The organism is Paenibacillus sp. FSL F4-0243, from assembly GCF_037963295.1.
Lineage (GTDB): Bacteria > Bacillota > Bacilli > Paenibacillales > Paenibacillaceae > Paenibacillus_AQ.
This window is the reverse complement of the sequence record NZ_CP150151.1, coordinates 1,153,431-1,207,850: the sequence shown is the minus strand read 5'-3', so window position 1 is coordinate 1,207,850 and position 54,420 is coordinate 1,153,431. Positions and strand designations below refer to the sequence as shown.

Annotated in this window: 74 protein-coding genes, 1 pseudogene and 1 other annotated feature (2 of these 76 running past the window's edge); of the genes and pseudogenes, 8 read left to right on the top strand and 67 right to left on the bottom strand. The window is 43.3% G+C overall.

Features of this window, described 5'->3' with window-relative positions; translation table 11 throughout:
- Positions 1 to 132 carry the start of a hypothetical protein gene (locus NSS87_RS05365; protein ID WP_339245344.1) on the bottom strand. 720 nt of this gene lie to the left of the window's left edge, so 132 of the gene's 852 nt are visible here — the first part of the coding sequence; its start codon is at positions 130 to 132; the stop codon falls past the left edge of the window.
- A gap of 351 nt (positions 133 to 483) precedes the next feature.
- Between NSS87_RS05365 and NSS87_RS05360 the strand changes: the two genes are divergently transcribed.
- Positions 484 to 1,101, top strand: coding sequence for a hypothetical protein (locus tag NSS87_RS05360; RefSeq protein ID WP_339245342.1), 618 nt, complete (start codon positions 484 to 486; stop codon positions 1,099 to 1,101).
- Entirely contained in the window at positions 1,085 to 2,167 is a 1,083-nt protein-coding gene (locus NSS87_RS05355; RefSeq protein ID WP_339245339.1) for an XRE family transcriptional regulator, read from the top strand. The genes NSS87_RS05360 and NSS87_RS05355 overlap by 17 nt, the downstream gene beginning before the upstream one ends.
- Before the next feature lie 292 nt (positions 2,168 to 2,459).
- Here NSS87_RS05355 and NSS87_RS05350 read toward each other — a convergent pair whose 3' ends face one another.
- The 32 genes from NSS87_RS05350 to NSS87_RS05195 all read right to left on the bottom strand — a co-directional run bounded on the left by NSS87_RS05350 (position 2,460) and on the right by NSS87_RS05195 (position 28,007).
- Positions 2,460 to 2,738, bottom strand: a complete 279-nt coding sequence (locus NSS87_RS05350; protein ID WP_339245337.1) for a holin — start codon at positions 2,736 to 2,738, stop codon at positions 2,460 to 2,462.
- A 14-nt stretch (positions 2,739 to 2,752) separates the two neighbouring features.
- Entirely contained in the window at positions 2,753 to 3,670 is a 918-nt protein-coding gene (locus tag NSS87_RS05345; RefSeq protein ID WP_339245335.1) for an N-acetylmuramoyl-L-alanine amidase, read from the bottom strand.
- Positions 3,671 to 3,955, bottom strand: coding sequence for a hemolysin XhlA family protein (locus NSS87_RS05340; protein ID WP_149647245.1), 285 nt, complete (start codon positions 3,953 to 3,955; stop codon positions 3,671 to 3,673). It abuts the gene before it with no gap.
- A 98-nt stretch (positions 3,956 to 4,053) separates the two neighbouring features.
- Positions 4,054 to 4,188, bottom strand: coding sequence for a hypothetical protein (locus tag NSS87_RS05335; protein WP_339245332.1), 135 nt, complete (start codon positions 4,186 to 4,188; stop codon positions 4,054 to 4,056).
- Positions 4,189 to 4,235: 47 nt separating this feature from the next.
- Positions 4,236 to 4,709 carry an XkdW family protein gene (locus NSS87_RS05330; protein ID WP_339245327.1) on the bottom strand — a complete coding sequence of 158 codons (474 nt, stop codon included), beginning with the start codon at positions 4,707 to 4,709 and terminating at the stop codon, positions 4,236 to 4,238.
- Between the two features lie 12 nt (positions 4,710 to 4,721).
- A complete protein-coding gene (locus tag NSS87_RS05325; RefSeq protein ID WP_339245324.1) occupies positions 4,722 to 6,950 on the bottom strand; it encodes a hypothetical protein in 2,229 nt (742 codons plus the stop codon).
- Between the two features lie 11 nt (positions 6,951 to 6,961).
- Entirely contained in the window at positions 6,962 to 7,570 is a 609-nt protein-coding gene (locus tag NSS87_RS05320; protein WP_339245322.1) for a putative phage tail protein, read from the bottom strand.
- A 3-nt stretch (positions 7,571 to 7,573) separates the two neighbouring features.
- Positions 7,574 to 8,173, bottom strand: a complete 600-nt coding sequence (locus tag NSS87_RS05315) for a hypothetical protein (RefSeq protein WP_339245319.1) — start codon at positions 8,171 to 8,173, stop codon at positions 7,574 to 7,576.
- A gap of 11 nt (positions 8,174 to 8,184) precedes the next feature.
- Positions 8,185 to 9,207: a DUF2793 domain-containing protein gene (locus tag NSS87_RS05310; protein ID WP_339245318.1), complete on the bottom strand. Its 1,023-nt coding sequence runs from the start codon at positions 9,205 to 9,207 to the stop codon at positions 8,185 to 8,187.
- 1 nt (position 9,208) lies between these two features.
- Positions 9,209 to 9,622: a phosphoglucomutase gene (locus tag NSS87_RS05305; RefSeq protein WP_339245316.1), complete on the bottom strand. Its 414-nt coding sequence runs from the start codon at positions 9,620 to 9,622 to the stop codon at positions 9,209 to 9,211.
- Position 9,623: 1 nt separating this feature from the next.
- The gene (locus tag NSS87_RS05300; RefSeq protein WP_339245313.1) at positions 9,624 to 10,682 is read right to left on the bottom strand and encodes a baseplate J/gp47 family protein; all 1,059 of its coding nucleotides are present in this window, start codon (positions 10,680 to 10,682) and stop codon (positions 9,624 to 9,626) included.
- The gene (locus NSS87_RS05295; RefSeq protein ID WP_339245312.1) at positions 10,675 to 11,088 is read right to left on the bottom strand and encodes a DUF2634 domain-containing protein; all 414 of its coding nucleotides are present in this window, start codon (positions 11,086 to 11,088) and stop codon (positions 10,675 to 10,677) included. The genes NSS87_RS05300 and NSS87_RS05295 overlap by 8 nt, the downstream gene beginning before the upstream one ends.
- Entirely contained in the window at positions 11,085 to 11,378 is a 294-nt protein-coding gene (locus NSS87_RS05290; RefSeq protein WP_339245310.1) for a DUF2577 domain-containing protein, read from the bottom strand. Before NSS87_RS05290 ends, NSS87_RS05295 begins: the two co-directional genes overlap by 4 nt.
- Positions 11,379 to 11,380: 2 nt before the next feature.
- The gene (locus NSS87_RS05285; protein ID WP_339245308.1) at positions 11,381 to 12,346 is read right to left on the bottom strand and encodes a hypothetical protein; all 966 of its coding nucleotides are present in this window, start codon (positions 12,344 to 12,346) and stop codon (positions 11,381 to 11,383) included.
- Between the two features lie 4 nt (positions 12,347 to 12,350).
- Entirely contained in the window at positions 12,351 to 13,046 is a 696-nt protein-coding gene (locus NSS87_RS05280) for a LysM peptidoglycan-binding domain-containing protein (protein WP_339245305.1), read from the bottom strand.
- A 13-nt stretch (positions 13,047 to 13,059) separates the two neighbouring features.
- Positions 13,060 to 15,486 (bottom strand): tape measure protein, encoded by a 2,427-nt coding sequence (locus tag NSS87_RS05275; RefSeq protein WP_339245303.1) that lies wholly within the window; start codon positions 15,484 to 15,486, stop codon positions 13,060 to 13,062.
- A 58-nt stretch (positions 15,487 to 15,544) separates the two neighbouring features.
- Entirely contained in the window at positions 15,545 to 16,009 is a 465-nt protein-coding gene (locus NSS87_RS05270; RefSeq protein ID WP_149647232.1) for a hypothetical protein, read from the bottom strand.
- 243 nt (positions 16,010 to 16,252) lie between these two features.
- A complete protein-coding gene (locus NSS87_RS05265) occupies positions 16,253 to 16,660 on the bottom strand; it encodes an XkdN-like protein (RefSeq protein WP_149647231.1) in 408 nt (135 codons plus the stop codon).
- 35 nt (positions 16,661 to 16,695) lie between these two features.
- Positions 16,696 to 17,157 carry a phage tail tube protein gene (locus NSS87_RS05260; RefSeq protein ID WP_149647230.1) on the bottom strand — a complete coding sequence of 154 codons (462 nt, stop codon included), beginning with the start codon at positions 17,155 to 17,157 and terminating at the stop codon, positions 16,696 to 16,698.
- Positions 17,158 to 18,474 carry a phage tail sheath family protein gene (locus NSS87_RS05255; RefSeq protein WP_339245300.1) on the bottom strand — a complete coding sequence of 439 codons (1,317 nt, stop codon included), beginning with the start codon at positions 18,472 to 18,474 and terminating at the stop codon, positions 17,158 to 17,160.
- A 3-nt stretch (positions 18,475 to 18,477) separates the two neighbouring features.
- On the bottom strand, positions 18,478 to 18,672 hold the full coding sequence (locus tag NSS87_RS05250) for a hypothetical protein (RefSeq protein WP_339245298.1): 195 nt from the start codon (positions 18,670 to 18,672) through the stop codon (positions 18,478 to 18,480).
- Entirely contained in the window at positions 18,669 to 19,091 is a 423-nt protein-coding gene (locus NSS87_RS05245; protein ID WP_339245296.1) for a DUF6838 family protein, read from the bottom strand. Before NSS87_RS05245 ends, NSS87_RS05250 begins: the two co-directional genes overlap by 4 nt.
- Before the next feature lie 2 nt (positions 19,092 to 19,093).
- The gene (locus NSS87_RS05240; protein WP_339245295.1) at positions 19,094 to 19,498 is read right to left on the bottom strand and encodes an HK97 gp10 family phage protein; all 405 of its coding nucleotides are present in this window, start codon (positions 19,496 to 19,498) and stop codon (positions 19,094 to 19,096) included.
- Positions 19,495 to 19,866 (bottom strand): ABC transporter ATP-binding protein, encoded by a 372-nt coding sequence (locus NSS87_RS05235; RefSeq protein WP_339245294.1) that lies wholly within the window; start codon positions 19,864 to 19,866, stop codon positions 19,495 to 19,497. The genes NSS87_RS05240 and NSS87_RS05235 overlap by 4 nt, the downstream gene beginning before the upstream one ends.
- A gap of 2 nt (positions 19,867 to 19,868) precedes the next feature.
- Positions 19,869 to 20,240: a hypothetical protein gene (locus NSS87_RS05230; protein WP_339245292.1), complete on the bottom strand. Its 372-nt coding sequence runs from the start codon at positions 20,238 to 20,240 to the stop codon at positions 19,869 to 19,871.
- Entirely contained in the window at positions 20,179 to 20,472 is a 294-nt protein-coding gene (locus NSS87_RS05225; protein WP_339245290.1) for a hypothetical protein, read from the bottom strand. The genes NSS87_RS05230 and NSS87_RS05225 overlap by 62 nt, the downstream gene beginning before the upstream one ends.
- 43 nt (positions 20,473 to 20,515) lie before the next feature.
- Complete coding sequence (locus NSS87_RS05220) at positions 20,516 to 21,637, bottom strand: P22 phage major capsid protein family protein (RefSeq protein ID WP_339245288.1); 1,122 nt, start codon at positions 21,635 to 21,637, stop codon at positions 20,516 to 20,518.
- 32 nt (positions 21,638 to 21,669) lie between these two features.
- Positions 21,670 to 22,278, bottom strand: a complete 609-nt coding sequence (locus NSS87_RS05215; protein ID WP_339245285.1) for a phage scaffolding protein — start codon at positions 22,276 to 22,278, stop codon at positions 21,670 to 21,672.
- Positions 22,279 to 22,542: 264 nt separating this feature from the next.
- Positions 22,543 to 24,351: a minor capsid protein gene (locus NSS87_RS05210; RefSeq protein ID WP_339245283.1), complete on the bottom strand. Its 1,809-nt coding sequence runs from the start codon at positions 24,349 to 24,351 to the stop codon at positions 22,543 to 22,545.
- Complete coding sequence (locus NSS87_RS05205) at positions 24,348 to 25,823, bottom strand: phage portal protein (RefSeq protein WP_339245280.1); 1,476 nt, start codon at positions 25,821 to 25,823, stop codon at positions 24,348 to 24,350. Before NSS87_RS05205 ends, NSS87_RS05210 begins: the two co-directional genes overlap by 4 nt.
- Before the next feature lie 20 nt (positions 25,824 to 25,843).
- Positions 25,844 to 27,118: a PBSX family phage terminase large subunit gene (locus tag NSS87_RS05200; protein WP_339245277.1), complete on the bottom strand. Its 1,275-nt coding sequence runs from the start codon at positions 27,116 to 27,118 to the stop codon at positions 25,844 to 25,846.
- Positions 27,102 to 28,007 (bottom strand): terminase small subunit, encoded by a 906-nt coding sequence (locus NSS87_RS05195; protein ID WP_339245274.1) that lies wholly within the window; start codon positions 28,005 to 28,007, stop codon positions 27,102 to 27,104. The genes NSS87_RS05200 and NSS87_RS05195 overlap by 17 nt, the downstream gene beginning before the upstream one ends.
- A 542-nt stretch (positions 28,008 to 28,549) precedes the next feature.
- On the opposite strand from NSS87_RS05195, the gene NSS87_RS05190 reads away from it, so the two are divergent.
- Positions 28,550 to 28,792 (top strand): DNA-binding protein, encoded by a 243-nt coding sequence (locus NSS87_RS05190; protein WP_339245271.1) that lies wholly within the window; start codon positions 28,550 to 28,552, stop codon positions 28,790 to 28,792.
- Between the two features lie 113 nt (positions 28,793 to 28,905).
- Here NSS87_RS05190 and NSS87_RS05185 read toward each other — a convergent pair whose 3' ends face one another.
- The 12 genes from NSS87_RS05185 to NSS87_RS05130 form a co-directional block, all read right to left on the bottom strand.
- Positions 28,906 to 29,310, bottom strand: coding sequence for a hypothetical protein (locus tag NSS87_RS05185; protein WP_339245268.1), 405 nt, complete (start codon positions 29,308 to 29,310; stop codon positions 28,906 to 28,908).
- Between the two features lie 183 nt (positions 29,311 to 29,493).
- Positions 29,494 to 29,988 (bottom strand): hypothetical protein, encoded by a 495-nt coding sequence (locus tag NSS87_RS05180; RefSeq protein ID WP_339245265.1) that lies wholly within the window; start codon positions 29,986 to 29,988, stop codon positions 29,494 to 29,496.
- Positions 29,989 to 30,003: 15 nt separating this feature from the next.
- On the bottom strand, positions 30,004 to 30,486 hold the full coding sequence (locus tag NSS87_RS05175) for a hypothetical protein (RefSeq protein WP_339245262.1): 483 nt from the start codon (positions 30,484 to 30,486) through the stop codon (positions 30,004 to 30,006).
- Positions 30,487 to 31,025: 539 nt separating this feature from the next.
- On the bottom strand, positions 31,026 to 32,225 hold the full coding sequence (locus NSS87_RS05170) for a PIN-like domain-containing protein (protein ID WP_339245260.1): 1,200 nt from the start codon (positions 32,223 to 32,225) through the stop codon (positions 31,026 to 31,028).
- A 143-nt stretch (positions 32,226 to 32,368) separates the two neighbouring features.
- A complete protein-coding gene (locus NSS87_RS05165; RefSeq protein ID WP_339245257.1) occupies positions 32,369 to 32,890 on the bottom strand; it encodes a sigma factor-like helix-turn-helix DNA-binding protein in 522 nt (173 codons plus the stop codon).
- 44 nt (positions 32,891 to 32,934) lie between these two features.
- On the bottom strand, positions 32,935 to 33,156 hold the full coding sequence (locus tag NSS87_RS05160) for a hypothetical protein (RefSeq protein ID WP_339245254.1): 222 nt from the start codon (positions 33,154 to 33,156) through the stop codon (positions 32,935 to 32,937).
- A complete protein-coding gene (locus NSS87_RS05155; protein WP_339245252.1) occupies positions 33,153 to 33,332 on the bottom strand; it encodes a hypothetical protein in 180 nt (59 codons plus the stop codon). The genes NSS87_RS05160 and NSS87_RS05155 overlap by 4 nt, the downstream gene beginning before the upstream one ends.
- Before the next feature lie 126 nt (positions 33,333 to 33,458).
- Positions 33,459 to 33,635 carry a hypothetical protein gene (locus NSS87_RS05150; RefSeq protein WP_339245249.1) on the bottom strand — a complete coding sequence of 59 codons (177 nt, stop codon included), beginning with the start codon at positions 33,633 to 33,635 and terminating at the stop codon, positions 33,459 to 33,461.
- A 117-nt stretch (positions 33,636 to 33,752) separates the two neighbouring features.
- Positions 33,753 to 34,124 carry a hypothetical protein gene (locus NSS87_RS05145; protein WP_339245247.1) on the bottom strand — a complete coding sequence of 124 codons (372 nt, stop codon included), beginning with the start codon at positions 34,122 to 34,124 and terminating at the stop codon, positions 33,753 to 33,755.
- On the bottom strand, positions 34,121 to 34,408 hold the full coding sequence (locus NSS87_RS05140) for a hypothetical protein (RefSeq protein WP_339245244.1): 288 nt from the start codon (positions 34,406 to 34,408) through the stop codon (positions 34,121 to 34,123). Before NSS87_RS05140 ends, NSS87_RS05145 begins: the two co-directional genes overlap by 4 nt.
- A gap of 566 nt (positions 34,409 to 34,974) precedes the next feature.
- Complete coding sequence (locus tag NSS87_RS05135) at positions 34,975 to 35,790, bottom strand: DNA adenine methylase (RefSeq protein ID WP_339245241.1); 816 nt, start codon at positions 35,788 to 35,790, stop codon at positions 34,975 to 34,977.
- Positions 35,791 to 35,930: 140 nt separating this feature from the next.
- Positions 35,931 to 36,110 carry a hypothetical protein gene (locus NSS87_RS05130; RefSeq protein WP_339245240.1) on the bottom strand — a complete coding sequence of 60 codons (180 nt, stop codon included), beginning with the start codon at positions 36,108 to 36,110 and terminating at the stop codon, positions 35,931 to 35,933.
- 118 nt (positions 36,111 to 36,228) lie between these two features.
- On the opposite strand from NSS87_RS05130, the gene NSS87_RS05125 reads away from it, so the two are divergent.
- Entirely contained in the window at positions 36,229 to 36,408 is a 180-nt protein-coding gene (locus NSS87_RS05125) for a hypothetical protein (protein ID WP_339245238.1), read from the top strand.
- Between the two features lie 112 nt (positions 36,409 to 36,520).
- Here the strand turns inward: NSS87_RS05125 and NSS87_RS05120 are convergent, their stop codons facing one another.
- From NSS87_RS05120 to NSS87_RS05040, 17 genes are all read right to left on the bottom strand, one after another.
- Complete coding sequence (locus NSS87_RS05120; RefSeq protein ID WP_339245236.1) at positions 36,521 to 36,700, bottom strand: hypothetical protein; 180 nt, start codon at positions 36,698 to 36,700, stop codon at positions 36,521 to 36,523.
- Entirely contained in the window at positions 36,697 to 37,158 is a 462-nt protein-coding gene (locus NSS87_RS05115) for a hypothetical protein (RefSeq protein ID WP_339245233.1), read from the bottom strand. Before NSS87_RS05115 ends, NSS87_RS05120 begins: the two co-directional genes overlap by 4 nt.
- Positions 37,159 to 37,199: 41 nt before the next feature.
- Complete coding sequence (locus NSS87_RS05110; RefSeq protein WP_339245232.1) at positions 37,200 to 37,565, bottom strand: hypothetical protein; 366 nt, start codon at positions 37,563 to 37,565, stop codon at positions 37,200 to 37,202.
- Positions 37,566 to 37,603: 38 nt separating this feature from the next.
- Positions 37,604 to 37,870 carry a hypothetical protein gene (locus NSS87_RS05105; RefSeq protein ID WP_280788455.1) on the bottom strand — a complete coding sequence of 89 codons (267 nt, stop codon included), beginning with the start codon at positions 37,868 to 37,870 and terminating at the stop codon, positions 37,604 to 37,606.
- A gap of 34 nt (positions 37,871 to 37,904) precedes the next feature.
- Positions 37,905 to 38,582, bottom strand: a complete 678-nt coding sequence (locus tag NSS87_RS05100) for an HNH endonuclease (protein WP_339245229.1) — start codon at positions 38,580 to 38,582, stop codon at positions 37,905 to 37,907.
- Positions 38,583 to 38,722: 140 nt separating this feature from the next.
- A complete protein-coding gene (locus tag NSS87_RS05095) occupies positions 38,723 to 39,025 on the bottom strand; it encodes a hypothetical protein (RefSeq protein WP_339245227.1) in 303 nt (100 codons plus the stop codon).
- A complete protein-coding gene (locus NSS87_RS05090) occupies positions 39,018 to 39,548 on the bottom strand; it encodes a Holliday junction resolvase RecU (protein WP_339245225.1) in 531 nt (176 codons plus the stop codon). The genes NSS87_RS05095 and NSS87_RS05090 overlap by 8 nt, the downstream gene beginning before the upstream one ends.
- Before the next feature lie 138 nt (positions 39,549 to 39,686).
- Complete coding sequence (locus tag NSS87_RS05085; RefSeq protein ID WP_339245223.1) at positions 39,687 to 39,947, bottom strand: hypothetical protein; 261 nt, start codon at positions 39,945 to 39,947, stop codon at positions 39,687 to 39,689.
- 2 nt (positions 39,948 to 39,949) lie between these two features.
- A complete protein-coding gene (locus tag NSS87_RS05080; RefSeq protein WP_339245221.1) occupies positions 39,950 to 40,117 on the bottom strand; it encodes a hypothetical protein in 168 nt (55 codons plus the stop codon).
- A complete protein-coding gene (locus NSS87_RS05075; protein ID WP_339245218.1) occupies positions 40,114 to 41,088 on the bottom strand; it encodes a hypothetical protein in 975 nt (324 codons plus the stop codon). Before NSS87_RS05075 ends, NSS87_RS05080 begins: the two co-directional genes overlap by 4 nt.
- Positions 41,089 to 41,108: 20 nt before the next feature.
- Positions 41,109 to 41,504: a hypothetical protein gene (locus tag NSS87_RS05070; protein WP_339245217.1), complete on the bottom strand. Its 396-nt coding sequence runs from the start codon at positions 41,502 to 41,504 to the stop codon at positions 41,109 to 41,111.
- Positions 41,504 to 41,896 carry a hypothetical protein gene (locus tag NSS87_RS05065; RefSeq protein WP_339245215.1) on the bottom strand — a complete coding sequence of 131 codons (393 nt, stop codon included), beginning with the start codon at positions 41,894 to 41,896 and terminating at the stop codon, positions 41,504 to 41,506. The genes NSS87_RS05070 and NSS87_RS05065 overlap by 1 nt, the downstream gene beginning before the upstream one ends.
- Positions 41,886 to 42,386 (bottom strand): hypothetical protein, encoded by a 501-nt coding sequence (locus NSS87_RS05060; protein ID WP_339245214.1) that lies wholly within the window; start codon positions 42,384 to 42,386, stop codon positions 41,886 to 41,888. Before NSS87_RS05060 ends, NSS87_RS05065 begins: the two co-directional genes overlap by 11 nt.
- Positions 42,364 to 42,684: a hypothetical protein gene (locus tag NSS87_RS05055; RefSeq protein WP_339245213.1), complete on the bottom strand. Its 321-nt coding sequence runs from the start codon at positions 42,682 to 42,684 to the stop codon at positions 42,364 to 42,366. The genes NSS87_RS05060 and NSS87_RS05055 overlap by 23 nt, the downstream gene beginning before the upstream one ends.
- Before the next feature lie 10 nt (positions 42,685 to 42,694).
- Complete coding sequence (locus NSS87_RS05050; protein ID WP_339245212.1) at positions 42,695 to 43,390, bottom strand: ORF6N domain-containing protein; 696 nt, start codon at positions 43,388 to 43,390, stop codon at positions 42,695 to 42,697.
- A 212-nt stretch (positions 43,391 to 43,602) separates the two neighbouring features.
- Positions 43,603 to 43,881 (bottom strand): helix-turn-helix domain-containing protein, encoded by a 279-nt coding sequence (locus tag NSS87_RS05045; protein ID WP_339189733.1) that lies wholly within the window; start codon positions 43,879 to 43,881, stop codon positions 43,603 to 43,605.
- The gene (locus NSS87_RS05040; RefSeq protein WP_339189731.1) at positions 43,878 to 44,117 is read right to left on the bottom strand and encodes an XRE family transcriptional regulator; all 240 of its coding nucleotides are present in this window, start codon (positions 44,115 to 44,117) and stop codon (positions 43,878 to 43,880) included. Before NSS87_RS05040 ends, NSS87_RS05045 begins: the two co-directional genes overlap by 4 nt.
- A gap of 196 nt (positions 44,118 to 44,313) precedes the next feature.
- On the opposite strand from NSS87_RS05040, the pseudogene NSS87_RS05035 reads away from it, so the two are divergent.
- The 4 genes and pseudogenes from NSS87_RS05035 to NSS87_RS05020 form a co-directional block, all read left to right on the top strand.
- Positions 44,314 to 44,502: pseudogene (locus tag NSS87_RS05035) on the top strand (helix-turn-helix transcriptional regulator); the annotation flags it as partial.
- A gap of 297 nt (positions 44,503 to 44,799) precedes the next feature.
- On the top strand, positions 44,800 to 45,681 hold the full coding sequence (locus tag NSS87_RS05030; RefSeq protein ID WP_339245210.1) for an ImmA/IrrE family metallo-endopeptidase: 882 nt from the start codon (positions 44,800 to 44,802) through the stop codon (positions 45,679 to 45,681).
- A gap of 12 nt (positions 45,682 to 45,693) precedes the next feature.
- The gene (locus NSS87_RS05025) at positions 45,694 to 46,884 is read left to right on the top strand and encodes a site-specific integrase (protein ID WP_339189727.1); all 1,191 of its coding nucleotides are present in this window, start codon (positions 45,694 to 45,696) and stop codon (positions 46,882 to 46,884) included.
- 153 nt (positions 46,885 to 47,037) lie between these two features.
- The gene (locus NSS87_RS05020; RefSeq protein WP_339245208.1) at positions 47,038 to 48,978 is read left to right on the top strand and encodes an ABC-F family ATP-binding cassette domain-containing protein; all 1,941 of its coding nucleotides are present in this window, start codon (positions 47,038 to 47,040) and stop codon (positions 48,976 to 48,978) included.
- A gap of 406 nt (positions 48,979 to 49,384) precedes the next feature.
- Here the strand turns inward: NSS87_RS05020 and NSS87_RS05015 are convergent, their stop codons facing one another.
- The 5 genes from NSS87_RS05015 to tsaE all read right to left on the bottom strand — a co-directional run.
- Entirely contained in the window at positions 49,385 to 50,920 is a 1,536-nt protein-coding gene (locus NSS87_RS05015; protein ID WP_042185267.1) for a 2-isopropylmalate synthase, read from the bottom strand.
- 239 nt (positions 50,921 to 51,159) lie between these two features.
- Positions 51,160 to 51,441: a binding site (T-box leader), on the bottom strand.
- A 388-nt stretch (positions 51,442 to 51,829) separates the two neighbouring features.
- Positions 51,830 to 52,879, bottom strand: a complete 1,050-nt coding sequence (tsaD, locus tag NSS87_RS05010) for a tRNA (adenosine(37)-N6)-threonylcarbamoyltransferase complex transferase subunit TsaD (protein ID WP_339245206.1) — start codon at positions 52,877 to 52,879, stop codon at positions 51,830 to 51,832.
- Positions 52,876 to 53,400: a ribosomal protein S18-alanine N-acetyltransferase gene (gene rimI, locus NSS87_RS05005; protein ID WP_042185263.1), complete on the bottom strand. Its 525-nt coding sequence runs from the start codon at positions 53,398 to 53,400 to the stop codon at positions 52,876 to 52,878. The genes tsaD and rimI overlap by 4 nt, the downstream gene beginning before the upstream one ends.
- On the bottom strand, positions 53,397 to 54,233 hold the full coding sequence (tsaB, locus tag NSS87_RS05000; RefSeq protein ID WP_339245204.1) for a tRNA (adenosine(37)-N6)-threonylcarbamoyltransferase complex dimerization subunit type 1 TsaB: 837 nt from the start codon (positions 54,231 to 54,233) through the stop codon (positions 53,397 to 53,399). Before tsaB ends, rimI begins: the two co-directional genes overlap by 4 nt.
- 5 nt (positions 54,234 to 54,238) lie before the next feature.
- Positions 54,239 to 54,420 carry the 3' portion of a tRNA (adenosine(37)-N6)-threonylcarbamoyltransferase complex ATPase subunit type 1 TsaE gene (gene tsaE / locus NSS87_RS04995; protein ID WP_231573469.1) on the bottom strand. 241 nt of this gene lie beyond the right edge of the window, so the window shows 182 of its 423 coding nt (coding positions 242-423); its start codon lies off the right edge, out of view; its stop codon occupies positions 54,239 to 54,241.

Sequence of the window (54,420 nt, the reverse complement as noted above, 5' to 3'; positions counted from 1 at the left end):
AAATTTCGTTGAAGTTAAAGTAGTTACAGGTTGAAATTTCCAAATAAAGGGAACAGAACTCAATAATATTGGTAATAACCATCCCCACCCTAATGCTTTTACAAAAGGCAACTCAAGGATCTCACTGATCACTTTCTTATCACTCCATTTAAAATATAGGTCCTTGCAACAAGATACTCTCTCGATACTTACAAATCGCAACTGTCGCACAGCTATTTCTAAATGTAACCTATTTGGAACATTATGTATATGTACTCTATATCAGTGGTAAGGAAAGAACACAAAGAAATACCCCACCGAAAAAGGCCAGAGTACGACGCTTCCGTAAGTGATCATTATAAATCATCTGTGATATAAATTAAAATTACATCTATAGCACACCCAAATTTTTATTAGGAATATTTTTCGGAATAATTCCTGTTGATTTTCCTGTATTAAATGATATTATGGTATTAATAAGTCGTATGATGGGGAGGTTATCTTATGGAGCCAATCGCTAAAGAAAAGGCCCAAGACATTTTAAATCCATACCTCGAAAGACTGAACAAAGTAATTGCTGAAAAGCTAAACTATTATTACAGTGGACCTCAGTATGCTGCAGTTCGACATGAACACACTGCTAGATCTGATGCTTCTATATGTCATGACTTAGTATGGCGTGGATTAATCGCTGAATTTGAAGGCGATTCCTCCGTCCATTTATTTAAGAAAAAAGGTCTTATGCTGATGAGCATCAAAGACACTGTAGTTCTTAGATTTAATAAGTTTGACCATAATCTCCTATCAGCTAACTCTCACACTCACCAAAGTGCTCTCTTTAACTTACAAGATATCACTGAATTAGAATTTGAGGGTATGCCTCCTGATGGATTATTGTACGTTGGCTACATTCCAAATGATTTAGAAACAGGCGTTGGAGAAATTCATGTTACATATCGTTATGCAGATACTAACGTGTGGACTTGGGAGATTACGACTGAATCGGTTGCCGATACTATTCCCTTCCCAGCTGCGGCGTCATCACAAGCGAAAACAACAAGAAAACCCAAAGTCAAGGGGAAAGAAAAGAATGTTGGTGATTTAGATGCAGGTAATTTATGATGATGTACCATTTAACAAGCAATTAGTGACTCTTGCCAGAGAATCACGAGGGATCAGCCAGATAGAGCTTGCTAAAGCTCTTGGACTTTCACAGGGTAAAATGTCTAAGATCGAAAATGGTTTACTAGGACTCTCTAGAGATGAGCTCAATAATATTGCTCAATTCCTTGAGTATCCTGTTAGCTTTTTTCAGCGTGATGAAAAGGTTCATGGTGTAGGGCTTAGCGAGTTTTATCATAGGAAACGCCAATCAGTTCCACAGAAGAGTTTGAACAAAATCTATGCAAACCTCGAAGCACGACGCATGGAAATAGCTCAATTATTAAAGTCTATTGATCTTGGAGAACCCGACTTTCATTACATGGACCCTGATCGCTTTAATGATGATGTGCCTCGTATCGCAGCAACAATTCGAGCTGCATGGCACATTCCAAAAGGTCCTATTCAAAATGTTGTTGAAGTTATTGAAAATGCCGGTGGAATTATCGTTCCATTTGATTATGAAGGAGTAAACATTGATGCTATTACAATGTTTCACCCCAACACACCGCCACTGATATTCACGAATTTTGAAAGACCAATGGACAGAATACGATTCACGCTGTGTCATGAATTAGGCCATATTATAATGCATAGAAAGCCTCCAGGTGAAGACACGGATATCGAGCAACAAGCAGATACTTTTGCTGCTGAATTTTTGATGCCGGGAGATGAAATCTCATCCTCATTGGGGGAGTTGTCCTTAAAAAAGCTTGCCTCCCTTAAGCTTTATTGGAGGGTTTCGATGAGTGCTTTACTGGTCAGAGCAACTACTTTAGGGAAAGTGAATGCCGGGCAAAGCAGGTATTTGTGGGAGGAATTAAGCAAACGTGGGTACAAAAAAAGGGAACCTGAGGAATTAACTCCTCCTAAAGAAACTCCGAATATGTTGGACGAAATTTTGAAACTTCATCATGAAGATCTCGGATATTCTATTTCCGATTTGAGTCAAACTCTTCATTTGAACGAATTAGAATATAAAAAGATGTATTCAAGCCAACCTTCACATCTACGGCTGGTAAAATAACATTATGGTTGGATACTCGAGTATCCAACCATTTTTATATTTAATATTTCTACTCTTTATCCGTATATCATTTGCCAGCTTCCAGATTGCTTACGACCCCTTGCACAACAAGTATGGTCAGGACAGCATTCACAGCGAACGTTATCTCATCACACTTCTCTTGAGCCAGCTAAAATCCGAAGGTTGCTCCAATAGCCTCTAACCCTTGTCATCAAATCTAGTAGGAATTTTTTACTTCTTTTTGTTTTGATAACACAACTTACCCACTAGCCTAAGCCAGCGGGCACATTGGTTACTCTTTTGTAGTCCCATCCCTCTTACTAAAAGCTAATTCAAATAGTCCAGTTGCTGATAGCCCAGCCAACCCTCCAGCCCACAATCGAAGCACAAGTTCTAGCTCCGTAAATGGATAAGTAGCAGCGCCAACCAGTAAGCCGATAACCAAACCAATCAGCGGCAAAATATTTTTAGGAACGTTAAATGTAGTCTTCACGAACTGTACGCCTGCCAACACAAAAACGGCGATCACCGAGGCGAACGCTAGAACATCTGTTAAGTTTTGATTTCCCATATATAAATCCCCCCTCATTCTACTGGCATGCCAGCTGCTCTACGCAAGTGATTTGCAAAATTATTAAAGAGAGCCATCCCCGATTTATCCCCATTAGACTTGGCAGTATACCATTCAGGCGAGAGCCAACGGAAAATAATTTCTTGGGCATTACTTTTATGCAATTGCTTAAATGGCGCTGTTGAACCTGGCTGTAAGGGGATACCCGAAGCCATTCTAAGATTATCAGCAAGGTTGTGAAAGTGCGTTAAACCCACCTGATCCTTTTTCTTATGAGCCACAAACCATGCTGGGGATACATAATCATCGATTAGCCTTTGAGCTACACTGGCAGGCATTTGCACAGCAACAGGCGGTATAACGGACACTGGCTGTTCTTTAATTTCTGCTACCACATCATAAAGCAAGTCTTTAAGTGTTTTACCTACAGACGCTAATGCTTGATCAATGTCGCGTTTACGCGCAGGATCTAGCTGCTTATGACTTGGGATATGTGTCAGTGGATTTAGACCCCACTTGTCACAACAATAAGCCATATACCACACAAAGCGCTTGTACGCCTCAAGTGTTTTTATCTTACCGCCGTAGCATAGCTCCACACCTAATGCGATATCATTAGCATCATCTCCATAAAGCTTATTGTCAGTAGTAACGTTGTAAAGGACATGCCAAGCCTTTTCGGCTGGATCCAATCCCGTACCTGTTGGGATGATCTCTAGTATTTTTGTATCGTCAATAAACGTCTGAGCCGAAGCTGAGCGGTCTTTAAGATTTTGAAAATAAGTAAAATGGTTATCCGCAGTTGCCCCTGGATTGCCAGTATCATGAGCAACTAAAAAACCCGGCGTTCCCGATGTTAAACGGGTGCCGGGCCGAACATTTTGACGCTTGTTTATATAACGCCGTTCAATCGGGTATTTGTCCTTAATCACTTAGTTTCCTCCCATTCTGATAGCCACCACAATAGCCCCTATAATCACTGTAATGATTGCCCCGCCAACAGTCCTCCAAAGCCAGCGTTGTGCATCCTCAATCCTGTCTAACCTATGATGCGCTGATTTAGTAGATTGCATAGCTTCACGCGCTAAATCTCGCGTGGCTTCAATAGTCGTTGTTAGGGCAGGTACTGCTTCAAGTGTCTTTTCGATTCTGGCCAACTGTATCTGGATTTCCACAAGTTTATCCTCTGTTCCCAAGACTCCGCCTCCTCCTGACATCCCTACTCCCCCTCTCTAATCCTCCCAATATAAATAGCCCCCGTAATAGCTACGAGGGCAAAATAAAAACGCCTACTATATGGCGCTATCTGTAATCCTTATTTATCTTCAGCCAGAAACTCCAGACCGCTGTCCGTCAGAACCTCCAGCACTCCAGCTTTGAGTGTAGACGGCACCTCTGCATACTTGGTTTTACCCAAGATTACGCGTTGTGCAAAAAACATAACTACCATGATATCACCTCCCTTACAAGCCAGCAGCCAATAGAGCAACCGCAGGATCATTTATACAACTGAGTAGCCAGCTCGGATATGACATCCTCAATAAAATCAGAGCGCTCAGACTGAGCATTAAGTTGTGCCTTCAGCAGAGTGTTTTCTCGTTGCAATATTTCCATTTCGCTCAACTTCGGGGGTTTATTAGCTTCGGCTTCCTGGTAGGCTTCCCAAGCTGCCTGAAGTTCAGTTTCTGTCGGTTGGGGGTTGTCCAGCCCCCAATAGGCGATATACGGCCCACGCTCTACAAGGTCGTAGTCTTCGCCCTCGATCAGCAGATTGTAATCAATGCCGTAACGGTAATGTACACCCTCTAGAGTCTGCTCGTCCTCTTCGGGCAGCTTGATCTCATACCTGAACTTACCCTTCTCTTCCGCCCCTTCCCGCAGGACAGGTTCCGGGCCGTTGTCCTGGACGGTAAAATCCCTCATTGGATTAGCGTTTGGGTATAGATACATAATTGCTAGTGCTTTATTCATTCCCTTTCCTCCTTAGGCAATTTGCACAACGTCAAGATATTGATATGCGCCTCCGCCGTTTCCTGTCATATTCAGATTTGTATACGCATAAATTTCAACGTAATCTCCGGCAGCTAACCTCACCGCCACAGTACCCTGATAAGATGTGCTTGATGTGCCAGCAGTTTGTGAATACCCGAAATCTTTGACTCTTGTACCACTTACCCAAACAGACAATGTACAAGTTGCGTTTGCGCCCGGGCTGTTTGGGTTTAATGAGGCTGACACCAAATACGCACCTGGTTTTGCGGCGGTAAATCTGTGCAAAGTTGGGTTATACTCCCCCAGATTGTCGAAAACCTCTTGGTTAAACATCACCTTTGTCCATGTATTAGCTACAAAAGATTGAGGCAGTGTATACCACGCCGAAATCATGCTCCGCGAAGTTAATGTATTATCTCCCCATGGGTTAACAATACCAGCTCCGTTATCTAGGACTATTCCACCCGCATAAGCAGAATACTTATTGGTACTTGTTATAGTACAGGAGTCCATAACGATTTTACCGCCATAAGCCGCTGTAACAGCGTAACCGTTACCCGATCCTGAACATTGTTGAAGCAGGACTTCACTGTTAGTATGCGCTTGAAAGGCTGGGTTTCTATTACTGACGGAACATCCGGTAAAGTACGCCTTAGAACTATCCACGAAAAAACCGCCATCACTTACGGCAGATGTGACCGTACAACTTTGAAAAACCGCTTCGAAGCAACTGAATATTGAGTTAGGTGTCGGTCTGCTGAAAACTAGTCCCGTCACACCAATCCTACACGTATTCCTCACGAGAGATATGCCATAAACAACATGAGTATTGGTCAGAGTAAGAGCGCCGATTAACTTGATTTCTCCTCCACCACTGCGCCCAGCTATTTTGATTTCTTCATTGCTGTAAGTTCCAGCGGCGATGTTAATTGACACTACATGGTTGACAATCTGAGGGATCATACTAATAGCCTTGTTAATCGTTTTAAATGACCCACCTGCCGTATTAGCCAACCCCGTATTACTATCACTACCATCTGTACGGACATAGTAAGTGATATCTGCCGTGGTTTGTAGTGGAATAGATGATTCTCTCGGATCTCCTAAAATTAACCCACCCTGTTTCGCATCTGATAACAAAACGGCTGTTAGTGTATTGGCACTTAAACCAATTTTAGAGCCTTCTGTAGCTAAATAACCAATGCTGTTATTAGCGCCTTGTATGTTAGTTGCGAAAACATTAGAAGAGTTACGTGACCATATGGCCCCGCCTTTATTCGAATATATTCCGTTACTCACTATAACGTTGGACCCATAAGCACAAACGCCGTAAGTAGTTCCCCCACCACCGCTCAACGCGTAGCAATTACTTAACCATACCCAAGTACAAGCGATCACATCAAAAGCGTTATCTGTTGTCGCTGTTGACGTTATTCCAATCAAGGTTATCTGAGAAGAACAACCGACAACATTTACTCTTTGTACATTGGTAACTCCGCTCGCTAGTGTGCCCAAACTTGCTATTTCAATCGGGCCACTTCCACCAAAACCTTTTAGATCAATTGCTTCTGCATAGGTTCCAGCTGCAATTTTTATAGACCGTGAATGTTCACCAATCTTAGGCAACATTGATACAGCCTTGGCAATTGTTTTAAAAGCAGCCCCCGCCGTATTTGATAATCCGGTGTTATTATCATTTCCATCAGATCTAACGTAATAGGTAATACTAGCCGTTGTCTGCTTGACTCTTTCGTTTAATTGGCCTTGGATTGGTGCAGTTACACCATAGAGTTGATCTAGTGTAGCGTTATTTATCTTACCAGTACCGATCTTGAGCATGTTAATATATGCTTCATCATTGATGTCACTATCCATGATGGAACCAGCCGCATTTATCTTACTGAACTTAATTCCGGCATTAGCATTAACATCAGAATCTACAATTACTCCTGCTGCAATAGCTGTAACTCCATCACCAGTACTGGTAACGTCTCCGGTATGGTTTGGATGTGTGTAGTTATTCGCGCCTGTTGCAATGCCTGCCAGCTTTGTTTTCTCAGCTGCGGTGTAATCGTTCGTAGACAGCTGTTTGCCAGTAACTTTATCGACCTTACCAGTAACGGCATTGTCCAATATGTCCATATTTCCGTTCAGATCGGTAATATCAACGAGATCCGTTCCCTCTGGCTTCTTTAAGCCCAAATTCCCAGTAGTTTTCATTTGTCACTCTCCTACCCAAAAGTTCTTAAGTCGTTCCATGTACCAGTGCCAGCAGTATTCCATGATATTGCTTTAAGCGAATCCCAGAAGGTATACGTATAAGCAAACTCATACGCCAAATGCGCTGGTGTAATCTCTTCGATTATCTGAATTAGCCCAGCCATATTCGGTGGAATGCCTAGAATGCCGATGAATCGGATGATAAATCGATATTCCCCTGAAACTTCTTCTACGGATACATCCCCACCAGCAAAAGCCGATGCTGTTCGTTGTATCATTTCGGGTGTTGTTGTGCCGGTGCCTCGTCTTTTAGCTTTGATTATTTCACGTCTACTGACATAAGACTTTGATGGATCCGAGCTTAATCCAAGCTCAGCCTCCCAACGCGCAAGGCTCCATGTAGCAGTTTCAACATATGCCTGATCTAGCACGTCCTGTACACCTGTAGTTAAGCCATGTATCTCAATACCTAATGATTCCTGCAGTTCTTCTATTTCTTGTACACCCCTGTAATAGGGTGGTAAGTATTTCATAAGATCAACTTTATTTATCTCATCGCTGTCTTCTATTCCATCAACCGAAAAAAGAAGAGTGCTGTATAAAGAATCTCCATAGCCCAACCATCACACCCCCTTTAGTTGGTTCCATGTCATTGCGCTTTGCTTTGCAAGGCCAGTCCAGTCACTCCACGTATCTGCGGTGAGTCCCTGCCTGTAGGCTAACCCATTTCCGCCAATTGCAATTTGTACGGGCCAGCCCCCTGATCCTTCATTGGAAGACCACCCGGACACATTAAGTACGTATACATATGTTCCCGAGGCCGAAACCGGGGGGCTGCCCACGGCTGTTAGTGCTTTAAATGCACTTGTTAATTTTTTTGATTGTAGGTCACTAGGCTTGTCAACCACTGAACGGGTATCCAATATGTTAATCGCATCCGACGCACCGCCTGCCGCTGGCAAAGCTGATGGTTTCCCAGCTACACCAGACCAAGGGACAGCATCAGCGTTGGCAGCATAGTCAACTTTGCCATCGTTGTTCGTATCATAAATACTTTTAAGCATATCTCCTGAGCTTTGAGCAGCCACCAGTAACACATTGCCAGTAGTTGAACCGATATATAACTTGCTCGTATCAGTACAATAGCCAAGCTCGCCTATTGCCAATGTTCCGATTGCGCTTTCTATTCCTCTACGTATCTGGATTAATACTTTTCTCGCCATCTCAAAGCCTCCTAGAACGTGCCCCCATCAATCGTAGCGACCGTAAGTTTATTTCCATTGGCCGCATCATAGACGATACTGGAAGTATCAATATTAGCCTCGATCCCGGTCGCGTTCACAACGATGCCTTTACCTGCCTTAGCAGCTACCGTAGTGGAATCCACAATAACCCCGTTACCAGCTCCTACCGTCAACGTAACACTATCTGACTGACCACCACCAGTTAGACCGTTACCCGCTGTAATCGTCTGTAGAGCTCCGCCTGTCCGAACCCACGCCGTACCATTCCAGCTATAAATCTTCTGCTCATCATCTACATAAGCAGTCCATCCTATAGCAGGGGTATAGTAAGCCCAAGCCCCAGATTGAAACTCAGCAATTTGATTTGTCTTTCCCGCCCAAACCCCTGTCGCTGCTGTCGGAATAATATAACGATCTGCTTCTACCGGACTCGCAGGTGGGCTTAATAAATGTTGGTCTTTTACTGACGCTTGTGGTTCAATATTGTGTTTCGCCAATTCGATTTCATTTTTGATTTTTTGTGCGGACCAAATATCTGTAATAGCCGTGCCGGAGTCATTAATGACTCGGTGTTTAGTTGCATCGTCAATATGAGTTTTGATTTCAGCGGCAGTTTTAGTATTCGTACCATCTGAAACTTTATTGATATGCCCTGCACTGACATCAGCCTTTAATATCTTTGCATAAGTAGCGCCGTCTGCTATATTATCAAGCGACCCCGTTAAATCACTGAGCGCTTGAGCGTTCACTCGCCGCCAAGCTGTGCCATCATCAAAGTATAGATATCCGTTATTCGCCCCGCTCGTTACATAAAACAGACGTCCGACCGAAGCTGCCACTGGACGCGAAGCCTCTGCGCCGGATAAAGCTCGCCCAACCATTGAGTTGGTTGTCCCATCTCCGATATATATTTCTTTCGTATCTGTACAGAAACCCATCTCACCAGCAAGCAATACGCCATAAGTACTGAGTTGAGCTTTGGTACCACGTTTTATCTGTATCGTTTGTGCCATGTTATACCCCTCTCGTAAATGATCCGCCGTCTATCAGACCATTTGTTTTATACCTTTCTATCTCTGTTTGTGTAGCTGTTACTGCTGTCTGTAGAACATTAATATCATCCGCCTCAACGGTATCTCCTGGTGTCTCGTAGGTTACGTAGACTTCAGCAACACTACTAAAAATCTTAATTAGACGGCGCCATGGTGTATCACTTGGAATAGTTAAAGTCCAGTTTGTTAATTTATTACCAGTTAATTTACTACCGCTATAGACTTGAATAGTTGAGTTATTGATATTATCGTGATTCAATAAACCCTCATAAACGCCTGCAACAAGTGGTATCCGTTCTTCAATAACATAGTTGTTTCCTGTTGGATTTTTGTTCAGCTTCTCTTGAAAAACATCTATTTTATACGGGTAGGCCATGTTACACCCCCAATTCCACAGTACCGATCACTGGCACCTCTTCTTCGGAAAGAACAATGTTCCCAGCAGCTCCATTGAGTAGCAATCCAACATAATCAATAACCCCATCAGTGCCTAAAAGGAGCGATCCAATTACGGCTTGACTAACATAAGTAGATACAAAAGACGCTGACTTACGCCAAGCTTCCAATCGCTCCAAAAAGGTATTCTTCGCACCCTGCAAGCTATAACCAGGTGCTAAGGTTACCTTAGCTGATATATTAATAGTCTTGCCGATTGCTGATGTAACTGTTACGACTGCACCTATTGGAGCTTGTCCTTCGCCTTTCCCTGCGACTGGATCAATGTAGTCTTGTACTTGATTAACGAGAACGCTTGATGCCGGAGAACCTTCTGTATTTACAATGACGACTTTTACGGTTTTCGGACCTGACCATAATGGAAATACACGAGCTCCGCCCACTCCGGAAACTTCAAGAGCCCATTCAATGTAATGATATTTGTTTCCGCTGGTCGCTGGACGTCTGGCAGAATCAAGGTAACGCTGCCGTAACATATCGTCAGTCTCCCTATCAGTCCCGGGGACAAGTAACTCTTTCAATTCAGCTCTTGCTAGATTGTTAATAAAATCAATCGGAACTAGGGTGCCGAAATTCTGATTACCCAAAGCTCCCTCAACCTCTGCCTCAAGACGATACTCCCCTAAAGATAGCCGAGAAACCGCCTTATAATTGATTGAACCAATCGCGAAACGACTACCGATTGAAATATCCATTAAGGTGTTAGCGGCATTATAAAACAGCCCCCGGAGTTGAGCTTTTGTTGCCTTCTTGCGGGTCACACCAGACCAAGCAATCGACCGGTCCAGATAATCGCCACTAGCGGTATCAGCAAATATTAGATTCGTATTTATATCCAGCTCAACATACATCTGAGCCAACTCCATTGCCGCCGGAGCCATGGCATCATAAATAATACTGCCTTCTCGCTTATCCATCTCATCGGGTACTCGATCTAGCATCCGTTCTAAGATAGTTTCAAACGTTTGGCCCTCATACACCACCACTCACCTCCAATCGGTCTGTATAGTTTCCATAGTCACTCTCCACATCAAATAAGACGAGCGCTGTATCACCATCATAGGTAAATCTAAAGTTTGTCACGGAGACGATACGATCATCTTGCAGAAGTGCTTCCCTAGCCCAGCGTTCCAATTCTGTTTCAAACACTGCTCTCCCGCGCACTGCACCGACATCCGCCTCACTACCGTAATTGTCACTGTAAATTAGATTTTCAAACCGGGTTGTCGAGAGAATTTTAATAACTGCCTGTTTTACAGCATCCAATCCGTCCACTACCACGGATCCTACACGTCCGTTTACTAGGTCTAATTTATAGGTGAGGCTTGGTTGGGGCATATCCTCCATGTCCTCATTTAGCAGTACATTATCGCTCTGTGGTATCAATTACTCACCACCCTATCCATGATTACGTAACGCTGACCGCCCTGCATACGGATCAAAAGCAGTTTATCTCCAGCGGCAAGGGCTTTCCGGATTACAACTTCCTGACTGCCTAAAATCGCCTTCAGCTCAGTTAATGATTCCGGCACAAGTAAAAAATCCTCTGGAAGAGATAGCCGGTTATCGACTAGCACTTCAAGAGGATTTATCTTTGTTACGGATCCTAATTGCACTATGACTGGACCTTGAGCATTGACAGCGCCTAAGGCAGCTTGCTTTATCGCTTCAATCATATTTACACCAGCCTCAACTCCAGGTCCATGGTATGCACGCCACCTTCTTTCTTGTGAGTACATTCATCGACCAAGTAGAATTTATTTATGTTCATCGCCTTAATATATAGATTCACGTAGCAGCCGGCTCTCATCCGATAATCTCCAAGGGCCTCTATGCTAAGCGTTCGCTTCTCACGATTCTTCATTAACAGTTGTTGCACTAACTGCTCTGTTATCTGGGCCTGGTTCAGCTTCTCATCCACACTCTGGTAAAGCTGCAGCAATCCCCACTTGGCAATGCTGGCGCTGTCCTTGGTGACGTAAGTTTCACGCTTACCTGTCTCCTTGTTGTCCCTGTATAAAACAATTTGATTGTATGTCTCATCGTCTATGTTGCGACTGTAAGAGTAATCTGTCATAAGTGAATCATCACCTACCACAAAAGGAAAACGCATATTGGAAACATTACGTATCGTCAAGCTCCCGAAATCGTCGAAGAATACGAAGTTGGTCCCGTAATTAACCAACGTCTCATCTAACGCCATGCAGATCATATCGATAAACGTTTTGTCGTCACGGATCTGGGAAGGAATAATGTATTTTGTATCTTCCAGCGATCCGGTCTTGAGCTGCATGTCTTGAGCAAGCTTTTTAACTACCTGAGTTGCTGTCTGTTTCGTGAACACATAGGTTCCGCTATTCATTAAATACCGGACCTGATCATAAGCCAGAATGGATATTTCTTCGGTCGTCCCAGTTTCAATACTGAAAATATATCCGTAAAAGACCTTATGCCCCTCGTCCGTATAGCGAACCACATCACCATTATTCAACTGGAATTTTCTATCTTGCCATGGTCCACGATCTACAAGAGTAAATTCTAGGGATGCCGCTTTGCCAATTCGAACCGTCTTCCAGGATATATCCGTAACGATGCTGGATACATCCCAAACGTCTCCATTTTTATTATCTATTAATAATTCCATGCAATCACCCCGGAAGCTTCAGTACGGAACCAATCTTGAGCGTCTTCAGCTGCGCGTCCGTTAAGCCGTTTAACTTCTGAATCTCTTTCCACCGGCTGCCGTCACCGAGTTCTCTTTTAGCAATCTTCATCAAAGTATCCTCGGATTTGACGGTAACTGTTTTCGACTTAGTACGTTCATCTGCGCGTTTCGCTGGCTCTTTTTTTGTTGTAGTGGTTGTACCGGCTGCCGTCTCAGTTGTCTTCAACTTCACTTTTTTAGCAGCGTAAAAGACATACTCCTTCAGGCTGATTTCATATTCAAAATCACCCGGGCTCCCGGCAACCTCTTTATAATTAAATTCTTCGATACTGGTAGCAATATTTATTTTGAGACCCGTTGACGTAAAAATAAACCGGATCGGCTTGCGCTTGTTCATCCAGGTTTCAATCAATTGGATGTAGTCCGCGGGTTGCCCCCAGTTTTTTGATGATACATAGCTTGGTACGGTACCACCTACAGCGATAGCCGGGAAAAAGCTGCTGAAGCTGATCTCTTTGAGCTTAGCAGCTTTGATTACGTTAATTTCGCCAAGGTCCGTTATATTGTAGGTCTCCCCATCGCCTTCCCCACCTATCTCTATTTCTTCAGGAAGGACAGGGATCTCAAACCATATAGCACGGTTGTTAAAACTCAGTTCGATGCTGTAGCCATCGGCCACACAACCCCCCCCTTTAGTTATAGAGACCCTTCGCGGTACTAGCGATCTCTTCATTAAGCTTCTGTGTTATCTTTGACACAATCGAATCAACATTCGCCTGATTGGTTACTGGACCAGTCTTCATCTGAATAGTTGGTGTCAATGTCACAAAGTTTTGAATGTTCTTCATTTCGGCGACATCACGCATAACCTTTAGGTCTTCTTTACTTATATCAATTGGCTTTTCCACTTTACCGAGTTTATCGACTTTTTTAAGCTTCTTCTTGTCATCGTCAGCGGATGCCATTTCTGCAGTAGTCGCTGCTCCGGGTGGCAATATCGTAAAAGAATCTTTAGCTCCTTTTAGTGCTTCATCAGCCGCTTTATTGTCACCACTACCAAATAGATTCGCTCCTTTATCGTAACCAGCATTATATGAATCACCGTAATCAAAACGCTTAAGACCAATTCCCTTTTCTTCTAGAATGCTATCTATATCAAGATCTTTTGCTTGGTCCTTATATTTACCATTACCGTATTCTTTTACGGCCTTTTCTGCCATACTACCAAGACCAGAACGCCAACCGGCTACTGTATCTGCCATACTACTACCAAATATAAAATCCATTGCTTTTGCGATCTTTTCCAATATCCCTAGTACACTATCTGCTAAATCGGCAAATAAATTAATAACAGCCCCAATTGGGTCGTTAAATAGATTCCCAAAGAAATTGGCGAAGCTATTCCAAATGTCGAAGAAAAACTCTACAACACCAAAAACCAATTCTAATAATCCAAAAAACAGATTACCGATAAAGGCCCCTACCGCAGCAAAAGCACCGGCAATAACTCCTGTAGCAGAAATTGATTTCCCTGCAAATTTATTAATTGCAGCTATTACAAGATAGAACAGAGCAATCAAAGCTATGATCGCGAGAATAATCCATGTTATTGGACTAGCGAGCATCGCGGCATTAAGTCCCCACTGCGCTGCTGTTTGAGCAGCTGTAGCCGAAGTAGCTGAAAGTGTAGCACCAGACAATGCTGCTTTTATGCTGGCAGAAGCAAGTTCAACCGCCGAGGTTATACCGCTCCATACAGAAATTGCAATAAGTGCACCTTTATATAAACCTAATGCAGTCACAATCCCTAAAACAATAGGTTCGAGTATTGGCCAATAGCTAGACATGAAGTTATATACATTAATTAATGCAGTCAACAAATTATTTGCCGCGTCTGCGGCGCCAGCAATTCCTGATTTAAAGTCTTCAATGAAAGCCGTTCCTCCCGGGCTATTTAACATATCGCTAATACGCTGGATTAATGGTCCGAATGTTTGAAGAGCAGAATTTTTCAATTCATTCATTACGTCGCCAAATGTCCGAGGCATAGAAGCGAATTTCACATTAATATCATCGGCTGCGTTGAACATTGCCGCCTTGATGATATCCGAAGTGATAGTCCCGTCAGCACTCATTTCTTTGAGTTGACCCTTTGTCTTCCCAGTAACATCTGCAATCGCAGCTGCCAACATTGGAGCATTTTCCATGATAGACCTAAATTCATCCCCTTGGAGTTTTCCTGCGGCCATCGCTTGAGATAATTGATACATCCCAGCTTGTTGTTCCATCGTGCTGGATCCACCAATACGGAATGACTTTTGCATTAACTCTGTAAAAGCAACTAATTCGTTATTAGACTTAAATGCTTCGCCTGCCAAAGTACCCATTCTACTTATAACCGCCGCCATATCTGTGTAGCTACCTTTAGCACGATCAGCGGACTCAAAAATTTTGTTTTGAAGTTCTGCCGTGGTTTGCATCTTGTCATTAATTAAATCTAGGCGAGCAATTGTGTTAATGTAATCATCACTTATTTTCGTTCCTAATCTAATACCTTGAATACTCAAATATGCCGCTGCGATGTTCTTCATGTTACTAAACCATCCACTACTCGCCTTCCCCGCTTCACGAAGATCTCCGTTGGCTTGTCGCTGCAAATCAGTAATTTGTTGTTCAAGTCGGGCTATGCGTTGCAAAGCTGAGGCTAGCTGTGCGGCTTGATTTGAGTCGGTTCTAGTAGTCGTTCGTAGTCTATCCATAGATTGGACTAATCGTAAAACCATGCGCTGTAAGCTTGTAAACGTAGCACGTAAAGCAGGCGGCATCTCCAAATCGATGTTTGCTTGTATGTTTCGCAAACGTGATTCGATGAGCGCTCTTGCGGCATTTACTTGTTGTAGGAGTCCTGCGTGATCAATGGTAATCCTTAATACAGGTTGTCGAAGGCGTTCCACTTGCTGAACAGCTTGACTCGCGTCCATCCTTATAGAGATAGGAGATTCTACAACTCGCTTCAACCTCTCCATACGTGCTGTAACTTCTAGTACCTGGTTAGCGACACGCTGCATTGGGCTTGAAAAGCTGTCAAGCATTTTAAGGGTACTGGATACTGTTGTCACTCAATTATCACCTCCTCAAAAAAAATAAAAGCCGCCATATAGGCGACCTCTAAATTATTTATAGTTGAATTGTTTGCTTTGGATTATTTGATATTATAGGTCGTATCTTATCAATGAATTTAGCCGCTTCAAATGATTTGGGATTGTCCCGGAACATTAATACAGCAAGTTCATTTGCAGAATTAATGTAGTTCATAATCAAGTATGGGGTTACCGTTCGCTCCTTTTTACTAGTTGCTCTTGCACCAACAACTAATCCGATAGGACCGAATAAAAGCCCACCGGCAATCCCCTTTGCTGCGCTGCTATTCACGATATGCGCAATCTCAACATCAGTCTTAAAATCAGCTGCTTGGATCTGCGACAAATTGACAATAAATTCGGATCCACCACCAGTGATTACTAACTTCCCCTCGTTTATTCTGAGTTCACAATGAGTATTTTCAGCAATCGGCAATCCCTCTGTATGGAATAGTGAAGCGCCAAAACTACCGTTAACCTCTTTCTTCTTAAAGATACCCATGCACAACCTCCGTTGCTTTTTCCCTATATTCTACCACATAGTGAAAAACGTGAGAGGGTAAAAATTCCTATTTCTTTGCTTTTACCTTTGCTGCATCTTTCTTTTCTTTCTCAACACGTTCATTAACCGCAGCCATGACAAAGGCCCTTTCTTGTCGCGAAAGAGCCATATATTCATGAGGCCACTTATGGAACTTATGGAGGGCGTAATATGCATAATTCGCATCAGCATCACCCTCCCGTATTAGTTTTTTGCTTCTTCAACCAAGTCTGACATTTCTGCATCAAAACCACTCAACTCACTGATCTTTTGAGCCAATGTTGCAATCTCCCCAGCTAACAGCACCTTCTGTACATACTCTTCAGGGGATGCACATCCCAATTTTTTAATACTGGTAGCATCTTTAAAATTGGGCTCTACGCAATTCCGGATTATTGTCTGCAGATTAAATCGACCTGAATCAAATTCAAATTTACGTCCTTTTTTGGGGATCGTGCAAGACTTGCGAGTTTCGTTGAATTCCTGATCTGTCATTGCCTTAATCTTAAAAGAAAGAACCTTTCCCTCTTTATCCTTAAAACGTGACGATACTACAACTTCATCAGTCAAGCCATCCACAGGATTTTCGTTCAAAAATTCTTGTAAACTCATATTAATAATTCCTCCTATTATAATTCCGTTTTAATTTAATTGGTTGGCGCGGTGAATGATTGACCCATATCAATATCTTCAAACGTAAAATCAATATCTTCTTCCAATGCATCTGATTCAGTATCCAAGGATACCATCACCACACTATCTAGGTTTACCCCTAGTAACGTTACTGTTTGTGAACCGATAGTGGACCCTGGATCTTCGTTTGTAACGGTAATATCAAAGTTAGTATCTCTACCCGTTTTAATATAATCTAGCATCAGCTGACGGAATCTGCTGGTTACATAGTAGATTGTCATACTACCAGTACCCGACCATCCAGTAGTTTTATGCTGAGTACCACGGCGGCCTAATGTTTTAACTTCAGCCTTCTCCTTTTCAACTGATGCTTCAAGAGTCTTGATGTAGAACATTTCCTCTACCTGACCATTGATTGTGGCATAAGCCCGCCCCTCTTGTCCGCTAATCGTGTCATTTGCTTTTAAGAACGACATTTATCTCACCTGCACTTTCATATATACTTTTTCGATACTATCTACTGGTTGAATATTGACTTCGACATAGATGGCATCTGAATCAACACCAGCAATTACCGTGATATCCGTCTGGGCATCAAAGTTTTGAATAGCAGAAATGTCCTGTAAGCTATCCAGATAGATCACAACCTCTTTGCGAAACAGAGCTCGCCCGTCAACGTTGTTTGATACCTTACCGATGTAAAATGATTCAAAGATACGCTTTAAATCATTTGCAATGCCATCCAGTACGCGGAGCACGCGGTTTTTATGAAGTTGTTTCCCCTTTGTTGGTGTGTAAGAGAGGAAAGTATTAATATCCTGCTCAACCACAGCCCGATTAACGGATGGCGTAAAGAGGAATTCTCCAGCTTTTAACGCTGCCTCAATCTGTGTGTTTGTGTAGCGTGGCGCCACATCTACAGCATCATCATATGCCGAATAAGTTAGAGACTCATTCATTTCTGCACCAGCCGTCGCTCCAGCAACCCATGCTGTCGCTTGCGCTGCTGTTAATGTTGTTCCATCGGAGAGAACCACACCATTCTTAACGCTGATTACACCTTCGAAATCGGCTACAGGGTAGTTTTCAAGTACAGCCTGTACCTTTTTACCTTCCGATTCTCTTAAACGCCGTACAAAGGCAGCATAAACCGCTTTGAGCGCATTGTCCGTGGATGTGAGCGCAACTGTTTGGAAATCGTACAGCTCCAGTGCAGCTAAATAAGCAGTATGATCAGCATTAGTCACAGTACCATTAGCACCGCCCACTAAAGGAGCCCCTGCGCTTGCTGTTAAAGCCCCAGTCCCACCCCAAACAATCCAGTCATTAGCTTTGAGACCAGCGATGTTAGCGACCACCTGAGTATCCACCACTGCGTTATCCAGCAACGTTTTCACATCAAATTTGCTACTGTCGTCAATGTTGGTTTGTACTACAATCTTTAGATCGTTCCCCCGAGTACCACCGTATTTTGCTGTTGGTATCAAGGCGCCGATTGTAGCAGATGCTTTAACTCCATCATTAAGCTTGTAAAGCAATACTGTACGCGCTCGCTTTTGCGCCTCACGCACAGGTAACAGTTCTGAAGCTGTAATGTCAAACCCAAGTGTTTTGAATGTATCCTCACCAGCTATAATCGGTGTGATGATCTTTGCTGCTCCCCATGGGAGTGTCAGCGCTAGAGAGGTTATTCCCCTGCTGCCAACTGTACCTAATGCCCCGCCAGAAGTTTCCACGTTGACATATACACCGGGTCTTTCTTTATTTTGAGTGGTCCATGTTCCACCGGCCATAATCTATTCAACCTCCTTGGTCTTAAATTCTTCGATAACCTGCTGTGCCTCGGCCGCCGTATACAACTTTCCCGGCTCCAGCAGCGCCGACAGGACATCTTTATCCTGGTATGAGTATTTGGTAGAGCTCAAGAACTGCTCCTTTGTATACGAAGCCTCAGGAGCTTCAATAGCTTCCTTTTCATTTTTCACACTCACTTAATACCGCCTCCTTGCTTCATAGTCTGCATTTTAATTTCCGGTGCTTTGTCTCGAATCAGGTGAACATTGTACCCAACGAAGAAATGCAACACTCCATCTACAATTTCATGACGCATCCCAGTCCCTCGGTAAATACTACTATTTCCCGATAGGTACTCCAGTTCTGAGTACAGCTTTTCAGCCACTAGTTCACACTCTTCGCGAAGAGCAGCTGATTTACATTGTGGGAAGTAATGAACATCAAAGGGATTAAAACGCTGATAGCGCCGGTTAACCCCTCGGACCTGACTACTTTCTAATAACAGCACAAAAAAGCACGGCTGCTTCATGCCCTGCTCAACTGCTTCGTCATAAACCGGATACTCCGGAGTAAATAACGATAGCTTCTTTATGAGTGCGTTTTTAATATCCTGCATACTCACCGCCCCATATGCTTATTAAGGAATTTCTGAAACTTCCGTTCTATGATAGCTGGCATTTCCCTCTCCAACTCCTGCTCCGATAGCGTTAACATAAACCTACCGTTAACCCAACCAGTACGGAGACGGGTGACATGCCCGAACTCCACATATAGCGCATACTCTACGTTATTTGTGATTTCCACATGCACCCCGCCATCTGGTAGCTTTACCACCTGACCGATCTGCCAGCCCCGCCGTAAGTCTCCGGTTATTACAGGGGTACGGGCTATAGCCTTAGCCAGCAGCCGTCCAGCTAACTCCCTGATGCACTCCTCCATAAACGCCGGAAACTCCTTCTGCATAAGAACCATATTTTTATGCAGCTTCTTCACATCGGAAAAATCGAATTTCCCCATACTCATGCGTTCAGGACCTCTTTTAGCTTAATCTCCTGATGAGTAGCATACCTGAATGCCTTACCCGCCTGTTCTCCTTTGAACTCCATGCCGTTCTGCTGAACCGTGATTCGACTCCCTGGCTCGATAGTTACATCAGGAGAGATAAACAGCTTAGCATCGTATTCCACCCTGTCTGACGTTATAGTCTGTGTCGCGCTTGGAAGAGTTGATTGAGATAGTCCACAAGGCTCGTCAGCCAACACAACGACAGGCTGCTGCTGTGTTTTACCGCTTACTGGATCTTTTACATCCTTCATTTCCGAAACAGTACATAAGCCTTCATAGGTGCTCTCCAGCGTTGCCCGTTCCGCAGCTACCATGCCAAATTGCATCGTTACCACCTCAATCTGCGGAACGCTTGCAACTGAGCCGCATAGTTCCGCACGAAAGCTGCTCCAGATCCGACCGTAACCGTAGCCTTGGCGGATCCGAACGCTGTTGTAACATCCCCGCGCTTGATACTGGTTACAGCTGGTGTAGCCTGCTCAAACTCTGTCGAGTACTTCGTCCGGTAGTAATCCTCTGCTATATGCAATAGCACGTTATCCAGATCCTCCGGGATGCTGGAGATATTACAATAGGTCTTGATCTCCTGAACAATGGTCTGTAACGCAAAGAGCAGTTTGAAATCCTTAGTCTCATTCTCAATCGGGATCAGTAATAGTTGTTTGAGTCGTATCAGGTATTTCTGGATTTCCTCCGGCATCCGATTCACCTGCTTTCAGAATAGCCGCAAGCACATTTTCTTTCTTAGTCGCACCGGCAAGATCAATTGCATGTAACTCAGCGTATGCTCTGAGTTCATCAAGCTTCATATCTTCCAGTTTTTTGTCTGAACCAAAAGATTGTTCTTGGTTTTTTTCTACCTCACCACAACGCTCTACGTGGTACGGATACACAGCATCCGAAAAATTTTGATTACAAATATGACAAATCAATATAAGCCCTCCTTTAAGGAGGCTTTACAGCCCCCCTATATGATTATCCCAAGACCTGTACAGCTAACTCAGGGTACATTGTCTTAACGCCGTAGAGCATATCAACAGACATGGTTTGTTTCTTCTTAGCTACGTCATAGCCAAATACTACCCGCAAGCTTAGGCCATTAAAGCTTGTTACATACGCCTCAGTAGCTCCTCGTGGTAATTCCAACGGACGTGATACCAAGCAAAACGCCGATTCATGAAACGCAAGATTAGCGGCATGTGCTGCTGTTGTTTTATCTGCAAATGTAACAGGAGCATTCGTTACCGCAGCTTTCATAGCTGGGTAAATCGCAACGGCATTAATAATACCTGCCACAGCTGCTGCGCTATCTGCAGTTACGACATATTGATTTCCCGAAACGGTAAAAATGTCACCCTTTTTAAGAGATGTGACGGCTGTACCCGCTGTGCTTTCCAGTTTGATTGTTGTCGCCCCGGCTGTAGCGGTCGTCTTAACATCTGCAAGTGCGGTATATCCTCCTGCAACGTGAGTGAATACAGATTGAGCCATGTAATTATCCAAACCTTGCACACGCCCCATGGAGCCCTCACGTAAAGCAACTGTCGTACCAGACTTTTCAGCGTTTACTACAGCAGGAATGATTGCAAGTTGTGCATTGGCATCTGGATTCCACACGGCGCGGCGTGTCGCGAGAGGAACCTTGTGTGTATCCAATACTTTACGAGCATCTGCGAAGCTTTGCAGCGTGCTTGGTACTGTACCAGGAGTACCTACGAAGTATGGGATATCTACATAAAGGCTCAATAGATCTCGGTTAACCTTTTCAGCAATAGCCAATACTGCAGGTCCAAGAATTTGCTGATTAAAATCCTCTACATTAAGTGTGAGCTCCTTAGATGTGAGTTCTACTGATACGTCTGCAATCTTGTCTAATTTCACCAGCACTTGACCTTCGCCAACGTCCTGTAGGTTGATTGTGTTATTGAATTCATCCGCTACGAACACAGCTGGTTTGCGAATCTGGATTGTGTCGCCTTGTTTTTTAAATTCATCCGAGTGATTACGGTGTACCAGGTAAGGCATAACCATATTGGATTGCAGCAGGGGCAACGCCTCACGCGCAATCAGTTGAGCTGTCAAAAATGTATTTGTCATTCTTTATTCCTCCATGGCCGGAATGTCCGGCATTATTTTTTTGATTCTTGTTCCTTGTAACGGTAGTACTCTTCATCCGACATAAGCGAGTAATCGGGTGCATCTCCTGATTTCTTGCCCTTCCCATCTTTTGGGGATGTTCCCTTGAACTTATTACCGGCTTCTTCCTGTTTTTCTGCAAACAAAAAGCCTTTACTTTCACGTAAGGGCTTCAATAGATCGTCCAAACCACCTTTTATTGCTCCGTTGTCGTCCAATTCGATTTTTGTTTTATCCAAAAGCCCTGCAACAATATCAGGATCGTGAGCATCACCACCAAGCGCTAACTTTAACGCCGTATTCAGCTTCAGTTCCTTTAGATCAGCTGCGTATTTCTCTGATGCAGTCTTATTTTCTCCCTGCAACTTTGAAATTTGCTCCTGTAATGCCGCGCTATCGCCAGTGGACTTTTTCAATTCTTCAAGTTGCTTATCCCGATCCTTTAACGTGTCTTCAACTTGCTTCTTTGCTGTATTCACATCGTTAAATTTGTCTTTAGGAATCCAGCTCCCATCGGAAACGATAGCCAACTTATGTTTATCACCTGCCTTTTCAATGACTTGACTATAAAGCTCCTCACCTAACAACTCTTTCAAATCCATCTATCAACACACTCCCATTTGGTTTATTTAGCGCAACCCCGCCATGGGCAGCCGTGATGCTCCGGCAAACGAGCAAAAAGGCCGCGGCAGTCTCAACCGTGGCCCAATATAAAAAGCACCCTCGCATATTGGAGAGTGCTTTATTTCTTGCTTTTCAATTCTTTTCTCGTCTGTTCAACTTCTTCCTTGGAATACCCACACTGTTTCATGAGGTCATCAACAAAATCATCACCCGTTTTTGTAAAATCCGGACTCAACGGTACGTCATTGTATTCGCGGATCACGTTTTGTGGCCGTGAAGTCTTCGCCATATTCCCACCCCGTTTCCTTGATAAGTCTAAGCAGTACCTGATAATCAAAGTATTCATCCTGCGCTGTCTTTGACATTGTAGCATACTTCTTATCCTTTTGTAACAGGACATTGACCTCAGAGAATATGCCCGGGAGCATACTACGAAGCGCTACTGAATCAATTGTGGAATCCGCTGCATAAACAAAGCTTATGCCCCCGTTGTGTCCAGAAGCAATAACCGCCTGAACGGAGAGATAATTGGCCAAATTCCTGGAATCTAACACATTCACCCGCGTCCCGCGTGGATGGTTATGGGTCAAGATAATGGAACGCGAAGATGCTGCCCTAAGCTTCTTATCTACCTCCTCGGTGAATGCCACCTTATTGACGGAACCAGTAAGCCGGGCAATTTCTTCCCCTGTAGTCTTGTCCAGCATTACAACAATTTCTTTAGCTTCCTTATATCCACTTCGGGCAACCTCGCGGTTAATATCCGCTACTCTCTCCAGTACTTCATCCGTCACATCAGGTAAGTCAGCAAAATAGCTGGCACGCGGATTATATTTCCGGTTTACCACACCCCGCCGTGGTTCTTCGACTCCAGCTTCGAAATCATCCATCGTCGGAACAGAAAAAGCTTGTTGCTGTGGTATTGGAATATCCTTTGTTGGACCACCCGGAATCTCGATAGTAGGCAATGGAGTTTCAGGTGTTTTCTTGGATGGCACCTCCACGGTAACCGCTTCAGAAGCTTCAGGAGCATATTTCTTTTCCCACTCTGGATATGTTATGTCCTCTGGCACTTCGTATGTCTTACCGTCATCATCTCGAGCTACCCTCTCTTTGATGTTGTCATCATAGTGCGGTATAGTCGTTGATCGACAGTGACCATGCATAGGTGGATAATTAACATTAACCTGAGCATCTTCAACATCAAATACTTTACCATCTAGATCTCGGCAAGTAATGGATGTACGGCTGTCTAGTGTGGCAGTGTAGCGGTATTGTTCCACCCCAAGTTCTTTGTAGCCAGCTATGCGAGATTGGCCTGCGAAGCATGCTGATTCCGTCAGTATCAACCGCTCTGCATTCTTCCGTGACACATCAAAGCGCTCCATAAGTTGCTCTACCATTTGCTTAGATGTATCACCACGAATTAATCCCTGAGTAAAGATATTACGAAGCGTCCCAGTCAGTTTGACGCGATCAGTCCATATACGTTGGGAAAAGTTGCTGCCATCCGGTGCCCAAGGTGCTGATAGGATAGCTTCCAACTGCCTTTTATCGATCTTAGCAAATGAAGCTCCTATACCGATGCCTTTTTCCAGTTCAAAAACACTTCGATAGTAACCATCCCTGTAGACGTTGCCTAGTAGTTCTGTTGTCCCTGCCAGACGCTTAGCAGATAATTCCTCGACATGTTGCTTCATTTGCAATTGGATGGATTCTAAGCGGGTAACACGTACTCTTATGCTGGCATTCTCTAGCTCCTTCATCCATCGTTGATCTATTGCGTTCTCTTTACCACGAGCAATGTAATCCTCAACGCTCCATTTGAATTCTTTGAGCTCTCCAGCTTTCAGAACTTGCTTGGCAGCGGATAAGCTAACGATCCCGTTATTATCTGCAAACCGCTGATAGAAATTGTTAACGTCCGTCTGGATAGATATCTGAGCCTTACGGTATTCCTTATTCATTGCCTTTGTGAAAGGTACACCCTTATTTAGTAGTGACTCATTCAGTTGTTCCATGCGCTTTGACCAGTAGGCCTCAGACTTCATTTCTCATCAGCTCCAGCCTCTAGAGGGGGCTTATCATCGGTCAAACCTCCATATTCCTGAGCGAGATCCAGAGCAGTCTTTTCTTCGGCTTCCTTGCGCTTCATTTCCTCCTTGGTATCTGTCACCCATGGATGGTTAGCCAGTATGGTTTCGTCGGAAACTAGCCCCACGCTGTTCTTGGCATCAGTGATAACCTGAGACTCATTAATTACGATATCCCGGTTAAACAGGAAGTTAACCGTCTCTTTAGAAAAATCTTGCTTGGTCGTGTTGGCAATATGGGTATTAACGAACCAAAGCAATTGTTCGAGTGCCGCTTGAAACTCATTTTCAATATCATTTGCATCCATATCCAGATCGGCATAGAGAAACTTCAGCGCTTCTCCACTCGGCGCTGTGGCAAACGAATCAGCTTGAGTGTCAACACCACGACCGAATTCGTAAATATCGCTTCTGGTCATTTCCATGTGGAGCTTATAAGCTTCAGTATCTATCTCCAGATTGATGGTATCTACGTCCGCTCCATCTTCAGCAGTCATTTTCACAGCTCTATAGAGCATTAAGTTACGCCGGAACTCTCCCAGATCCGTACCATCATATCCCTTCAATTTATAGATGCTATTCGGTAAGTCCTCAAGGTTGTTACTATTGTCGGACTTATTCCGGTCATAATCATCTATTAGAGATTTAAGAAGAGCAATCAATGGAATTTCATCTTCGTTGTACTTAAAACAAATGAACGGAATACGATCCCAATTCATTTCTTTCTCGGAATTACTCTGGTCTAGTACTTTGAAGTGACCAGATGTTTCACCTAATTCAACATCAGGCGTAAGGCTTCCTGTAATGAGTTCATACCGGTTAACACCACCGCTATGCCAGAATTCAACCTTCTGAACAATAGTCCTCGTGATTCCTTGATATACTTCAATTTCGTAGACACGGATAAGAGCGTCTAGTTCAGTATGTGCCGTATCCTTCCATAGTGGGATTATCTCCTCAGAAGGTAGCTTCTTAAAGCGGAACCCTCCGTCTTCATCATAATAAATATGAAGCCATGCTTTCCCCTTTTTTATGCTTTCTTTGAGCAAGCTTTTAAGCAAACGTCTGAATCCTTTATCGAATATACCCGTCAACAACTTATCGTAAGTCACATTTTGCGTTTGGATACTCATTTCCTTACTCAATAAATATCCTGCTTTTTGATCTACCAGTTTTCTAGAGAATCCATGAGGTATTTTGTTGTTAGCAAGGTGTTTAGCCTCGACCAATGCCCCGCCTTCACCTACTGTTAGCCGCTTACGCCGCAAAATATCTCCGCGGTTCCTGTAGTAGCGCTCTCCTTCAAGCATGTCATTCCGCTCTTTAGATTCTAGCCACTCAGCAATCTCCTGCTGGATAATCTGCTCATCGGTCATGGCTGAAGCTTTGCCAGCTTCGATGATCCGGATAACCTCCTGTGTGGTACTCAAATAGGTTTCCTCCTCTCCTATTAATCAAATGAGAATGAAGCTGGACGCATAACAATGGTGTTCACAAAATACCGGTCCCCGTCCATCTGGTGGTCATTTTGCTTGATCGGCTTCTCTTCCCCACGATCAGCTGCTTTTTCATCCCATATGTAGGACGAAAACTCACGAAAAGTTTCCTTGCAGCAATCATTGTAGAGAATCTTACCGGTATTCAGTGCCGAAGCTACATTGCGAATGCCTTCTAACACATCGTTTTTTGCCTTTTTCACTATAAACTTGCCGTATTTCCTTACAGTAGCTATAAAGCTTGCTGCAGAAGGGTCAATGATAAGACTTTGCAGCGATACATCCCCAACGAATTCAACCAAATCATGATAGTACTCTTCATCCGTCTTCTGTTGGCTCTGTTGGCGGCCGTCATAGTGGTATTCTTTCACCTTGTACCAGACACCAGAAAAAAGCCCCCACAGCCCGAATGTCATCGGGTTTTGGGTGCCGTAATCACAGGAGATATGATATTTACTATAGCGGCGATCCTCTGTCTTAACAGTATGTTTGTCCCGGTCAAACATGTCGTATATAACGCCTTCTGCCAGCACCCAGAGTCCGAGGATATAGCGCTTATAGAATATCCCGCTGTACATCCGGCGATAGCGCTCCTTAACACGTTCTGACAAGGAGAGATTATCATCCATAGTAAAGTGAAGGTGTAGCGCAAGCTTCGTAACCAGTTGATCCAGCCATTCCAACTTAAACCAATGATAAGGTCCAGCCGGGTTACAGTTAAACCAATACTTTGCCCCATCTACTGAACATCGAGCTGTCGCTTGTTCTACAAATGAGCGCGGCATCAAGGCCACCTCATCAAAAAACATTCCTGCAAGTGTGATCCCTTGTATCAAATCCTGACTTCGTTCATCCTTACCCCCAAACAAGTAGAAGTCGTTACTTACCGGCCCCCTGCTGATAGTAAGATAGTTCTCTGCCCTATGATCCACTACAGTGTATCCTCTGGAGTAAAGCATTTGCTTCAGCGGGCCTATAAGGTTCCGTCGAAGAGCACCTATAGTCTTTCCTGCCATCCCTAGGTTCTCACCATTGAAGGTTTCAGTAGCCCAAACTATAAATGAAAAGGACATTGAAGATGTTTTACCAGAACGGACTGCACCATCACAAATTAAAGCATCTTTATCTGCGTGAGGGCTTTCACCTTGCATCCACCAAGTAAGAACCTGAATCTGCTTACGAGAGAATGGTTTCCATTTAAAAATTGCATTCTTACGCTTCACTTTCATCTGTCCACACTCCTCTCGCTTGAGACTTGAGAGCTTCAATGAAGCCATCGTCTGGCAACTCATTAGCGTCTGGAGGAGTCATACCCTTAATTTCAAGCTGTAGTTTCTGAACGCGGAGCTTAGTTTCTTCGTCCATGTAGCCTAGATACTTCTCCAGCTTATCCAGTGCCTTGAGCTTGTCATAAAACTTTATACTAAGACCTTCACGTCCCTGCTTTACCTCACTCACTAGCGTTCCGTCAACCTCTTCTGAGGATTTAAAGCGCATATAGCTTACTGGTCTCGTAATTGGATCACCTTCGTTGTCTAACACTGGACCATATTCACTCATAACTGTTTCTTCTTGGGACCCGAATTCCACATAATCAGAAGTATCAGCAAAAGCAATTTTTAGGTACTCGGCTATGACTCGATGAACACTCAGACCGAGCTCGCCAACCATCTGATCCTTCAACCTTGTGATTTCTGCCTGAATTTCAGGTTTCCTCAGGTTTTCCCATCCTATGGAATAAGCAGCCCTCTTTGAATAACCAGCAGCTAATGCCGCTCTAGTTGCGTTGAAGTCTCTCATATATTCAAGGACAAACATTCTTTGCTTGTCAGTTAGCTCACCTTCTACTTCTGACGGATCGCCTCGAGCCACTTCTTTTTTCTGCTTGTTGATCTTCGGTTTCTTTTGTTGTACAACACTTTTCTTTTCTTTTGGCTGTTGTACAACGTTGTCTGATGATTGTTGTACAACATTCCATTTATCACGTTGCTTCCAGACAGCTACCTTCTTTTCATCAATGTCCAGTTGCTCGGCTATCTGCCTGTTTGTTATTTCCCCACCGTGTTCACGCCATATTTCTAGTGCGCGGTCACGGTTTGGATCGCGTGCTCTTGGCATTACATTTTCACCACCCCCGCCGTTATGTTTATTTCGCATTGCAACTCAGAAAGCTCAACCTTCTTATGTTTGTTCAAAATTATTTTATAGACGAGAATGAAAAACACAAAAAGCCCAACCTAAAAAAGATTGGACTTATCGCAATAGATACTTTACATCTGTAAAGTATCATGGTATAATAAGTATATAAGAGAGAGGGGGTGAAACAATGAAAACAAGAAAAGAAAGACGTTCTGAGGAACGGCTGGAAACGATTAAAGCGGTGACCGTCATCATCACTTTAATCACAGCCATTCTAAACATTATCGCTAAGTTCATCCACTGAACCGACCCAGAAGTCAAAGCCCCGAAAGGGGCTTTGATCCAAGGGAATAACGAAAATGCCGAACGCCTTTCTTCTCTTGATTATAGCACTATTTTAAAGTAAAGGAGAATTGATTTATGGGTAAAAAAATCTCAAATAAACTAGTATATCCAGCTTTCATTCTCAGTATCATCGCCTTAGTTCTTACTCTTCTTCAATTCGTGGAGGTAGTTAAGTAATGTACACCTTCAAGAGTAAGGAAGAACTGGCTGAATGGATCGCACGCGAAATCTGCGGCGTATCGGAAGCAATGGAGATACTGGAATCTACACGGCAGAACATTCACGGATTCGTGAAAAACGGAAAGCTCAAACCGGTTAAAGAAACCAAGAATGAACGCCTTTTCTTCCGTTCTGATCTTATAGAGCGGAAGGAAGCAGCTAAGGCATATCACACTAAGAAGGACAAGCCCGGTGAATAAGCCGGGCTTTCTTTTTATGGTTTAATTCCTGCTCAGCTAATATTGATATCTCAGCCAGGTTACATTATCACCACTCCCGTATTTAAGGCATGAAAAAAAACACCCGAAGGTGCTTACACTAACAGATCAAAAATTTTCTCAATGTAAGTTATAAATGTATCTTTCCAATCCACATTCGCTTCATCATTAGGAGAAAGCAATATTTGCTCTCCAGATTTCAAGTGAATCTCAAGTTTCGCTTCAATTTGCCTCTGATTATTCGCTCGAACAAGTTTCAATTTTTCAACTTCAAAATTTTTGTATAGGATGATCTCTGTTGCATCCATATTTTCAATGAAACACCAGATATTTGAGTCAGTAAAAATAAAGAACTCTGTAGGATTCACGTCCGAAAAGAAATTTTTCGGATAAAAAGCTTTCACTTGTTCTTCTAAAACAAACTTATCGATGGAAAAAAACATCGCATGATATTTCCTTTGGTCATTCATATTTTTTTTAAAATCTAAAAATCTATCCATATTATCATCTCCCCTCGATAACAATTCGACAAAAAGGAAGTAATTTCCTGCTTTATGCCATGCCCTTACTTCACTGCCACCTCTGCAGCTTTTTGGGTTTAGATTATGGGTTATTTACAATACAAAAAGAGCCGCTTTTCAGCGACTCTCAAGTAAAACAGAGTTTATTTTAATCATTTATTATCAATGTGCAATTAGATGCTTTAGCATCTTTTGCATTTGTCCAGTTGATGATTTATTTAATGTCTCAACTGTCGCCATATAGTACTGATTATTACTATACTTATTTGGAATTGGGCTTTGAATTCTTAAATTACTAACTTGCTTTACACGTTTAATTTTAAAGTAATCATTTATTTTGGGAGCTATAGCCCAGACTGTACTGTTCATCAAATCATCTATTTTTAGAAATGATCGTATGATGAAAAACGGAATAACGAGAATCGAAGCAAAAAACAGGAGTAACTTTCTACTCACCTTTTCGGAAGCATTTATCATCTTAAACGGCACTTGAAATGGAATGGTCAGTATACCAAAAACCAGAATGAAGAACAGCATAATTACACGAGCTGATGTCTTTGGAAGGTAGCCTTCTTGATATGATCTTAAAAACAAACCTGTTATGCCTCCTATAAACAAAACACATCCAAAAACAATAATGGTAGTAGTAATAGTCATTTCCTTATCCCTCCTTTACAATCTGGCCGTTTTTTGCCTTGTAACTGACATAGCCGGAGACGCTGTAGCCTCTTCTTTTTTCAGAAAAAACTCAGCACCCACTAAAAACGGAAAGAGCAACATGAGTGGGAGAGTGTAAATGTAAGCAAACTTTTTCAGTTCAGGATGTGCCAATGGCAATTTGTCAGTCAAGCTGAAAATTAGACTTTGCACATCTAAGTGAACTATTCCAAACAAACCACAAAGGGAAAAAGCAAAGTATATTAAGGAAAGGCCGCTCCCGAATATAGATAGTATATTCCTTACCTTATCCTTTGTTTCCAAATAAATTATAACATATTCATATAGCGATGTAATCGAGGTTACAAAAAGCACAGTAAAAAACGTTGTGCCTGTATCCGGCCTTACACATGTTACGCCCCAAGTAAAAACTACAATCAATAAACGAAACATAGTTTTAACTTTATGGGATTTACTTGTGGTCTCCGCTTGCAACATAAACTCCCCTTTAGTTCTAAGTACCCACAATCATAGTCTATATACCTTTTTTTTACAATGCCTTTTTCTGTCCGATGATTTTTATAGAGAAATATCCCTGACCTTAAACAAACGCAGATGGTGACAAGTGGCGGAATGAAGGGGACTCATAAGCGTTACGGGCAAATTTCCAAACGTTAAAATATGAAAACGGTATGCCGCCTAACGCTACCAGGGCATTGCCAGCATACCGCTTATTTAGTTTGATGTGGGTAAGGGCCTCTCTCCCTTACACGGGGCCTCCTACCCTCCATATCGTCCAGACCCTTACATCTGCTCTCTATGGATAGTCCAAGCTCCGAGTATAACGCCGCGTCTATCTTCCGCCACCAAATCGTTAATTTTGGTTGAGCTCAATTAACCGTGAGCTCATCGGCTGGCGTGGGTTTTTACACGTCATTGATTATAAGAGTCGAACCGTTAATAGGTTCCTCCTATATATAGTGGGCGTTTACTAGACAAAAAACCGCCAATACTACATTGGCGGGCTAATATCTTTTTTACCAATCACAGGTCCCCATGTCAAACACGAAAAAATTACCATCCTTGTTTCCGATGTAATGATTTAGTATGTCCGGAATATTTAAAGATTCTTCTGATGTGATATGCAAAATTACAACAGAGTTACTTTCTATAAAATCATCAATTTCAACCTCCGTTCCACAAAGATGGGAAACATCCCTTACGAAAAAAGAAATAATTTTGCCCGTCGAAAACATAGCATTCTTCTTGCTTATGATAACTTTATACTTAAACAACGGTAACATTCCTAATTCCCGTAAGTGATCCAACTTCCTATTTAAAGAGTTATTTATAGTCCGTTTAGTTTCCTCTATTTCTTTTATAGCTAAGTCAATATTTTCTTTTACCGATTCACTTTCACTACCAAAATTCAAATATCTTTCGGCTTGCTTCAGGAACCGTTCACTATTATACATGTAAAACATTTTATTATTGGTTTCTTTTCTAAATTCTTGAACAAGTGAAGGTAATGGGCCTTTCTTTTTTCCTCCCATTTCCAGAATCCAATCTTTCTTTGTATCGTCTGAGATTAGTATGACTGATTTAACACTTTCCTCTTTAGCTTTCTCTAATAACTGATTCCAGAAAACTAAATCTCCAAAAGCATCTTGGTATACAATTCCATTAAGGTAGGATTTTTGATCTTTTTTTTCTTTTAAGTCTTCAAATCCCGGAGGAATCTGTCTTTCATATCTACTTTTACCATCTGCGTATATTTTATCAAGTTCATCTTGCGAATAAAACCGGCCAACCTTGTTTCCAATAAGGATGTTTAGTTGGTTTTTCAGTTCATCCAAATTAGGTTGATTCTCTTTCTGGACATCAAGCTCTTTTCTCACATCCAAGCCAAGTTGATTGAAGAGTTCGGTTATTTTATTGATCTCTATATTTGAATGCCTTAAACTTACCAATCCGTTATTTAAACTTTGCACAGCGTTATCAACTGTTTGAGCTATTCTATCATATTCATTTTCTTGTTTATGTATAATTTCACCTAGGTTCTTATGGTATTCCCAAGCAATTTGGTAAGGAATCCAAATTCTATCTGCCACATGCTCCATGATCTGAAGCAATAAGTTTCTTGAGTCCTTTGAGTATCTGTAAAGATTTAATAGTGTGTTTGCGTCAAAAACAAATATACATGTCCCCCATAACTCATTCAGTTCTACATCATTCATTGAATAATATCCTGGAAATAAATCTCGCATAAATAACCTCTTCTTATATGTAATTGGAGTATATAAAAATATAATAACATCTACCCCAAATATTAAAAAGCCACCATAATTAGTGGCTTTTTATCGACTTATGGTTATTATTTTCATGAATAAAACAATGAATCCACTATAACATTACTTACTTTTCGTTGAGCCCGCTGAACATACTCGGCGACACTGCCAGTTGCAATCCCCAGCATAAAAGCGATCTCGGAATGTGGTATGCACTCCCCGTGAGCCATGACGTAGCACTCCCGCTCCCGATCACTCAACTGGTCGAGAGCGAATTGCAGTTGGAACTGCTGATCATCCGACAAATTCGCCGGGCTGCCAGCTTTTGAGTTGCTGGCAAACGCCTGCATACGGATCGGATCCAATAGTATCTCTCTCTCATATCCAGCTCTACGCTCAATACCTCTCTTGTTTCCCGGTCTCCGTCCAGTGCTCAACCACTCTATAGCAAATTCACAATCTGATACCATCCCAGAGATAACCTTTTTATCATCAGCGTCAGCCTTCCTGTAAGCACGTTCCGCGCCCTTGAGGGAGAGTTGATAGTTAAGGGCAGTTGCTGGACCTAAGTTCGTTACCTTCAATACAGGAGCCTTACTATTGGCGATGTTCATCCTCATTCCCCTTTGTGGTATAATTTGGTCGAGGATAAAAGCTGCTATTGCCCTGATGCATCAGGGCTTTTTTCTGTGTAAATACCTTGCACCAACATCGAGAACATCTTCATATTTGTGCTGATTGGATATGTGTTATATGCATCCTTAAATCTCACCCAGCTCGGTCCCCACTTCAGCACTTCTACAGGTTTTCCTGGGCTTGCAGTAAAAATAAATTGTCTATGCCCGTCCGACAATGCTTTTTGAGTGTCCTTGTATTTCATTCTACTGACCCCTTAATAACAAATGGTTTCTCTGCTGCTTTCCCGGTCGGTTTGGGATATTTAGCGTCAATTTCAGCGATTTGTTCAGGAGTGAGTTGTGAGCTCATGATCTTCCCTTGTCCACCGCCTTTAGCTTCTATGTCCTTGCTTTTGATTCCTGAGTACCAATCGCTCATTATGATTTCCTCGCTTTCGGATTATCAAAGTCTCTTGTTCCTCTCTTTATGGGGAGCAGATTATGTAAACCTTATCCGGCCCCCGTTATCACTGGGATTATTCGGTCTGACTCGATGACCTTCGGCCTATGATTTGGGTCTGATCTTCATACCGTTCTTCTTCACCATACCCCACACCCAATCAATGCAATGCTCGGCTGCTTCATTTCGTGTAATGGAATCCACACCAGAATCCGCAATCATCTCCATAATTTCGCCCAACTTCTTGGCTTGTTCTTTACCGATTTCTACTGTTTGGATCATATCCTCTTCTCCCCCTTATACCTAAATGTGTGAGGTCTCAGCCCCCTTATAAGTTCATCCAGCCCTGCGGCCTCCGCTACGCTAAGTATTTCGGTCGAATCGAAGGCCTGCCGGCCGTTAAAGTTTCAGTACCATCAATAGTGCAACCTTACTGATGGCTTCTGGGGCCGTTGATGCAAATACATCAATTTCATTTTGTCTAAAGTCCCATTCTGCTCGTGCTAGATATTTCAAATTATCCGGCGCAGATGAAGACTGTGGTATTATTGCAATCTTCAACTTGTCAGCTACTTCCCATGCTGCGGATATGTTGGTCGATGGGCTAAAATAGGCCGGCTGCCAATCTACTATATCTCCATCAACTTCATGCACCCATGTAAATGAGGCACCTTGCGGATCCTTTTTCATATTGAATATATGCCGCATCACATGCTCGTTTAATTCTTTCCCTGGTTTCTTCGCTAGTATCTCTTCCCTTGTGAGTGTCATTGGGCTTCCTCCCCTGCTGCTTCAAATCCACCACAAGACGTTAAGTCATCTTCTAAATAATCTGTCTTAGGAGGATCTCCTTCCCATACTGGAAAATAAGATCTGGTTGTACAGCAACGCTTACCATCTTTCGTGTAAAAGAACCTGCAATCTTCGCACTTATCGACATGAGCGTCAGGACCTTCATTGTAGATTTCAGCGCAAGCTTGGCTGTCAGGAAATACAAACATGCAAGAGCTGCCGCTTACCGAACATGTAGAACCTTTAAATGCTGAACATGCCACGTTATATCCTCCTTGTGGGAGAGGAGGGCTATTAACCCTCTCTGTCCATGTATCTTCATACTGCGAAGTAATCATAAAATTATCTTTGTACTCTATAATTCAAAATCCCCCTTTTTCTTTGTTGGAAAAATGTTATACTTATAGGGTGCTCTTTTTAAAATTTAGTGTATTGAGGCAGGGACCGAAAGTTCGATTCTTTCTCACCTTCATACTTGCATTTGTTGTGATTTTCTTTTTACGTTATATCAGCATCACGTCTGAAAACGTACCATTTTGGGAGGCGATGCAAATGCAAATGACCGCAAAATATATAATTTCTATCATCTCCGAGTCACTTTGGGCTTTTGGAATAAGTATATTTGCAGGTATGATTACAGGTGTTAATAGTGCTGGCTCACATCCCTCGGCTTCGGCCTGAATACATTTACTTCACACGTAATAAAATATCGCCTTTTGATTAAATATCACCACTCTGTGTTTAATAGGACAGGTAGCGTAGCCACGCTACCTTTTTCATTATTCAAATATTTTATGCATCTGTTATTTGGCCTCTTGCACAGTTTGCGTCAAAACAACGTGAGCTGCCTGCTATACTCTGCCGCCACTGGATTGATCCAAAGCACTTCGGTCCGGATCCTACCCATTTCCGCTAATGCTTGTTTCTCTTCTCGCCGCCAATGTTTAAGTCGCTCATTATACATCGGGTGATCGTAACCACTAAGAATAACCGGACCAGGATGATCGTCTAACGCATTGAGCATTTCGATATGATCTTCATCCTTCATTTCATTTCGATACAAACGCTTGCTTCGTGTTGACAGCAAATATGGAGGATCTGCATATATCAACACGCTTGAAACTTTATATCTTTCTATCAGCTTCAGTGCCGGCTGCTGTTCGATCTGCACTTCCTTAAGTCGTTCAGTTACTGCCATGATTTTTTCAGGGACCTTAGCCCACTGATCCGGCATTCTATTGTTCGGAGACTTTGATACATCAATATTGTGTTTCCAACCAGTACGGTCAGATGTTTTCCCTCCCCTGGCCATCCAGCAACGGACCAGGAATAACCGCGCACGCTCCATTTCGTCCAGTTCTTCAGATGATCCGTAAGCAGAATAGTATTCCTGCCGACTGTACGGAGTCCACTGCACTAAATGTGCCAATTCATCCGGGTTATCACGAATTATTTTGAACAAATTGACTACTTCGCCGTCTAAATCGTTGATCGTTTCTAATGAGCTGGGCTTTTTGTTGAAGAACACCGCACCGGATCCAAAGAACGGTTCTAAGTATGTCGTGTGCTGGGGCATGTGGCTAATAATCCATTCTGCTAAACTCCACTTACTACCGGGATAATGCAGAATTCTCGGCATTGCCATGTGATATCCCTACTTTCCATTGCTTCGCTATATGCGTCTACTCTGCCTTTGGGAGAGGAGGGATACTCCTACTCCCTTAATGATCTAACTACCCTCTTGCGGCTTGGGCCTGTGCGGTCGTTACGATAGCCTTCGGCCAATCACTTTCTTTCATCCGTCACCCGTGCTCTGTAAATAACATGTTCAACGCTACTGCAACCCATGAAATCACAATTATGGTTCTCATCATCCTCTTTTGGTTGACCCACTACCACTATTTCATTGCCCTCTTTTACAAACACCGCATGTGCGTTTTGAAGTTGATTGTACGCTTCTTTCATTGTTTAGCCCCCTGTAGCATGATATACCGCCGTATCTTAAAATTGTGAAACAAACGCTCCCTATAATTTGTTAAAAGTGGTAATGTATCTATAACTAATTAATAAAAAGGAGATAGTCATGTTACATAAAAAGAAGTACTTTACCCTTATACCACCGTTCCTCATTCTAGCGATCATCATGGCTTATACTCTCCCAAACGAAACAAAATCTTATGTGTTATTTGCCATGCTTCCGATTGCATTTTGGATTACTTACTATGTTTGGATTTATATTGAGAAACAGAAGAGAAACGAATAACATTTGTTGAGGTTAACTGCGACACAAATCTACTCTTTAACACTACTAAGCGTGATATATGCCGCCTCTGCCCTCTCTCGGGGGCAAATGTTTGTCTTATCCTTTACCTGTGTCATGACTTACCCTCCCTGCTGATCTCTGCTAGTGAGTGGAACGTATTTCGTTTGATATCCTCAATCAGTTCGAATATCTGATGTGGAGTCATTCCCTTTTCAGCCATGTTCGCCATAGCAGCAACAATCAATTGGTGGTCGAGATTATTAAGGTCGAGTTTCGGCTTTTCCTCGTTCATGCCTTGTCGCTCCCTTCCTTATTTCCTAAGGCATTCGAAAGCATAATTCTTGTAAGATCTGCCCTCTCCCGTACAATTCCGCTTGTACAGTCGAATATAGAGGACAATACTTTATGAGCTTTTTCGATAGCTTTGCTTTGCCGGGCTATGGTCTGCTGTGCCTCGAATAGTTCCAACCCTTGTTCTTTTGAAATATTGTGAGCCATCTTTTGTGCTTCATCACGGCTGAATTCTAGCGATTTTATATACAGTTGGAGTTTTCCTATACGTTGTTGTGACTCTTCTAGAGCAGCCAACAGCCGCTCTACCTCATCCCATGCAGCATCATATCCGACATTCATAAGATTGAATTCAATCAGGATATCTTCAAGCTGTTCTCCGTCTTCTGCATGCGCTAGTTCGCATATCTTGTCGTATAAATCGTTAATCTTCTCCTCCGGCATCCGTGATACTGTCACCGCTATTTATTTCTTCTCTTCTATCCGTTCTGGTGTCATGCTCATAGCACTTTACCGCCATGTCGTTGAGGACGAGTTGCGTTGTACGCCATCTTTTCATTAATTGCTTGTTCCAGATCAATTCCATACCGACCACAAGCGTCAAATACGCGGATTACGATATCAGCCAGCTCGGAAGGGATGCCACAGGGCTTATGCTCCTCTGTAATTCGATCTGTGGAATAGCCAGTGACCTTGTGTTGATACCATACTTCATCCGGTTTGCTCCCATTTCTGTAGTCTTCTAGCGCTTCTGAAGCTTCCGAATGGATCAATGCAATGATTTCACCGAAGCTTCGATCCTCGTTCCACCAGCCTTTGTTTACTGCATTCTCATGAGCTGCTTTCACTAGTTCATTAATTGACATCGTTTATCTCTCCTTATGGGGCTATGCCCGAAATTGTTTTAAACTCCCAACTCCCGCATTTCTGCATCCTCTGTAGCATCTAACGTGATTGATGGCATGCCATCCCATAACTCTCGAATCTCATTAGCCTTAGCAATTACTGCTGCTTTTTGCTTTGGTGTTAATACAATATCCATGGCCTCTTGATAATGGTTTTCTGCTTTGGTATACGCCCTTGTATGAAGTACATTCATGTACTTCCAAAATTTATTGGTACTCAAGGATTTGATTCGCTGGAAGTGTCTGCGCTGTTCTGTTTCGGTCATTTAGCCAATCACCTCACGTTGTTATATGAATTTTTTAATCTTCAAATCGGTCATTAGGATGGTAAGATCCCTGTGAAGCATATCCATTAAGAGCATCAGTAAACATTGCTGTGAAGATCTTTAGATCGTTAGTCTCAAACGACTCGAGCAATCTAATTTCCTTTACTCTGAGATCCCTGCCGGCTGCCGTTGCGATTAGATCTGCTATAGGTTCAATCTGTTGATGTCGTTCTTCTTTTGCCTTTTCCAACTCCATCTGTTTATTTAGCTTGTGATTGTGTTCGTCCCAATCTTGTTCATCAAACCAGAAGTAATCACCGTACTTATTCCAAAATACTGAAATCCAGTATTGTAAGAGCTCTTCATCCGTTTGGATAATGTCATGACATAACCCACAAAGGCGTAACCCGTTTGTCTTAACTCCCCTACCCTTCCTTCCTCGCGGCATAACATGATGAGTGGTTGTATCTGGGGCAGTTTTACAATGTGAACATTTACCGTCAGCCTCTGTAATCAATTCCTTAATTACTGACGCTGGGAACTCACAACGCTGTTTTGAGCTTTTACCGGGTTTATGATCTGCGAAAATCTTTTGTTTCAAAGGAGATACCTCTTTCTTATCCTTCTTCCGTTGCCCTAAGCTGCTTGTCTTCTTGGGTTTCTCTTGTTTCTTCGGTTTCCAGAAAGTTTTATGAGGGGTTTCTTGTGCCATGCTACACCTCATCTCTCTTTGATTTTGTTTAGTAGGTTGTCCTATAGATAATTGCTCTGCCTCCCACTCACATTCATTACAACGATATAAGTCCGGAGTTATTTCCCTCATATCTGATCCACACTGGAGACATACCAGAATCATGATCCTCTCTCCGCTTCTGCAAGTTCGGCCGGTGTTAAATCGCCAACACCAATCTGATCTCTAGCCCGGACATATAATGGAGCGTAGCTATAAGGTGGTATTGCGTTTCGCACATGAAGATAAGCAATAGGTTGTTCTGTAGCTTCCACATGTGCTTTAAGTTCCGCACATCGATATTTCGGAAGAATTGCCCAGCCTTTCGGACGTTCCGGACGCCATCCAGGTCCACCTGTGATATAAAGTGGCTTACCACATGCCGCGGCTTCGTCACGGGTTAACCACCCGTTTTTATCAGGCATGCATCTTACCTTCCATGAACCAGACTCTATCAACTGCAGCTAAGTAATCCAGCGGTACACGGCCTGTCCTAACTTCAAACGCGTCAATCTCGAAGTTATCCAACGTCATGCTTTTGCGCCCACCCCTGGAAGCATTAACCTTGTATGCACGTAATGCTGTGAAGGGTAAAAGGTATGTTTTACGTTGTTTTCTAAACTCGACTAGTACGAAGCATAGAGCGCCGAACTTATGACACTTATCCAAGTGTTCATATTGATGATCGGCAACGTTCTTTAAATCAAATCTATCTAACTCCTGAATAGACTTTGCTTCGAAAAAGATAGCTCGTCCACGATAGATGCCATCATAATCAACAGTAGATTTAGCTTCAAAGAATCCAGCGAGTACCTTTGTTCCTTTACTTCTTGTTACCTTTACTGGGGTTGATCGTTTATTGATAACCGCTACTCCCCGATGCTCATATGATTCATTTGTGTAGTTTATTAGATTCTCGAACGCTGCTCCCCGATTTCCTTGTCCCATGCCGACCATCCTTTCCTTTAGGCTGCGTTGTCTCTAACACATACCGTTTATCATCAATCAAAAAAACACTTGGAACATCTTTATGAATTTTAGCTACCGTTGCAATTTTTTTATATTTCTTACCAACCTCGTAGTGTGTCATTTCGAATCTTTCCTCGCTCTTTTTGGGGATTCTAATTCACGTTTCTCGGCTATTTGGTCAATCATGTCCTCAATCTTTGCCCTTATTACTCTTTGGCTAGTAGATAAATTCACACCAGCGGTTGAAGCCTCTGAGATAATCAGAGCAACTATATGATCCGCAGCCGTTAGATGCTCAAATAACCGGTATTCCAAGGATTCAAAGATTCTATCGAATTCATTTAGCATATATTTTTCTTTTCGTTCAGCAGCTGTCATAGTTACCACACCTCAGCACGTTTGCGATTGACGAGCAGCAGTATAAGCTTTTTTATTTTCTCTCTAGCTATTTGCTCCTTAGTAGCGTGGATCCGTATGTCATAGTCAAGTGATTCATCGTTTATGATCTGCAAAAGTTCAGCGTCAGTTCGCCAATTAAGAAAGTTCATCGATATTTTGCCTCCTTCTGTTCTCGTTCTCTCGCAGCCTTCATCTCCCTTGCCCGTTGCATTGCCAGTTCGTATTCTTCAGAACTAACCGATTCAGCACCAGCATTTGTTGTTATTTCAAGCTTTGGCTTTCCACTTGGTGTATTGCCAGTTCGTTTTGTCTGCTGTTGTGCTCTCATATGGGTTAGTATTTTCGGATAATGTTCTCTCAAATTAGTTGGACTAAAAATGATTGTCCGGTAAAAGTTTTCGTTCAGACCGTACTTGATAACCTCGCCTAGCTCAACCTCAGGGATCTTATCTCTTTCAAGTATCAATCTGAATGTGTCAGCCCAGTTCTGAAAGTTAGGCTCTTTGATTAGATGGCTTGTCCCAAGTTGGAGGGCATTCTCATAGGCCAATTCATGAAATCGTTTAGCCAGCTTATAAACTCGGTCATCCTCGAAATAAACGCGTTTAGCGTTTTTCTGAGAGGATGATTTTTTTAATTCTTTTTCTTGTTCATTCTTGTCATTCTTTACATTCTTGTTTATATTGTTGGGTTGCCGTTGCTCTCGCGCAGGCTTCGTGTCCGTTTCGTCATTGCTTTCGTCGTTGCTTTCGTCTTCACGGGAGTCCTGATAAACGCTGTAGTTAAGCACTTCTACAAGCATTCCATGCGTTGCTTTCGTCGTTGCGATCATCGTTGCTTCCGTGTCGCTTTCGTGACCCCCTCCATCGGGTTTTCGTAGAAAGCTCAAAACTTGATAAACTTGGTCCTTCGTTGGTCGTTCTACTCGGGCTCCTACATGCCATTTACAAGCTTCGATGATATCGGGTATAGAGGTACTGATTTGCCCTCGTTTAAGCCCCTTATATTGAGCATGTTGTGCTGAGATAAGCAAATACATCCAGACCTTCAGATACAGTGGCGGCTTATCCCAAATGGTGCTCTCTATAATCTTGCGATGAAGTTTGATCCAGCCGTCCATTTCACCACCTACTTACTTTATTACTTGGCTTCTATTGTTATCGAAGTGAATCCGCCATCCTCCGTAGCACACTTAATGCTGCAGTAATGCCGTCTCTTAAACATGATTTTTTCCTGATCATCTGCAATAGTGTTTTGGCATTCAGGTCGTGAACAATACCAGGAGTTTTTCAAACGTCTTTGGTTACGTGGACCACGTGGTTTTACTGGCTCAATTGGCTTATCTTCATAATCAAGACCTACTGACTTTCTATCCACGATCTTTAAACGTCTACGTTTTCCCTCAATTTCCGCCTTTATTACTGGAGATGGTTTACCTGTGAGACGTATATAATTAGCTTGGCTACGATATTTCTCATTCAAGTCTTTACGAAGTTGTTTCCGTTCTACTGGATCAAATTGCTTTGTTTTTGCCATCAATCTCCACCTCCTAAAGTGTGCATGTCCACTCTGACCCGCAGCCTAAGCTCGTAGATCGTTTCTGCTAGAGACTTGAACTCATTATTCCAAAATGACTTAAGCGCTTTAGCTTGAGCTTCAGCCATTCTTAGATCAGTAACAGCCAACTCCCCGGCGTTACCTTTATCGCCTACTTTAGCTGCGTCCTTTGCCTTGGCATAAGTTATCTTGCGAAAGGCATAAACCTTTGCATAATTAGCGTCCATATGAGCGGAGACACGCCCTGTGAGTGTATGAGCCTTGGTTAGAATTCTAATCTTGTCCATCACAGCTTCAGGCGCATCCTCGTCATAATCTTCTGCTTGCGCCCGGAGAGTTTTTACATCTTTGATGTATTGATCAATGTCCATTATCTTTTGCCATCTTCAATGCAAAACAGCTATAGTCACAAAGAAAATAACCACCTCTTACCTGCAGGATCTCATAATCCTTTGCGGGTATTACCCCTCCACACCCTGGACAAACTACTGATTTCCATATCGATGTTCTTTTAGGTTCCTCCAACTCCAAAAGCCTTTCTAGTTTTCGTCGTAAAATACTTTCTGGAGTTTGTTGGTAAACAGATAGATGTTGGGTATGAAAAAATAGTTCATCGATTTTTTTCTTTACCATCCTGTTTTTTTGAGCATGTTGTAAAACTAAAGTTTCTCCGTCGTCGAATGAGTATTTTTGAAAATCAACGTGTCTAGCAACCATAACCCGACTTGAATACACTCTGACGATTGCATCGAATTGAGTGAATGCTTTAATCTCAACGGTTGTTTCATCTTTTGTAATAGGATCTTTGATCCAGACTGAGAAAATTCGAGTCTTTCTTTCAAGAAGCTGTGACGTTGACATTGCATTCACCCCCAACGCGTGATAAACTATCCGTAATTAAATTTGTTAAGTCCGTGCTTGGCCTGCCGGCTCCTACCCCGGTAGGCTGTTTTTCATTTAAACGATTATTTCGAAACTCATTCAAGGCGATTTCATCCCAAACTTGCAATAATCTATCTTGGCACTCACGCCGATATCGAGCTGCGAATAGGTAGATGCTAAAATCAATCTCTCCACCCCGTAATAACGCATCATCCTCAACTGTCTTCCAAAACACAACCTCTCCGCGGAGATCCGCAGCTATCATATGTTTGTTCATAAGGCACCTCCTATTCTTCTCGATGGATCGGAACCCAAGCCGCAACGTAATTCAGAACATCCTGCAGATCATGTCTGAGTACATCTTTATAACTCGGAACATTCCAACGATCTTTTATTTCCTTGTGGAGTTGTCGGAACAATCCAGGTCGTGATAACTTGTTCGGTTCATAACCGCAAACCTTTTTATTGATCGCACCCTGCAGCCTACGTTGCTGTCCACTATCCAATGTAATTTGAGACTCAAGTCTGTTCTCTACATCTTCCAAACGTTCGGACATTATCTCTTGTCCAGCAAGTATATTTCGAGTCGCTTGTAATAAAGATTTGAGTGTATTATTTTGTGAAGCATGTCCACGAAAGTAACTATTTACCAGCTGTCGTTGTACTTTCCAAGCCAATTCATCTGTAAATGATTTAACTAACATGAGGTAACCAGATTCCGTTATGAGCGTTCCGCCTCTTGGGCTCGATATTCCAAAGCGACGAATTTCGTCGGATTGAAATTTTTCTGGTGTGATGTCGTGAAAGTCAGTACCAGATAAGAAACGCTCTCGATTTTCTCTAAAGTTACGGCTAGCAGTTCCTTCTGGACGCCGATGTAAATCGTCAATGTCTTTGAATGTTACTACGCGCTGCCCATCAAACTCTCTAATCTCTAATCCTTTTGTTTGCTGCTGTACACGAATCTGAATGGTGTTATTCATGCTCTATCACTCCTTCTAAAGAGGTTATATACCTTACTTCTAAGTCATCTATGAGTGCTAACATATCAGAACGATCAATATTGTATAGTCGGGCTCGATCTATGAAGCTTTGTAGTTGTGTATATGTACAACCACGATCCAGACAATTTCTCAAAACAGCTTTTAAAGCTTCTCTCGTGTTTTGTCGTTTCACAATACACCTCCATTCCTCTTTATTCCCAGCCCTTGCAGTTCGCCCTCTCCTGCTGTTCAATCCACTTATCCAGCGTTTGGAAACGAAATAGAATGCGTGCGTTCTTGGAGCCTTCCTTGCCGCTTCGATAATGCGGAATCTTTTTTTCGCGTGCAAGTGTCCGAATAGTATCCTCAGACATCCCGAGGTAACGAGCAGCTTCTGGAACAGTTAAGCGCTTCTGATCAACGGTGACGGCAACGATATCAGAGACTTGCTGGCGAATTTCGTCTAATGCTTGATTCTGTTGATTATTCAAAATGAGTTCTCCTTTCCTGTATCGTGTTCAATCACTTCTTCTGTTGAGAAAAGATATTCCATATCACAATCAGAGAAAAATTCATTTTTGATTTTTTTTGCTTCGTCATAATAAATTCTGAAGTTTCCGTGAAGCTTGTCGCTGACTGTACTTCTCCTCATGTTTAACGCTCGGGATATAGTTGAAATCGTAACTCCTCTCTTTTCCATTTCTACACTGAGGTTCGTATAAAGCATCTTCACACCCCTTTTTTTGAACGTAATTACGTTCGTCTTGATTTGAATGATATACGTAATCACGTTCAAGGTCAAGCATGTAATTCCAAAAATAAACTTAATATCGTTCAAATCATATTTACTTTGCCATATTCATAGTGTAATATGTACTTATATACGCAATATCGTACAAATATAAATGGAGGTTTGGGAAAAAGTGGAGAGAGCCAAAATTTTATCTCGATTAATCGAAGAAAAGGGCTATAGTAAACGCGCCTTCGCTGAACGAATCGGCCTTCCCCCTACCACTCTTCAGACTATGCTTACCCGCGGAGTTGGCGGAGCAGCCATAGATAATGTATTGAAAGTAACAAAAGGCCTTGGTATCACAGTAGAAGAACTTGAAAATTTGGTAAATGAAGAAGATGGAATTAGCAAGGATGGACCGGAGGCGGCCGAAATCGCGGAGTTTGAATCTTTTATCAACAACCCTGAACACGGCTTGTTCTTTAAAGATTATCTAGAAGCTCCAGAAGAACGAAAAAAGGAGCTGCTTGTATTCTGGCGCTTCATCAAACAAGAGGAAGACAAGAAGAAATCCAAAGAACAATAAATTAGGACGGGCCAGCCATTAGGTATCTACCCATGGCCGGTTCGTCACATCCATATATACGAACATACATTCTTATTCAGGAGGAATATCATGTTTAAACATTACAAAAAAACACATATGGAAGAGTTTGTGGAAGAACTATACATAGATAATGACATCAACGATCCAGAGGATATAACTATAGAAAATCTATCCACAAAACTGAGCATCCCTATTTTGTCTGCTCCTATAAAAAGTAGAGGACACGAAACCGAAACGGGCAATCGTTATATGGCTCTAGATGATCGTCTTTCGCGTTCTCAGCAGCGTTATTATTTTCTACATGAACTCTGTCATATCCTCAGACATGCCGGAAATCAAGTAACACTACCGGAAGATTTCGTTAGATACCAAGAAGAAGATTCTGATCAATTTGCCTTATATGCCCTAATGCCATTTTTTATGATAGATAAAATTACCTTATCAGGAAATTTGAATCAAGCTATTGATCAACTTTCATATGTATTCTCTGTTGAACGTTCGCTCGCTAAAAAAAGATACGACCAAATCCTGAGAAGAGAATATGAATGGGAGTTTACAAGATCTTTATCTGAAAATGCTAGAAGGGAGGTGAGTGACAATATGGCAGAAGAAAAAGGCATTCGTTTTTTTGTCTATTATGATGATTCTGGTTCATACGATGGTCCTACACAAATGATCGTTTCTGTTGATGAAAAGACTCTTATTGATTATCGCGAAATTGAATTGCCAATAAGTGAGAGATTGCCAGAGATCGAGCAGGACGAATTAGAGGGTTTTGGTGGAGTCACAGTTAGCCAAGGAGATGTTATTTGTTTTGATGGTAAAGTCACGCTGCAGCTCCACCAACTCTTATTTAAGCACGGTCTATCTAAAAGAAAGTTTGTATTACAAATGCGAGATATTGAAATGCTCATGGAAAAGGATCGACTTTTAATGCAAAGATTTAGTTAGGAGGTTGAATCCATGCCGTCATACGAACACCGTGGCAAAAACTCGTATCGACTTACCGTAGAGACTCAAGCCGGAATTAACCAGGAACGCGGTAGAGAGCGTAAGACTGTTAAATTGCCAGAAGGACTTACTCCGAAGAAACAAAAAGAATGGCTTGAGGCAGAATGGTATCAGTTTAAGACTGAGGTTGAGTCTGGGGCCTATATCACACCAGAAAAAATGGTTCTATCTGCTTTTGTTGTGGAGTGGAAAAACAAATATTCAAAAGGGAGGTTTGCTCCAAAGACAGAAAGTCTGCACGATTACTTGCTGACCCTCATCCTTCCATATATCGGTCACATGAAGTTATGTGATATCAAGACGCTTCATGTTCTCCAGTATTTCAACGATATTCAAGATTTAGAGAAAAGGAAAGCTGGGAAAAAGGAAGCCTATTCACAATCAACTTTAATATCACTTCATAAGCTTTTAAAGGGAATTTTTGATTTAGCGGTAACTTGGAATGTTATAAAGGTTTCTCCTATGGCTGGATTGAAATATCCTAAGCTTAAAAAGAAAAAGGCCGACTGTTACAATGAAGAGGAAGCTATAACTCTATTCCAATCACTAGAAAGAGAGCCTCTTGTTTTCAAAACCATTGTTATTCTAGCAACTACAACTGGTCTTCGCGAGGGTGAAATAAGCGGTTTGGAACGGAAACATATCGACCTGAAAACTGGTGTTATTCAAGTTGAACAGCAGATGATTTATACTAAACAGAATGGTCTTCAGATAACCGATACTAAAACAGATGATGGAAACAGGAAAATATCGATACCTAAATTAGTTGTGGACTTGTTGAAGGAAGTCTTCAAACAATCCTCAATCGATAGAGCTAAATTGGGATCATTGTGGAAAGGATGGAAAGATGGTGATAGACAGTTTGTCTTCAATACATCTACAGGGGCGCCATATGGCCCAGTCTACATTTCAGGAAGATGGATAAATTTCAGGAATAAGGCTGGATTGAGAAGAATTAAATTTCACGAATTAAGACACACAAGCGCTTCCCTGCTTATTAATAAAGGTGTGCACGCTAAAGTAATATCAGAACGTTTAGGTCATTCCGACATCAAGATCACCATGAATACCTATGGTCATGTATTCCAAAAGGCTGATCACGCTGCAGCAGATATGTTTGATGATATTTTTCAGACCAAATAAATGTCCCCAATCTGTCCCCAATCAAAAAACCGATAACCACAAGCCCTTGATTTATAAGGCTTTTTAATCATATAGTAACTATAGAATAAGTTGTTCATACGGCTGAGGTATAAATGCCAAGGCGAAATATGCAAGGGTGGAGGTTTCATCGTTATGCTTCTTCAAGCGACAGGAATTACAAAATCATATGGTATACAGAACGTACTAGACGGCATAAGCCTTCAGGTAAATGAAAAGGAACGTGTCGGACTCGTGGGTGTTAATGGTGCCGGCAAATCAACTTTTCTGCAAATTCTGGCTGGTGAAATGTCCTATGACAGCGGTCAAATTCATAAATCAAAAGAAACTACTATCGGGTATTTAGCCCAAAATAGCGGACTTCAATCTGACAAAACCATTCATGAAGAAATGATGGCAGTTTTCGCACCGCTGATCGAAGCCGAGGCTGAGCTAAGAGAGATGGAAGTAAGCATTGCCGATCCTAAGCTGGCAGAGGACCCCAAACGGTACGAAGAACTGCTCGAAAGATATGCCCGCCGATCAGATTGGTTCAAGGATCACGGCGGTTATGAAATGAATACACGAATCCGCAGTGTCCTGCACGGCATGGGCTTCGGCGAGTTCCCACCGGATACACCTATCTCCACACTTAGTGGTGGCCAGAAGACTAGACTCGCATTAGCCCGCATTTTGCTTCAGGCTCCCGATCTTCTAATGCTGGATGAGCCGACGAACCATCTGGATATCGAAACATTAACATGGCTTGAGGATTATCTTCGCAGTTATGCTGGCGGAATTCTGGTCGTATCTCATGACCGTTATTTCCTTGATCGGCTTGTAACTACTATTGTAGAGATCGAGCGTCATCAATCTCGGCGTTATACAGGCAATTACAGCCGATATGTAGATTTGAAGGCTGCCGAATATGAAACACGGATGAAGCAGTATGAGAAACAGCAAGATGAAATCTCAAGAATGGAAGATTTCGTTCAGAAAAATATTGTGCGAGCATCTACCACGAAACGTGCGCAGAGCAGACGCAAAGCGCTTGAGAAGATGGACCGTATTGATCGACCGATGGGCGATCTGAAGAAAGCCAGCTTCTCCTTCGAGCCTGACTTCATGTCTGGTAAAGAAGTGCTGCAAGTCCGTAATGTTGCGGTTGCCTTTAATGATGGTCCACCTTTGTTCAAGGACGCTTCTTTCGAACTGCGCCGGGGAGAAACTGCTGCACTCATCGGTCCCAATGGTATTGGCAAATCTACACTGCTGCAGTGTATGACCGGAACCCGCGAGCCTTCAACTGGAACTGTGAATTGGGGGACTAAGGTAAAGGTCGCTTATTATGATCAGGAACAGACCCGCCTCAATCCAAAGAACACAGTAATGGAAGAGCTATGGAGTGAATATCCAATGATTGAGGAAGCCAGAATCCGTACGATCCTTGGCAACTTCCTCTTCAGCGGTGAAGATGTTCTGAAGAAGATATCCGCGCTGAGCGGCGGCGAAAAAGCACGCGTTGCATTATCAAAGCTCATGCTGCGCGGCGCAAATATGCTCATCCTAGATGAGCCAACCAACCATTTGGATTTAGTCAGTCGTGAGGTTTTAGAATCAGCTTTAATTGATTTCGAGGGCACATTGCTCTTCATTTCTCATGACCGTTATTTCCTCAATAAAATGGCTGAACGGGTGCTTGAGCTTCATCCCGAGGGGATCGATCAATACCTTGGCAACTACGATGACTATATCGAGAAAAAACGAGAATTAGAAGAAATTGCGAAAGATGCCGCTGAATTAGCCGCCAAAAGCGTCAACAAGGACGCTGCAATGCCTGAAAAAAACGCTGTTTCCTCCTTCGAAGCGGACAAGCAAGCCAAGCGTGAAGAGCGTAACCGGAAGCGGCGTATTGCTGAGCTAGAGGAAGGCATTGCCTCACTAGAAGAGTCGATCGCTTTTATAGAGAATGAAATGACTAAACCTGAAGTTTATCAGGATTATTTAGCACTTCAAGGTCATGAAGAGGATCTGAAGAACAAAAAAACTCAGCTTACCGATTTATTTAACGAATGGGAAATCCTTGCTGACGAATAATGTAAAATCCGCTTCATAAATATTTTTTCATATTTCTTATTTTGTTCATAAAGAGTTATCCACAGCTCTATGCACAGGTTTCGTGTATAACTCCCTACTAAAAAAGCCCCTTAGGGGCTTTTTTTATGCGTTAAATCGGTATTTTCGAATTGCAGGAATTATTATCCACCGAATTATCCACATTATCCACAATTCTCACAAGGTTTCATTGCTAACAAAAATGGTTATAAGACCATTTTAAAAAGAGCTGACATTGCTGATTTTACGCACTTTTTACACAATTCGTAGAGAATATGTGGATAACGTTGTCCACAACTTGACAAAAGACATAACCCCACCTAAAACCTGTCATCAAAAGCTAAAAAAGAACCCGCTATCTCTAAATCAGACAGCGGGACGATGTATATTAAACGATTTGTGTAGAGAGCAGGGCAGCGTTACAGGCTGCAATATAGGCAATCCCTGCTGCCATGATAATATCTTGATGCGTAGCTGTGCCTCTAAATTTAAGACCTTCCCACTCTACCATCACAGCCGCTTCCGCCTGGGCGTTCTCTCCACTTCCAAGCGAATGCAGCTCAAGTCCCGCAAAATCGATGTCCTCTGAGATGCCTTGCCCAATAGCAGCGATAATGGCTTCAAGCGGACCATCTCCAGTACTAGTATGAGAAGTTTCCTGTCCAGACTTCAAATGGCGAACCGTAACCGCGGCCACCCGGCGCTGGGCACTGCCTGCCAATACCTGAACCTCACCCAGTTCATAGACCTGAGCTTGCTGTCCAGTTGTACTGCTCACCATTTGCAGCAACTGGTCATCACTGACTACCTTTTGGCGGTCAGCGGTCTCTTTAAACGATTCATAAAGTGCATCCAGCTCCGCAGGCTCCAGCGTAATACCATACTTCGCCGCCCGGTCCTTCAGCGCATGTCTGCCAGAATGCTTGCCCAGAATGATCATGCTACGCGGGATACCCAGCCGCTCTGGGTCCATAATCTCATAGGTGCTACGATCCTTCAGCAAACCATCCTGATGGATCCCTGACTCATGCTGGAAGGCATTTCTTCCGACGACTGGTTTGTTATAGGCGATTGGAAAATGCATCGCTCCGCTGATCAGCCGCGAAGTATCATACAGCTTATCAAGCACAATGCCTGTTTCTGCTCCAATCGCATCCCCGCGGGTTTCGAGCGCCATCACAAGCTCTTCCAGTGCGCAGTTCCCGGTACGCTCGCCGACTCCGTTCACAGTGACTTCGATCTGCGTCGCACCTCCATCAATTGCTGCCAGACTGTTGGCTACAGCCAGCCCCAAATCATTGTGACAGTGGGCACTGTAGCTTACCGTTTCTCCACCTCTTGCTCCTAGCCGCACACGTCGGAACATTTCCCCATATTCATGTGGCAATGCGTAACCGACCGTATCGGGCAGATTGATAATAGAAGCGCCTTCCTCAATAACCGCTTCAATCATTTCAATCAGATCATCGATTCCTGTTCGCGCAGCATCCATCGCCGTGAATTCAACGACATCAGAGAATTGACGCGCATAAGCCGTCATCTCGCGGGCTTTGGCTACGACTTCAGCTCTGCTCATACGCAATTGATGCTGCAAATGAATATCAGAAGAGGAGATGAACAGGTGAATCCGCCGGCGTTCAGCATCTTGGGTTGCCCGGACTGCCGCGTCAATATCCCCTTTAACCGCCCGTGCAAAACCACAAATTTCCACATTTCGCACCTTACGAGAAATCGTCTGTACTGCTGCAAAATCACCAGGGCTCGATATCGGAAATCCAGGCTCCATCACATCAACACCCAGATCCGCAAGCTTATAGGCCAGCAGTATTTTTTGCTCTGGGGTTAGACTTGCACCCGGAGCCTGTTCACCATCTCGCAGCGTCGTATCGAAAATTTGTATACGTTTCTTTACTGGAATAATCATCTGAATTCCTCCTGTTTTCCTCTTATTGGATTCCTTACCCTAACCTATGCTTCAGCGCAGATCCACACGTCGACTTGTGGTCCTGCTAAATTCCCCACCCACTGCTGCCGGCAGCTGATACGAATGAATCCTCTGCACAATTTGGAATGTGCAGAAGGTTCACTCTTGGCGTCTTATATAGCGCCTGATTCCATAACCCGAGTCGCTTCAATAAGTACGCAAAAACCCGCCGTCTCTAATAAAGAGACGGCGGGTTACCCCTCCGCGGTACCACTCTTTTTGACGCATAGGCTATTCATATAATCAAGCCATTAAGCTGCGTCCAGCTCTTCTTCCCGGTCCATCCTGAGGGAGTCAGGATATCTGGAAAGGTCCGATAACGGGGACAGCCGTAAGCAGCGTACTCTTATTTCCGCCGCTCCGCTCCCGGGCGAGATTCAAGACTTTCGGTGACTGCGTCGCACCACCCCGCAGCTCTCTGTTCACCGTCATTCCCTACTACTCCCGTTCTTAGCGTGTATTATATACAATCTCACTACTCAAAATCCATACAAAAAAGCCTGCCATCTCATTCAAGAGACGACAGGCTGTTAACCTTCGCGGTACCACTCTTGTTGATGCTCTGTACCGGTTAAGTTACTGCCGATTCCAATTGAACATCCACTTTACGGTCCAGTATGTTAGATACTCGACCACCCTTTCACGGAGGTTACCCGTAGACGGTGTACGAACGTTCCGGCGACAATTGCCGGTAATGCTTCCACCGTTCCGCTCCCAGACGAGTTCAGGTCCCCTTCGACTGCGTCGCACCTACCCGCAGCTCTCTTATCCCAGAGTATCCTTACTACTTCCGCTCATCGCGTTTCCTTGTATAATTGAACTGATTATACTCGTTAGCTCCAAATGATGTCAATAGGCGGATACAGACCATTGTTCCAATGAGAATCCAGGGTCTGCAACCATATCCAGCGGAGTACCGCCATCATGCTGCCACTTCACGTATGCAGCAGCTCCAATCATAGCTGCATTATCCGTGCAGTATACCGGAGGTGGAATAATAAGCTCAATGCCCTCCGCTTCACAGCGTGAGATCAAAGCCGTGCGCAGGCCAGCATTAGCAGCAACACCTCCACACAGCAATAACTGCTTGGAGCTAGTAGCTTTAACAGCGCGTACCGCTTTTTCCACCAGCACTTCAACCACAGATTCTTGGAACCCGCGGGCAATGCCTGCGACATCTGGCGTGAGACCCTTCATCTTGCTCTGATTCACAACGTTCAGCACAGCCGACTTTAAGCCACTGAAGCTGAAATCATAAGAACCCGGCTCCAGCCATACCCTTGGTAACGGTACAACCTCAGTCGCCTCGCGGGCCAGACGATCCACATGAGGTCCACCGGGATAAGGGAATCCTAGTGCTCGTGCCACTTTATCATATGCTTCGCCTACGGCATCATCACGGGTGCGTCCGATAATTCGAAACTCACCCTCCCGCTCCATATGAACCAGTTCAGTATGTCCGCCGGACACCACTAGTGTCATGCATGGATACTGTAACTCTGCCACTAAACGGTTAGCATAAATATGTCCTGCAATATGATGTGTGCCAATTAGCGGCTTACCCCATGCGAGGGCAAGGCTCTTGGCAGCTACTACCCCGACAAGTAAAGCCCCCACCAAACCTGGGCCTTGTGTAACCGCCACCGCCGACAACTGATCTGGTGTAACCCCTGCTGTAGCGAGTGCTTCTTCTATCACCAGTGTAATTACTTCCACATGCTTACGGGAAGCTACTTCTGGTACTACGCCGCCGAAGGCGCGATGTGTCTCAATCTGACTCGAGATGATGTTGGATAACACTTCAGAGCCATTTTTAACTACAGCGACCGACGTTTCATCACAACTCGTCTCAATAGCAAGTATTAGTACAGGCTGAGCTGCGCCCGTTTCTGTCTTCATTTCAAGTCCACGCTTCCTTCCATATTCCCATGCTCCTCGTACTCTGGCAGATCCGCCCACATAATGAGCGCATCTTCGCGATTATCGGAATAATATCCTTTGCGTGTGCCAGCAGATCGAAAGCCTTTTTTACGATATAAATTCTGTGCTACCTCGTTCGATACCCGTACCTCAAGTGTAATAGACTTCATACCTACATAAGACGCCGTCTTCATCAGCTCTTCGAGCAAACGCTCGCCCCATTTACGTCCACGATAGGCTTCAAGCAGGGCTATATTCGTCACATGCGCCTCATCCACGATGGCCCACATACCGGCATAACCGATAATATGACCAGCCAGCTCCATAACCATATATTTTGCAAAATGATTATGCGTCAGCTCGTTGCGAAAAGCTTCCTCTGTCCAAGGCATCGTGAAGGCTTCCCGTTCAATGATAAGAATGTCAGGAATATCCGTAAGCTTCATCAAACGAAAAACAAGTTCAGCCTCTTGAGCTATCATTGATTCCGCTTCCGTCATGGTTTCTTTAAGCCCCCTTCTCTGCTTAACCGCAGATTGGCCTCCGCTTCTGAGATCTGAGTATAGTTAGGGATCAAGCTATGGATATCATCTTTCTCTACCTGAAGCCGCGCTTCTCCAAGAAATCCTGTCCAGCGGCCTTCCATTTCATAAGGAACTGCAATAGGAACACCAAGATCCTTCAATGGACGAAGCGAATCCTCACTGCCATGAACTGCAGTCTCCCCAACAAACCAAAGAACAGCGGGCTTATTGCCTTCGACTGAAGCCTGTCCTAAACGTTCAGCTAAGTACTCCACCCAATCTGCCATCAGGCGGATGGCATCAGGTTCAAGACGGCTAGGAGCATTATTTCCCTCAGCTGCGAATAATCCTGTATACACCTGTCCTCGGCGCGCATCCATTAGTGGAATGATCCAATCAGGCCCGTAGCTGTTATTCTCGGTAGTTTGTTCAGACGCTTTGGTCATCACGTTATTCTTGAGGGCTGTTTGATATCCGCCCCATGCTACTGCATGTAGACTCGAAATACCGACCACTGGGACATCCCATGACCATGCCAGCGTTTTGGCAGCGGTAACTGCGATACGCGTCCCCGTATACGATCCGGGACCCACACCAACAGAAATCCCGTCCAGCATTGCAGCAGTAGTTCCTGTTGCTTGCAGCGCCTGCTCAATGATCGGGAGTAAATGCACCGAATGATTCCGTTCTCCGGAAGCATTTATTTCATGCAGTAGTTCCCCATTCTCTGTAACTGCCACGCCTAATACTGCAGTTGATGTATCCAGCGCTAAAAGCCGCTTGCGCGGCTCTGTATTCTGATTCGTCATATTCCTTAACCCCACTTCTGGATCAGCTGCCGGCAAAGCTCACCATACGGCTCCCCGATTCCGGTCACCGTAATCATTCTTTCATCTGGCCCCACTGTTTCCATGTATATATGCATATGCCGCGGCGGCATTAAATCCGTAATAATACTGCTCCATTCCACCAAGCAGACCCCTTGCCCGTAGAAAT

Excerpts from the sequence above, each read along its gene's own strand:
- NSS87_RS05360 (WP_339245342.1), top strand. The coding sequence starts at position 484 with ATGGAGCCAATCGCTAAAGAAAAGGCCCAAGACATTTTAAATCCATAC.
- NSS87_RS05355 (WP_339245339.1), top strand. The coding sequence starts at position 1,085 with ATGCAGGTAATTTATGATGATGTACCATTTAACAAGCAATTAGTGACT.
- NSS87_RS05350 (WP_339245337.1), bottom strand. The coding sequence starts at position 2,738 with ATGGGAAATCAAAACTTAACAGATGTTCTAGCGTTCGCCTCGGTGATC.
- NSS87_RS05340 (WP_149647245.1), bottom strand. The coding sequence starts at position 3,955 with ATGTCAGGAGGAGGCGGAGTCTTGGGAACAGAGGATAAACTTGTGGAA.
- NSS87_RS05335 (WP_339245332.1), bottom strand. The coding sequence starts at position 4,188 with ATGGTAGTTATGTTTTTTGCACAACGCGTAATCTTGGGTAAAACCAAG.
- NSS87_RS05330 (WP_339245327.1), bottom strand. The coding sequence starts at position 4,709 with ATGAATAAAGCACTAGCAATTATGTATCTATACCCAAACGCTAATCCA.
- NSS87_RS05325 (WP_339245324.1), bottom strand. The coding sequence starts at position 6,950 with ATGAAAACTACTGGGAATTTGGGCTTAAAGAAGCCAGAGGGAACGGAT.
- NSS87_RS05315 (WP_339245319.1), bottom strand. The coding sequence starts at position 8,173 with ATGGCGAGAAAAGTATTAATCCAGATACGTAGAGGAATAGAAAGCGCA.
- NSS87_RS05310 (WP_339245318.1), bottom strand. The coding sequence starts at position 9,207 with ATGGCACAAACGATACAGATAAAACGTGGTACCAAAGCTCAACTCAGT.
- NSS87_RS05305 (WP_339245316.1), bottom strand. The coding sequence starts at position 9,622 with ATGGCCTACCCGTATAAAATAGATGTTTTTCAAGAGAAGCTGAACAAA.
- NSS87_RS05290 (WP_339245310.1), bottom strand. The coding sequence starts at position 11,378 with ATGATTGAAGCGATAAAGCAAGCTGCCTTAGGCGCTGTCAATGCTCAA.
- NSS87_RS05285 (WP_339245308.1), bottom strand. The coding sequence starts at position 12,346 with ATGGAATTATTAATAGATAATAAAAATGGAGACGTTTGGGATGTATCC.
- NSS87_RS05270 (WP_149647232.1), bottom strand. The coding sequence starts at position 16,009 with ATGGGTATCTTTAAGAAGAAAGAGGTTAACGGTAGTTTTGGCGCTTCA.
- NSS87_RS05265 (WP_149647231.1), bottom strand. The coding sequence starts at position 16,660 with ATGAGTTTACAAGAATTTTTGAACGAAAATCCTGTGGATGGCTTGACT.
- NSS87_RS05260 (WP_149647230.1), bottom strand. The coding sequence starts at position 17,157 with ATGTCGTTCTTAAAAGCAAATGACACGATTAGCGGACAAGAGGGGCGG.
- NSS87_RS05255 (WP_339245300.1), bottom strand. The coding sequence starts at position 18,474 with ATGGCCGGTGGAACATGGACCACTCAAAATAAAGAAAGACCCGGTGTA.
- NSS87_RS05245 (WP_339245296.1), bottom strand. The coding sequence starts at position 19,091 with ATGCAGGATATTAAAAACGCACTCATAAAGAAGCTATCGTTATTTACT.
- NSS87_RS05240 (WP_339245295.1), bottom strand. The coding sequence starts at position 19,498 with ATGAGTATGGGGAAATTCGATTTTTCCGATGTGAAGAAGCTGCATAAA.
- NSS87_RS05235 (WP_339245294.1), bottom strand. The coding sequence starts at position 19,866 with ATGCAATTTGGCATGGTAGCTGCGGAACGGGCAACGCTGGAGAGCACC.
- NSS87_RS05230 (WP_339245292.1), bottom strand. The coding sequence starts at position 20,240 with ATGCCGGAGGAAATCCAGAAATACCTGATACGACTCAAACAACTATTA.
- NSS87_RS05220 (WP_339245288.1), bottom strand. The coding sequence starts at position 21,637 with ATGACAAATACATTTTTGACAGCTCAACTGATTGCGCGTGAGGCGTTG.
- NSS87_RS05215 (WP_339245285.1), bottom strand. The coding sequence starts at position 22,278 with ATGGATTTGAAAGAGTTGTTAGGTGAGGAGCTTTATAGTCAAGTCATT.
- NSS87_RS05210 (WP_339245283.1), bottom strand. The coding sequence starts at position 24,351 with ATGAAGTCTGAGGCCTACTGGTCAAAGCGCATGGAACAACTGAATGAG.
- NSS87_RS05200 (WP_339245277.1), bottom strand. The coding sequence starts at position 27,118 with ATGAAAGTGAAGCGTAAGAATGCAATTTTTAAATGGAAACCATTCTCT.
- NSS87_RS05195 (WP_339245274.1), bottom strand. The coding sequence starts at position 28,007 with ATGCCAAGAGCACGCGATCCAAACCGTGACCGCGCACTAGAAATATGG.
- NSS87_RS05190 (WP_339245271.1), top strand. The coding sequence starts at position 28,550 with ATGTACACCTTCAAGAGTAAGGAAGAACTGGCTGAATGGATCGCACGC.
- NSS87_RS05185 (WP_339245268.1), bottom strand. The coding sequence starts at position 29,310 with ATGGATAGATTTTTAGATTTTAAAAAAAATATGAATGACCAAAGGAAA.
- NSS87_RS05180 (WP_339245265.1), bottom strand. The coding sequence starts at position 29,988 with ATGACTATTACTACTACCATTATTGTTTTTGGATGTGTTTTGTTTATA.
- NSS87_RS05175 (WP_339245262.1), bottom strand. The coding sequence starts at position 30,486 with ATGTTGCAAGCGGAGACCACAAGTAAATCCCATAAAGTTAAAACTATG.
- NSS87_RS05170 (WP_339245260.1), bottom strand. The coding sequence starts at position 32,225 with ATGAATGATGTAGAACTGAATGAGTTATGGGGGACATGTATATTTGTT.
- NSS87_RS05165 (WP_339245257.1), bottom strand. The coding sequence starts at position 32,890 with ATGAACATCGCCAATAGTAAGGCTCCTGTATTGAAGGTAACGAACTTA.
- NSS87_RS05160 (WP_339245254.1), bottom strand. The coding sequence starts at position 33,156 with ATGAAATACAAGGACACTCAAAAAGCATTGTCGGACGGGCATAGACAA.
- NSS87_RS05155 (WP_339245252.1), bottom strand. The coding sequence starts at position 33,332 with ATGAGCGATTGGTACTCAGGAATCAAAAGCAAGGACATAGAAGCTAAA.
- NSS87_RS05150 (WP_339245249.1), bottom strand. The coding sequence starts at position 33,635 with ATGATCCAAACAGTAGAAATCGGTAAAGAACAAGCCAAGAAGTTGGGC.
- NSS87_RS05145 (WP_339245247.1), bottom strand. The coding sequence starts at position 34,124 with ATGACACTCACAAGGGAAGAGATACTAGCGAAGAAACCAGGGAAAGAA.
- NSS87_RS05135 (WP_339245241.1), bottom strand. The coding sequence starts at position 35,790 with ATGGCAATGCCGAGAATTCTGCATTATCCCGGTAGTAAGTGGAGTTTA.
- NSS87_RS05130 (WP_339245240.1), bottom strand. The coding sequence starts at position 36,110 with ATGAAAGAAGCGTACAATCAACTTCAAAACGCACATGCGGTGTTTGTA.
- NSS87_RS05125 (WP_339245238.1), top strand. The coding sequence starts at position 36,229 with ATGTTACATAAAAAGAAGTACTTTACCCTTATACCACCGTTCCTCATT.
- NSS87_RS05120 (WP_339245236.1), bottom strand. The coding sequence starts at position 36,700 with ATGAACGAGGAAAAGCCGAAACTCGACCTTAATAATCTCGACCACCAA.
- NSS87_RS05110 (WP_339245232.1), bottom strand. The coding sequence starts at position 37,565 with ATGTCAATTAATGAACTAGTGAAAGCAGCTCATGAGAATGCAGTAAAC.
- NSS87_RS05105 (WP_280788455.1), bottom strand. The coding sequence starts at position 37,870 with ATGACCGAAACAGAACAGCGCAGACACTTCCAGCGAATCAAATCCTTG.
- NSS87_RS05100 (WP_339245229.1), bottom strand. The coding sequence starts at position 38,582 with ATGGCACAAGAAACCCCTCATAAAACTTTCTGGAAACCGAAGAAACAA.
- NSS87_RS05095 (WP_339245227.1), bottom strand. The coding sequence starts at position 39,025 with ATGCCTGATAAAAACGGGTGGTTAACCCGTGACGAAGCCGCGGCATGT.
- NSS87_RS05090 (WP_339245225.1), bottom strand. The coding sequence starts at position 39,548 with ATGGGACAAGGAAATCGGGGAGCAGCGTTCGAGAATCTAATAAACTAC.
- NSS87_RS05085 (WP_339245223.1), bottom strand. The coding sequence starts at position 39,947 with ATGACAGCTGCTGAACGAAAAGAAAAATATATGCTAAATGAATTCGAT.
- NSS87_RS05080 (WP_339245221.1), bottom strand. The coding sequence starts at position 40,117 with ATGAACTTTCTTAATTGGCGAACTGACGCTGAACTTTTGCAGATCATA.
- NSS87_RS05075 (WP_339245218.1), bottom strand. The coding sequence starts at position 41,088 with ATGGACGGCTGGATCAAACTTCATCGCAAGATTATAGAGAGCACCATT.
- NSS87_RS05070 (WP_339245217.1), bottom strand. The coding sequence starts at position 41,504 with ATGGCAAAAACAAAGCAATTTGATCCAGTAGAACGGAAACAACTTCGT.
- NSS87_RS05065 (WP_339245215.1), bottom strand. The coding sequence starts at position 41,896 with ATGGACATTGATCAATACATCAAAGATGTAAAAACTCTCCGGGCGCAA.
- NSS87_RS05060 (WP_339245214.1), bottom strand. The coding sequence starts at position 42,386 with ATGTCAACGTCACAGCTTCTTGAAAGAAAGACTCGAATTTTCTCAGTC.
- NSS87_RS05055 (WP_339245213.1), bottom strand. The coding sequence starts at position 42,684 with ATGAACAAACATATGATAGCTGCGGATCTCCGCGGAGAGGTTGTGTTT.
- NSS87_RS05050 (WP_339245212.1), bottom strand. The coding sequence starts at position 43,390 with ATGAATAACACCATTCAGATTCGTGTACAGCAGCAAACAAAAGGATTA.
- NSS87_RS05040 (WP_339189731.1), bottom strand. The coding sequence starts at position 44,117 with ATGCTTTATACGAACCTCAGTGTAGAAATGGAAAAGAGAGGAGTTACG.
- NSS87_RS05030 (WP_339245210.1), top strand. The coding sequence starts at position 44,800 with ATGTTTAAACATTACAAAAAAACACATATGGAAGAGTTTGTGGAAGAA.
- NSS87_RS05025 (WP_339189727.1), top strand. The coding sequence starts at position 45,694 with ATGCCGTCATACGAACACCGTGGCAAAAACTCGTATCGACTTACCGTA.
- NSS87_RS05020 (WP_339245208.1), top strand. The coding sequence starts at position 47,038 with ATGCTTCTTCAAGCGACAGGAATTACAAAATCATATGGTATACAGAAC.
- NSS87_RS05015 (WP_042185267.1), bottom strand. The coding sequence starts at position 50,920 with ATGATTATTCCAGTAAAGAAACGTATACAAATTTTCGATACGACGCTG.
- tsaD (WP_339245206.1), bottom strand. The coding sequence starts at position 52,879 with ATGAAGACAGAAACGGGCGCAGCTCAGCCTGTACTAATACTTGCTATT.
- rimI (WP_042185263.1), bottom strand. The coding sequence starts at position 53,400 with ATGACGGAAGCGGAATCAATGATAGCTCAAGAGGCTGAACTTGTTTTT.
- tsaB (WP_339245204.1), bottom strand. The coding sequence starts at position 54,233 with ATGACGAATCAGAATACAGAGCCGCGCAAGCGGCTTTTAGCGCTGGAT.